The following is a 57,460-nucleotide window of genomic DNA, read 5'->3' on the forward strand; positions in this document are numbered from 1 at the left end:
CCGCGGAGCCGCCCCCGGAACCGTTGGACTCGGCGATCCTCTTCGCGCCTGCCGGTGACCTGGTCCCGCCGGCGCTGGAGGCGCTCGACGCGGGTGGGACGCTCGCGCTCGCGGGCATCCACCTCAGCGACATCCCGCCGTTGAACTATCAGCGGGACCTGTTCCGGGAGCGGCAACTGCGGAGCGTGACGGCGAACACGCGGGACGATGCCCGCGACTTCCTGGCCTTTGCGCAACGGCACCGACTGCGGGTCAGCGCGCACCGCTACCCGTTGGATGCCGCGGACAAGGCGCTCGCCGATCTCGCGGGCGGTGTGTTCGGCGGCGCCGCCGTTCTCGTGCCGTGACGACGACGCTGTCCTAGCGTGGACTGAGCGGTCCGATCGCGTGGACCGCGCCCGCGAGTGGGAGGACGTCCGCATGATCACTCATCCCGCTTTCACGGTCGAACCGTGGAGCCTGCGCGCCACGAGCCTCGATCTGGACGTCCTGGCCCAGAGCGAATCGTTGTTCGCGCTCGCCAACGGGCACCTCGGCTGGCGCGGCAACCTCGACGAGGGCGATCCGCACGGGCTGCCCGGCAGCTACCTGTCCGGTGTGTACGAGGTGCGGCCGATGCCATACGCCGAACCGGGATACGGGTACCCCGATTCCGGCGAGACGATCATCAACGTCACCGACGGCAAGATCGTCCGCCTGCTCGTCGACGACGAGCCGTTCGACGTCCGCCGCGGCCGGGTACTGGCGCACGAGCAGGAACTGGATCTGCGGGCCGGGGTACTGCGCCGCAAGGTCGAGTGGCGTTCGCCTGCCGGTCGCACGGTGCGCCTCACCACGACCCGGCTGGTGTCGTTCACCCAACGCACCATCGGGGCGATCGACTACACGGTGGAGGCGCTGGACGGACCGGCGCACGTGGTACTCCAGTCGGAACTCGTGGCGAACGAACCGATGCCGCAACAGGAGGCAGATCCGCGTGCGGCGGCGGTGCTCGCGGAGCCGCTGGTCGCGGAGGAGCACTTCGACCACGAGGCGCTCGTGCAACTGACCCACACGACCGCCGAGAGTGGTCTGCGGATCGCCGTCGCGATGGATCACGAGGTGACCGGGCCGGGCGTGCACGTCGAGGTCGAGAGCTATCCGGATCAGGGGCGGGTGACGATCACGTCGGAGCTGGCGCGGGGCGAACGCGTCCGCATGGTCAAGTACGTCTCGCACGCGTGGTCGGCACGGCGCACCCCGCCCGCGATGCGGGACCAGGTGGCGGGCGAGTTGACGCTCGCGCGTGAGAGTGGCTGGGACGGACTGGTTTCGGAGCAGCGCGCCTATCTCGACAGGTTCTGGGCGCACGCGGACGTCACCGTGGACGGCGATCCGGAGGTCCAGCAGGCGGTGCGTTTCGCGCTGTTCCACATCCTGCAGGCGTCGGCCCGCGCCGAGGGCACAGCGATCGCCTCGAAGGGGCTCACCGGACGCGGCTACGACGGTCACGCCTTCTGGGACACCGAGATGTTCGTGCTGCCGGTCCTGACGTCGGTGCTGCCACAGGCCGTCGCCGATGCGCTGGGCTGGCGGCATTCGACACTTCCGCGGGCGCGGGAGCGGGCCCGCCAACTGGGGTTCGCCGGTGCCGCGTTCCCGTGGCGGACCATCACCGGCAAGGAGTGCAGCGGCTACTGGCCCGCGGGCGCCGCCGCGTTCCACGTCAACGCGGCGATCGCGCGCGCGGCGATCGGATACATCCGCGCGAACGGGAACGGCGAGTTCGAGCGGACCGTCGGCCTGGATCTGCTGGTGGAGACCGCGCGGCTGTGGCGGTCGCTCGGTTACTTCGACGAGCGGGGCACGTTCCGGATCGACGGCGTCACCGGCCCCGACGAGTACAGCGCGCTGGTGCGGAACGACCTGTACACCAACCTGATGGCGCGCGAGAACCTCGATGCCGCGGTGGCCGTCGTGGAGCGACACCGGTATCGGATGCCCGACCTCGGGGTCACCGACGAGGAGGTCGGTGGTTGGCGTACCGCTGCGGCGCGGATGTACGTGCCGTACGACGAGCGGCGCGGCGTGCACCCGCAATCGTCCGGATTCACCGATCGGCAGGTATGGGACTTCGTGGGGACGCCGCCCGAGCACTACCCGCTGCTGTTGCACTACCCGTACTTCGATCTGTACCGCAAGCAGGTCGTGAAGCAGGCGGACGTGGTGCTGGCGATGCAATGGGTTCCGGACGAGTTCACCGAGGAGCAGCGAGCGCGGAACTTCGCGTACTACGAGCGGCTCACGGTGCGGGACTCGTCACTGTCCGCGTGCAGCCAGGCCGTGGTCGCCGCCGACGTCGGTGCCCTCGATCTCGCGTACGACTATCTCGGGGAGACGGCCCTGATCGACCTGTACGACCTCGAACACAACACCAGCGACGGACTGCACCTCGCGTCGCTGGCCGGGATCTGGATCGCGCTCGTCCAGGGGTTCGGCGGTGCACGCCGGCGCCGTACCGGTCTCACGTTCCGGCCGACGCTCCCGCGCGGCATCGAGCGCCTCGCGTTCGGTGTCGCGGCGGCGGGATGTCGGCTGCGCGTCCAGATCGAGCCCACCGAGACGAGGTACCACCTCGTGGTCGGCGACGAGTTGACGGTCCACCACGACGGGGAGCCGGTGACGTTGCACGGCAACGAGGTTCGGGTGATGCCCACGGTCGGGCCGCCGGCCGGTCCGGTGGTGACGCAACCCGCGGGCCGGGCTCCGGTCCGACGTCGGCCCGGCACCGGCGGTCGCCCGTCACCCGCCGACTAAACTCGCCGACGTGGCAACCCCGATGATCGCACCGTCCATTCTCTCCGCCGACTTCGCGCGCCTGGCCGAGGAGGCCGACGCCGTTGCCGGCGCCGACTGGCTGCACGTGGACGTCATGGACGCCCACTTCGTGCCGAACCTGACGCTGGGCCTGCCGGTGGTGCAGAGCCTGCTGAAGGCCACCGACATCCCGCTGGACTGCCACCTGATGATCGACGACCCGGGGCGCTGGGCGCCGCCGTACGCGGAGGCGGGTGCGCACAACGTCACGTTCCACGCCGAGGCCACCGACGACCCGATCTCGGTCGCCCGGGACATCCGCGCCGCGGGCGCGAAGGCCGGCCTGAGCATCAAGCCGAACACGCCGATCGAGCCGTACCTCGAGATCCTGAAGAGCTTCGACACACTGCTGGTGATGAGCGTCGAACCCGGTTTCGGCGGTCAGTCGTTCATCCCGGCCGTGCTCGACAAGGCGCGTGCCGTCCGCAAGCTCGTCGACGCCGGCGAACTGCGCCTGCTCGTGGAGATCGACGGCGGGATCAACGCCGACACCGTCGAGCAGGCGGCCGAGGCGGGCATCGACTGCTTCGTCGCCGGTTCCGCGGTCTACGGCGCGGCCGATCCTGCCGCAGCGGTCCGCGGCCTGCGCGAGCAGGCGGCCAAGGCCTCCCCGCACCTGACGCTGTCGATCTGACGGCCTCGCCGTGACCTCGCTCGACGCCGCGATGCGGCTCGCGATCGACGCTTCCGAGGCCGCGCGCGGCAGCACCAGTCCCAACCCGCCGGTCGGCGCGGTGATCCTCGACGCGTCCGGAGCGGTCGTCGGCGTCGGTGCCACCCGGCCGCCGGGCGGGCCGCACGCGGAGGTCGTCGCGCTCGCCGCGGCGGGGGAACGGGCCCGCGGCGGAACCGCGGTCGTCACGCTCGAGCCGTGCAATCACCAGGGCCGCACCGGTCCCTGCTCGCGTGCGCTGATCGACGCGGGAATCGCGGCGGTGCACTACTCGGTGGCCGACCCCAACCCGGCCGCGGCCGGCGGCGCCGACACCCTGCGTGCTGCGCGCATCGAGGTGACCGGCGGGCTGCTCGCCGACGACGCCGAACGCGGACCTCTGCGGGCGTGGCTGCACCGGCAGCGAACCGGACGACCCCATGTGACGTGGAAGTTCGCCGCCACGCTCGACGGTCGCAGCGCCGCCGCCGACGGCACCAGCCAGTGGATCACCGGACCGGAGGCGCGGGCGCGCGTGCACGCCGACCGGGCGCGGCTCGATGCGATCGTCGTCGGAACCGGCACCGTCCTGGCGGACGACCCGTGGCTCACGGCCCGGCTGCCCGACGGTTCGCTCGCGCCGCACCAACCGCTGCGCGTGGTCGTCGGCAACCGGCCCGTCCCATCCACCGCGAGGGTCCTCGACGATGCGGCGCCCACCCTGGTACTGCGCACGCACGACGTCGGCGAGATCCTCTCTGCGCTCGCCGATCAGGACGATGTCCTGGTCGAGGGGGGCCCGCGTCTCGCGGGCGCCTTCCTCGCGGCCGGCGCGGTCGATCGCGTCCAGGCCTACATCGCGCCGGTGGTACTGGGTGCCGGGTCCCACGCAGTGGAAGACGCTGGAGTGTCCACCATCACCGAGGCGCTACGGTTTCGTCGGGAGAACGTCGAGGTCCTCGGCGACGACCTGTTGCTGAACCTGATCCCTCGGGCTCAGTAGTTATCGATCCAAGGAGTGAGCGAAGACATGTTCACGGGAATCGTCGAGGAACTCGGCGAGATCGTCGCCAAGGAAGACCTGGCCGACGCGGCCCGCTTCACCGTCAAGGGACCGCTGGTCACCTCGGACGCCGGCCACGGTGACTCGATCGCCGTCAACGGTGTGTGCCTGACGGTGGTCGACGTGCTCGACGGCGAGGCGTTCACCGCGGACGTCATGCGGGAGACGCTGGTCCGTTCCAGTCTCGGCTCCTTGGGGATCGGAAGTCGGGTCAACCTCGAGCGCGCCGCCGCGGTCAACAGCCGGCTCGGCGGTCACATCGTGCAGGGCCATGTCGACGGCACCGGTGAGGTCATCAGCCGTAGCCCGTCCGAGAACTGGACCGTGGTGCGGATCTCGCTGCCGTCGAGTATTTCCCGGTACGTCGTGGAGAAGGGCTCGATCACCGTCGACGGCGTCTCGTTGACGGTGTCCGCGCTCGGCGGGGAGCCGGGCGACGAGTACTTCGAGATCTCGCTGATCCCGACGACGCTGGGACTGACCACGCTCGGCGCTGCCGAGCCCGGCACGCCGGTCAATCTGGAAGTCGACGTCATCGCCAAGTACGTCGAACGCCTGCACACGGCCGCGGGCCGCTAGCCGGAATAACGACCTCGTCACGCGAGGTCGTACTGTTGAGGTGCATCTGAAGCGATGCGCCGGGACATACTCGAGCACGCCAGTTCAAGATTTTGGAGCCCAAGCACGTGACCAGGTTCGACAGCATCGAGCGCGCAGTCGCAGACATCGCCGCAGGCAAGGCGGTTGTGGTCGTCGACGACGAGGACCGCGAGAACGAGGGCGACCTCATCTTCGCGGCCGAGAAGGCCACCCCCGAACTCGTGGCGTTCATGGTGCGCTACACGTCGGGCTACCTGTGTGTCCCGCTCGACGGCGAGGACTGCGACCGGCTGGGGCTCCCGCCCATGTACGCGACCAACCAGGACAAGCACGGCACCGCGTACACCGTGACCGTCGATGCGCGCGAGGGCATCGGTACCGGCATCTCGGCATCCGACCGCGCGGCGACGATGCGCCTGCTGGCCGACCCGACGACCGGCGCCAACGACTTCACCCGCCCGGGCCACGTCGTCCCGCTGCGCGCGAAGGAGGGCGGCGTCCTGCGTCGTCCCGGTCACACCGAGGCGGCCGTCGACCTCGCCCGGATGGCGGATCTGCGTCCGGCGGGCGTGATCTGCGAGATCGTCAGCCAGAAGGACGAAGGCCACATGGCCAAGGTCGACGAGCTGCGGGTGTTCGCCGACGACCACGACCTGGCCCTGATCTCGATCGCAGACCTCATCGCGTGGCGTCGCAAGCACGAGAAGCACGTCGTCCGCGTCGCCGAGGCGCGGATCCCCACCCGGCACGGCGACTTCACCGCCGTGGGGTACAAGAGCATCTACGACGAGGTGGAGCACGTCGCGCTCGTGCGCGGCGACATCGCCGAGGGTGACGGTAGCGACGTCCTGGTCCGCGTGCACTCGGAGTGCCTGACCGGCGATGTGTTCGGTTCGCTGCGCTGCGACTGCGGCCCGCAACTCGACGCCGCGCTCGACATGATCGCGCAGGAGGGCCGCGGCGTCGTCCTGTACATGCGGGGCCACGAGGGCCGCGGCATCGGTCTGATGCACAAGTTGCAGGCCTACCAGCTGCAGGACGCGGGTTCCGACACGGTCGACGCCAACCTGCAGCTCGGCCTGCCGGCCGACGCCCGCGACTACGGCATCGGTGCGCAGATACTGGTCGATCTCGGTATCAAGTCGATGCGCCTGCTCACCAACAACCCGGCCAAACGCGTCGGCCTCGACGGTTACGGACTCCAGATCACCGATCGGGTCCCGATGCCGCTGCGCGCGAACGCCGAGAACCTCACGTACCTGCGCACCAAGCGCGACCGCATGGGCCACGACCTGATCGGTCTGGACGAGTTCGAGGCCGGTGACGCGCTGTGAGCGGCGAGGGACGCCCCGATCTCCAGCTGGGGATGGCGAAGAATCTGAAGCTGGCGATCGTCGCCGGACAGTGGCATCCCGAGATCAGTGAGGCGCTCGTCGCGGGCGCCAAGCGGGTCGCCAAGCAGGCGCAGATCGAGGATCCGACACTCGTCCGCGTCGCCGGTGCCATCGAGTTGCCGGTCGTCGTGCAGGAACTGGCGAAGTCGCACGACGCCGTCGTGGCGTTGGGAGTCGTGATCCGTGGCGGCACACCGCATTTCGAGTACGTGTGTGACGCCGTGACGGCCGGGCTGACCCGGGTCGCGCTCGACGAGGGCGTTCCGGTCGGCAACGGGGTACTCACCACTGACACCGAGAAGCAGGCACTGGACCGTTCGGGTCTGCCGGGCTCGGTGGAGGACAAGGGCGGCGAGGCGTGCGCGGCGGCGATCGACACTGCCGTCACCCTGGCGCAGCTGCGACGTAAGCGGACGGGGTCGGCGTCGCGATGAGCACCAACAGTGACTGGGAGTTCGAGGTCCGGTCCAAGAAGTCGGCGCGCTACGCGATGGTCGCGGCCGGAGTGCTCGTGCTGGTGCACGTCACCTTGGCGATCCTGCTGCGCACCTCCGCCACGGGCGTGTACTTCCGTCTGGTGGACCAGTTCGCCATGGCGGGCATCGGTCTGCTGCTGGCGGGTGGCGTGCTTCTGCTCACCCGGCCGCGTCTGCGCGTCGGCCCGCGCGGCATCGCTGTGCGCAACATCCTGGGTGAGCGCATCGTCGACTGGGATCTCGACCAGGGACTGTCCTTCCGGGACGGGGCCTCGTGGGCGCGGATCGAGCTGCCCGACGACGAGTACGTCCCGGTCATGGCGATCCAGGCCAACGACCGCGAGCACGCCGTGCAGGCCGTTCGCCGGTTCCGCGAGCTCGAGGCGAAGTACACGAGCTCGCGCGCCGAGTGAATACCGTCGGTACCGCCGACTAGCCTGGAATCGTGCCCGATCCCTCCACTTATCGACCCGCGCCGGGAAGCATCCCGGTGGCACCGGGTGTCTACAAGTTCCGCGACCCGCACGGCCGGGTGATCTACGTCGGCAAGGCGAAGAGTCTGCGGTCGCGACTCAACTCGTACTTCGCCGACGTCTCGTCGCTGCATCCGCGCACCCGGCAGATGGTCACGACGGCGGGCAGTGTCGAGTGGACGGTAGTCAGTACCGAGGTCGAGGCGCTCCAGCTCGAGTACAACTGGATCAAGGAGTTCGATCCGCGGTTCAACGTCCGTTACCGCGACGACAAGACCTACCCGGTGCTGGCGGTGACCCTGAACGAGGAGTACCCGCGGCTGTTCGTGTACCGCGGTCCGCGGCGCAAGGGGGTGCGCTATTTCGGGCCCTACTCGCACGCGTGGGCGATCCGCGAGACACTCGACCTGCTGCTGCGCGTCTTCCCGGCGCGCACGTGCTCGGCCGGAGTGTTCAAGCGGCACAACCAGATCGGCAGACCGTGCCTGCTCGGTTACATCGACAAGTGCTCGGCTCCGTGCGTCGGCCGCGTGAGTGCGGCCGAGCACCGGGAGATCGTCGAGGACTTCTGCGACTTCCTGTCGGGCCGCACGGACCGTCTCGTGCGGCAGCTCGAGACCCGCATGCAGGAGGCGGCCGAGGACCTCGACTTCGAGACGGCGGCGCGCCTGCGTGACGACGTCGGCGCGCTGAAGAAGGCACTGGAGAAGCAGGCGGTCGTGCTCGGCGACGGCACCGACGCCGACCTGGTGGCGTTCGCCTCCGACGAACTCGAGGTGGCCGTGCAGGTCTTCCACGTCCGCGGTGGACGCGTGCGTGGACAGCGCGGCTGGGTGGTCGAGAAGGCCGGCGACGTCATCGAACGCGACGCGGTCGCGGCCGACGCCGGGGCGGAGTCGGAGCTGGCGCTGCTCGTCGAGCAGTTCCTCACCCAGTTCTACGGAGAGCAGGCCGCGCTGTCCGACAGCGGCGCGGCGGCCGACCAACCCACGAACGCGGTTCCACGGGAGGTGCTCGTGCCCGCGCTCCCGCGGGACGTCGAGGGCTTGCAGCAGTGGCTCGGTGGGCTGCGGGGCAGTTCGGTCAAGCTCCGTGTGCCGCAACGCGGCGACAAGAAGGCGCTCGCGGAGACCGTCGAACGGAACGCGAAGGAGGCGCTGGCGCAGCACAAGTTGCGGCGCGCCGGCGACTTCACGTCGAGATCTGCAGCGCTGCAAGGCATCCAGGAGGCGCTCGATCTCGATTCCGCGCCGCTGCGAATCGAGTGTGTCGACATCAGCCACGTGCAGGGCACCGATGTCGTGGCGTCCCTCGTGGTGTTCGAGGACGGTCTGCCGCGCAAGTCCGACTACCGGCACTACGCGATCCGGGAGGCCGCCGGCGACGGCCGCTCGGACGACGTGGCCAGCATCGCCGAGGTGACCCGGCGGCGCTTCCTGCGGCACAACCGCGACGTCGCGGCCGGCGGCGGTGCCGACGGTGGCGACCAGGCCCCCGAAGCCGCACTGGATCCGCAGACGGGACGGCCACGCCGGTTCGCGTATCCGCCGAACCTGTTCGTCGTCGACGGCGGCTCCCCGCAGGTCAACGCGGCCGCTGAGGTGCTCGACGAACTCGGCGTCACCGACGTCGCGGTGATCGGGCTGGCCAAACGCCTCGAGGAGGTGTGGGTGCCGGGGGAGGAAGATCCGGTGATCCTGCCCCGCACCAGCGAGTCGCTGTACCTGTTGCAGCGAATTCGCGACGAGGCACACCGCTTCGCGATCACGTTCCACCGCAGCAAGCGGTCGCGGCGGATGACGGCGTCGGCGCTCGATTCGGTCCGCGGTCTCGGCGAGACGCGGCGGACCGCGCTCGTCACACACTTCGGTTCGGTGGCCAAGCTGCGCGAGGCGACGGTCGAGGAGATCACGGCGGTACCCGGCATCGGCGTGGCCACCGCGCAGGCCGTGCTCGCGGCGCTCGCCGAACCGCAATCCGATCGGACCGCGGCCGTGGCCGAGGCCGAACCCAGCGCAGATGTGGCTGCGGGAGGCGACGTGGTGGGGGATGATGTGACGGACATCGGCGCATCGGAACGAACAGGACACAGTCGCGAGTGAACGACCAGCAGGAACGCGGTGGGGCAGATGTGGAGGTCGCGCTCGTCACGGGTCTTTCCGGGGCAGGGCTGAGCACCGCGGCGAAGGTGCTCGAGGACCTCGGCTGGTATGTCGTCGACAATCTTCCGCCCGAACTGATCACGCGGATGGTCGAACTCGGCGTCGAATCCGATCCACCGATCCGCCGCCTGGCTGTCGTCGTCGACGTCCGCAGCCGCCCCTTCACAGGTGACCTGGGGCAGGTCGTCGCGGCGCTCGAAGCCATGCCGGTGCAGATCCGGGTGCTCTACCTCGAGGCCAACGATCCCGTGCTGATCCGCCGATTCGAGCACGTGCGTCGCAGCCATCCGTTGCAGAGCGACAGCAAGGAAGGCACGCTGTCCGAGGGAATCGCAGCCGAGCGGGCCAAGCTGGCGCAGGTTCGGGCGTCCGCGGATCTGGTCGTCGACACCTCCGCCCTCGCCGTGCGCGAGTTGCGGGAGAAGATCGAGACCGCGTTCGGTGGCGAGGCCAGCAGCGTGATCCAGGTGACGGTGCAGTCCTTCGGTTTCAAGCACGGGCTGCCGATGGACGCCGATCTGGTGTGCGACGTGCGGTTCCTGCCGAATCCGCACTGGATCCCGGAACTGCGTCCGCACACCGGACTGGAGGAGGCGGTACGGGACTACGTCCTGTCCCGTGACGGTGCCGAGGAGTACCTCGACACCTTCCGGCGGCTCCTCGAACTGACGACGGCGGGATACCGCCGGGAGGGAAAGCGCTACATGACGATCGCGGTCGGTTGCACCGGCGGCAAGCATCGGAGCGTCGCGATGTCCGAGGCGCTCGCGGCGCGCCTCGGCACTGAGGACGGCCTGGCCGTCCGGGTCGTCCACCGCGATGTGGGTCGCGAATGACGGACGCATCGACCACCACCGACTCCCGGGCGCCCCGGATCGTCGCGTTCGGCGGCGGACACGGGTTGTACGCGACCCTGAGTGCGGCGCGTCGGCTCAGCTCCGACGTGACGGCCGTCGTCACCGTCGCCGACGACGGCGGCTCGTCCGGCCGGTTGCGCAACGAGCTCGGCATGATCCCGCCCGGCGATCTGCGGATGGCGCTCGCGGCGCTCGCCGCGCAGACCCCTGATGTCCGGTCGTGGACGGAGACCGTGCAGCACCGCTTCGGAGGGTCCGGCGCACTCGCGGGCCACTCCGTCGGCAACCTCATCCTCGCGGGGTTGACCGAGGTCCTGGGCGACCCGGTCGCCGCGCTCGACACCGTCGCCCGCCTCCTCCAGGTCGAGGGGCGAGTGCTGCCGATGTCGACGCAGGCGCTGCAGATCGAGGCCGACGTCGTGGGTCTGGAGACGGATCCGCGGGTCAGCCGGTGTATCCGGGGTCAGGTGGCGGTGGCGACCACACCGGGCAAGGTGCGCCGTGTGCGTCTGCTGCCGGCCGACCCTCCGGCGTGCCCGGACGCGCTCGCGGCTCTCGGCGCCGCGGATCTCGCGGTTCTCGGACCCGGATCCTGGTTCTCGAGCGTCATTCCGCACGTGCTGGTTCCCGAGCTTCTCGACGGGTTGTTGCGGACGCCGGCCCGGAAGGTGCTCGTTCTCAACCTGGCGCCGGAGCCGGGGGAGACCGCCGGATTCTCCGCCGAGCGTCATCTGCACGTACTGTGCCAACACGCGCCCGAATTCCGTGTCGACCACGTCGTCGTCGATTCGGCGTCGGTCCCGGCGGGTCGCGAGCGTGACCATCTCTGCCGCGCCGCGACACATCTGGGCGCCGAGGTGGTCTACGCGGACGTCGCCGAGGACGGCACCCACAAGCACCACGCGGGCAAACTCGCGGATGTGCTGGCGGGCCTCGTGGACCGGCGGGCGCCGGCCGGGTCGGCAACCGGATACGACGACATCGAACGAGCCACCGAACGGACGGCCGGGGGAAGGGAGAGCGCCTCGTGGCGATGACAGCCGAGGTCAAGGACGAGCTCAGCAGGCTCACGGTCACGCAGGTCAGCTGCCGCAAGGCGGAGGTGTCGGCGCTGCTCCGATTCGCGGGCGGCCTGCACATCGTCGGCGGCCGCGTCGTGGTGGAGGCCGAGGTGGATCTCGGCTCGACCGCCCGGCGGCTGCGCGGCGAGATCCTCGACCTGTACGGATACCAGTCGGACGTGCACGTGCTCAGTGCCGGCGGGCTGCGCAAGAGTTCGCGATACGTGGTCCGCGTCGCCAAGGACGGGGAGGCGCTGGCGCGCCGGACCGGGCTGCTCGACATGCGCGGGCGTCCCGTGCGGGGGCTGCCGGCTCAGGTGGTCGGAGGCAGCGTCGGCGACGCGGAGGCCGCGTGGCGCGGCGCCTTCCTGGCTCATGGTTCGCTCACCGAGCCGGGGCGCTCGTCGGCGCTCGAGATCAGCTGCCCCGGTCCGGAGGCCGCACTGGCGCTGGTCGGCGCCGCCCGGCGCCTGGGTATCGCGGCCAAGGCACGCGAGGTGCGCGGCACCGACCGGGTGGTGGTCCGCGACGGTGAGGCGATCGGCGCCCTGCTCACCCGGATGGGCGCGCAGGACACGCGCCTGACCTGGGAGGAACGTCGGATGCGCCGCGAGGTGCGCGCAACGGCCAACCGCCTCGCGAACTTCGACGACGCCAACCTGCGCCGCTCGGCGCGAGCGGCGGTCGCGGCGGCGGCACGGGTGGAGCGGGCGCTCGAGATCCTCGGGGAGGACGTTCCGGACCATCTGGCGGCGGCGGGCACGCTGCGGGCCAAGCATCGGCAGGCCTCGCTCGAGGAACTCGGCCAACTTGCGGATCCGCCGATGACGAAGGACGCGGTGGCGGGCCGCATCCGTCGGCTGCTGTCGATGGCGGACCGCAAGGCGAAGGATCTCGGGCTCCCGGACACGGAGTCCGCCGTGACGCCGGAGTTGCTCGAGGAGGCATGACGGCGCCCGGAACGGTCTCGTCGAGGTCACGTTCCGTCCACGGTGTCCTACGCCCGATCCGATGTCCTCACAGTTGCGCGCCGAACAGCGTCCGCCAACTAGGGTGGGATGCGCACCGACTGATGAGCAAAGGAGCGAACTGTGACGGTCCGGGTAGGCATCAACGGCTTCGGTCGTATCGGGCGTAACTTCTTCAGGGCAGTCGATGCGCAGAAGGCGCTCGGCACCACCGACATCGAAATCGTGGCGGTCAACGACCTCACGGACAACGCAACGCTGGCTCACCTGCTCAAGTACGACTCGATCCTGGGTCGCCTGCCGCACGGGGTCTCGCTCGAGGGCGACGACACCATCGTCGTCGGCGATACCAAGATCAAGGCACTGGCGCACCGCGGTCCGCTCAGCGAACTTCCCTGGGGCGATCTGGGTGTCGACGTCGTCGTCGAGTCCACGGGCATCTTCACGGACGCCGAGAAGGCCAAGGGGCACCTCGAGGCCGGTGCCGAGAAGGTCGTCATCTCCGCGCCCGCAAAGGGCGAGGACATCACCATCGTCATGGGCGTCAACGACGACGAGTACGACGGCAGCCAGAACATCATCTCCAACGCGTCCTGCACCACCAACTGCCTCGGCCCGATCGCCAAGGTCCTCGACGACGAGTTCGGAATCGTCAAGGGTCTGATGACCACGGTCCACGCTTACACGCAGGACCAGAATCTGCAGGACGGCCCACACAGAGATCTGCGTCGCGCCCGCGCGGCCGCGTTGAACGTCGTCCCGACCAGCACGGGTGCCGCCAAGGCCATCGGCCTGGTCCTCCCGCAGTTGCAGGGCAAGCTGGACGGATACGCGTTGCGCGTGCCGATCCCGACGGGCTCGGTCACCGACCTCACCGTCAACCTGTCGAAACCGGCCACGACTGCGGAGATCAACGCCGCCATGAAGTCTGCCGCCGAGGGCCGGCTGAAGGGCATCCTGAAGTACACCGAGGCACCCATCGTGTCGTCGGACATCGTCACCGACCCCCATTCCTCGATCTTCGACGCCGGCCTCACCAAGGTCATCGATGATCAGGCCAAGGTTGTCTCCTGGTACGACAACGAGTGGGGCTATTCGAACCGCCTGGCGGATCTCGTCGGCCTCGTCGCCAAGTCACTCTGAACGGAAGCACTACTACAACTATGTCTGTCAAGACTCTGCAAGACCTGTTGGACGAAGGTGTCGAGGGCCGTACCGTGCTGGTGCGCTCCGACCTGAATGTCCCGCTGGACAACGGAACCATCACCGATCCGGGCCGCATCATCGCTTCGGCGCCGACCATCTCGGCACTGGCCGAGGCCGGCGCCAAGGTGATCGTGATGGCGCACCTGGGCCGTCCCAAGGGTGAGTTCGACCCCGCGCTGTCGCTGGCGCCGGTCGCCGCGAAACTCGGTGAGGTGCTGGGGCGCAACGTCCAGCTCGCAGGTGACGTCGTCGGCCAGGATGCGCTCGCGCGGTCCGAGGGCCTGACGGACGGCGATGTCCTCCTGCTCGAGAACATCCGCTTCGATCCGCGTGAGACCAGCAAGGACGACGCCGAGCGCGAGGCGCTCGCGAAGGCGCTCGTCGACCTGGTCGACGGGGAAGGCGCGTTCGTCTCCGACGGTTTCGGTGTCGTGCACCGCAAGCAGGCGTCGGTATACGACATTGCCAAACTGCTGCCCCACTACGCGGGCAACCTGGTCGCGGCCGAGGTCGACGTCCTGCAGAAGCTCACGCAGGACTCCGAGCGTCCGTACGCGGTCGTGCTCGGCGGTTCGAAGGTGTCGGACAAGCTCGCCGTGATCGAGGCGCTGGCACCCAAGGTCGACACCCTCGTCATCGGTGGCGGCATGTACTACACCTTCCTTGCCGCACAGGGTGTTTCGGTCGGCAACTCGCTGTGCCAGGAAGAGATGATCGAGACCTGCAAGGGCCTGCTCGAGCGCTACGCGGACGTCATCCACATCCCGCAGGACGTGGTGATCGCCGATTCGTTCTCGGCGGACGCCGAGTCGAAGACGGTCTCCGTCCTGGACATCCCGGACGGCTGGATGGGACTGGACATCGGACCGCAGTCGGTGGAGCGCTTCGCGGCGATCCTCTCGGGTGCCAAGACGGTGTTCTGGAACGGCCCGATGGGCGTGTTCGAGTTCGAGAAGTTCGCGGCCGGCACCAAGGGTGTCGCCGAAGCGATCATCGAGGCCACGGGCAAGGGCGCGTTCAGCGTCGTCGGCGGCGGCGACTCCGCGGCGGCCGTGCGTCAGCTCGGCCTGCCCGAGGACGGCTTCTCGCACATCTCGACCGGCGGCGGCGCGTCCCTCGAGTACCTCGAGGGCAAGACGCTTCCCGGCATCAGTGCCCTCGAAGACCGAGCGCTGGAGGACTGAGGCATGGCACGTAAGCCTTTGATCGCCGGCAACTGGAAGATGAACCTCAACCATCTCGAGGCCATCGCTCTGGTGCAGAAGATCGCTTTCTCGTTGCCCGCGAAGTACTTCGAGAAGGTCGACGTGACCGTGCTCCCGCCGTTCACCGACATCCGCACCGTGCAGACGCTGGTCGAGGGCGACAAGCTCCTGCTCACCTACGGTGCCCAGGACGTCTCCGCCCACGAGTCGGGTGCGTACACCGGCGAGATCAGCGGCTCGATGCTGGCCAAGCTGGGCTGCACGTTCGTGGTCGTCGGCCACTCCGAGCGGCGCACGCTGCACGGCGAGTCCGACGAGACCGTCCTCGCCAAGACCAAGGCCGCGCTGCGATACGGGATCACCCCGATCGTCTGCATCGGTGAGGGCCTGAACATCCGCGAGGCCGGCGAGCACGTGTCGTTCAACGTTGCGCAGCTGAAGGCTTCGCTGGCGGGTCTGTCGCCCGACGAGATCTCGAAGATCGTCGTCGCGTACGAACCCGTCTGGGCCATCGGCACCGGCAAGGTGGCCTCGGCTGCCGACGCGCAGGAAGTCTGCAAGGCGGTGCGTGACACGCTCGCCGAGCTGGCGTCAGCGGAGATCGCCCAGGCCGTGCGGGTCCTCTACGGCGGTTCGGTCAACGCCAAGAACGTCGGCGAGCTCATCGCTCAGCCCGACATCGACGGTGGCCTCGTCGGCGGGGCCTCGCTCAAGGCGGACGAGTTCGCGACCCTGTCGGCCATCGCGGCCGGCGGACCGCTCCCGTGACCGGGTAGTGCCTGAACGATGCGCGGGGCGCGTGGCCGGAAAGGTCACGCGCCCCGCGCTTTTGGTGGATCAGGGCGACAGTGTGCAGGGTCAGGCGAGCAGTTTCAGTCGGAGTTCGGTGACGGTGCCGATCGTCAGTCCCAGTCCCTCCGTCAGATAGCGGTCGAACGAGCCGTAGGTGCGTTCGAGTTCGTCGAACGACGCCTCGAGGTAGCCGGCGTCGACCCCGATCAGCTGCCGGTAGATCTCGGCTGCCTCGGGACCCTTCGTGGCGGTGATCCGGTCCAGGGTGGCCCGGATCGTCTCGGCGGAGTATTCGTTCGAGAGCAGGTAATCGTCCACGATCGTCTGCCGGGGCACACCGGCGATGCCGAGGAGCAGGGCGGTGGCCCAACCGGTGCGGTCCTTGCCGGCGGTGCAGTGGAAGACCTGCGGCCCGGAGGTGTTCGCAAGTTGCGTGAGTAGCAGTGCGTAGCCGCGGCGGGACGTCTCGTCCGTGACGGTGTCACGGTAACCGGCCTCTACGTAGGCGCGGGCCTCCTCGGGGCTGCGCAGCCCGGCGATGTCGCCACTGGGGTCGGCCGACAGGACCTGGATCTGCTGGTACCGGACGCCGTCCGGGAGCACGTCCGGGTTTGCGGCGATCTCCTGGTCGGTGCGCAGGTCGTACACGGCGGTCAGTCCGAGCGAACCGAGTGTCTGCAGGTCTGCAGGCGTCGGCGCGAGAGTGTTCGAGCGATAGAACACGCCGCGGTTGACGTGCAGGCCGCCGAGACCTTCGTAGCCGGCTCCGGTGCCGGCGATGTCCCGAAAATTGTTCACCGACGCCAGTCTCGGGGTCTCGGGCGTATCGACCGCGGCGGATCCGGATCCCGACGATCCGAAGCCGGGGAGCGACGACGCTTCGGCGACGACAGGTCCGGCGAGCAGCAGTGCGGCTGTGAGGGCGAGGGTGGTCGTGGCGCGGGTGCGCGGGAAACGCTTGTCGTGCACAGGTTTCGTCACAGTGAGTCCTTCCGCGATGGTGGCTTCCGCCCGGAAGGTAGCGCGTGGACGGACGGTCGATGTGACACGTCTCACTCACTGGTTGGGCGCCGTGCTGGGCGTGCGCGAGATTCGCTCACGCCCAGCGCTGTTCGTCTGCGGGGTCAGGCGAACAGCTTGATACGCAGCTTGGCGATCGTCACCGGCGACAGGTCGAGACCGTCGAGCAAATAGTTCTGCACACTGCCGTACTTCGCCGCGAGCTCGTCGAGGCCCGCCTGCAGATAGCCGGCGTCCACACCGAGCAGGGGGCGATAGATGTCCGCGACGGCCTGCCCCCGGCTCGCCTTGATGCCCTCGTAGGTGCGTTCCATCGACGCGGCCGTGTACTCGTTGGTGAGCAGGTAGTCGCTCATGATGTCGGCACCGGAAACCCCGGCGATGCTCTGCAGTAGTGCCGACGTCCAGCCGGTCCGGTCCTTGCCGGCGGTGCAGTGGTAGACCTGCGGTCCGGCGGTGTTCGCCAAGTCCGTGAGCAGTTGCGCGAAGCCTGCGCGCGCGGCCGGATCGGTGACGAACGAGCGGTTCATGTCCTGCATGAAGCGTCGGGCGTCGTCGGGGGTCCGCAACTGGGCGACGCCGGCGGCAAGGTCGCCGGACAGAATCGGGATGCGGACGTACTCGGGTCCGTCGGGGAGCCGGTCGGCCTTCTGCGCCACTTCCTCGTTCGTCCGCAGGTCGTAGACCGCCGACAGCTTCAGCCCGTTGAGGGTGGCGAGGTCCGCGTCGTCGGGCGTGATCGCGTTCGCGCGATAGAACACGCCGGTGCGCATGTGGCCGAAAGGGGTCTCGTAGCCGGGGCCCGCGACGTCGCGGAAGTTGTCGACGGTCGCGAGCCGAGGAGCCTCCACCGTCGTCGGAGCCGACGAGCCGAACGTCCCGAGCGAGCCGAACGACGGCAGGTCGACCGACCCGGCGGCCTCGGCGGCGGCGGTTCCGGCGAACAGGAACGAGCCGGACACGGCGATTGCCGTGGCGGCTCGGGTGGTGCGGCGCAGAGCTGTGGAGCGGTGCGTCATGGTGAGGCCTTCCTCGTCGGGGTGCTGACAGCACGGAAGGTAGTGTGGCACGTTGTGCCACAAAAGTGGGGCATCTCACTGTGCGGGAGGACTGTGGCGCCCGGCATCCACCCCCTGGCCGACGCCGAGGCGCTCCGGATGTCGGGCTTGCGGCTCGCCGGGGGAGTACCAGGTAAGCTGGGCGCGCTAGTGGCCGAATTCCGTCGTGCGTGAAGGGCAGCGAATACCGAAATGGCACTGTTCCTGGACATCCTGCTGGTCATCACCAGCCTGCTGCTGATTCTCCTGATTCTGCTGCATCGCGGTAAGGGCGGCGGTCTGTCCAGCCTCTTCGGTGGCGGTGTCCAGTCGAGTCTGGCCGGTTCGAGCGTCGTCGAGAAGAACCTCGACCGTATGACGGTCTTCACGGCGGCGATCTGGCTGATCGCGATCCTCGGCATCGGACTCGAGATCAAGTTCAGCTGACGATGGCGGGGTACCACAGTTCCGCGACCATCCCCGATGCTGCTGCGGCGCTGATCGATGCGCCGGAGTTCGCGACGCTCGCCACCGTCGAACCGGGCGGCCAGCCGCAGCTGTCCGTCGTCTGGCTCGAGCGGGACGGTGACGACGTCCTCATATCCACTGTCCGGGGGCGCCGCAAGACGGACAACCTCCTGCGCGATCCTCGTGCGACGGTGCTCGTCTACCCGGCGAGTGGCCCGTACAGCTACGTCGAGATCCGCGGCACCACCACGATCGCCGACGACCCCGGCGGATCCCTCATCCACAAGCTGGCCCGGAAGTACACCGGCGCGCAGCGGTGGGAACACGACGCCCCCGACACCCCGCGGGTCATCGTCCGGTTGACCCCGTCGAAGGTGATCTGGAAGGGCTGACGCTGTCGCGTCGTTGCTGTGCGGGGGACCGGCCGTCGGCCGATAATCGGGTGATGACCGGGACCTCGGATTCATCTGCAGCCTCTTCCGTCACGTCCGCGCCGCGCGCCGCCACCGAGCCGCTGCGTGACGACATCCGCCTCCTCGGCGGGATCCTCGGCGACATCGTCCGCGAGCAGGCCGGCGAGGACGTCTTCGACCTGGTCGAACGAGCCCGTGTCGAGTCGTTCCGGGTCCGCCGGTCGGAGATCGACCGGGCCGAGCTGGCCGAGCTCTTCTCGACCGTCGACACCGCCGACGCGATCCCTGTCATTCGTGCCTTCAGTCACTTCGCGTTGCTTGCGAACGTCGCCGAGGACATCCACCGTGAACGCCGGCGGGCGATCCACGTCCGGGCAGGCGAACCTCCGCAGGACAGCACCCTCGCGGCCACCTACGCGAAACTCGATGCCGCACCGGTGGATCCGGAGATCGCTGTGGGTGCGCTCGCGGGTGCCCTCGTCGCACCAGTCATCACCGCTCATCCCACCGAAACGCGCCGACGGACGGTTTTCGAGACCCAGAACCGGATCATGGAACTGATGCGGAGGCGGGAGTGGGTGTCCGTCGATCCCGCCGAGGCAGACGCCGTCGACCGGCAGTTGCGGCGGCAGATCCTCACCCTGTGGCAGACGGCGCTGATCCGGCTGTCGCGCTTGCGGATCCAGGACGAGATCGAGGTGGGACTGCGGTACTACGACGCGTCCCTGTTCGAGGTGGTGCCGAGGATCAATGCGGAACTGCGCGATGCGCTGCGCAGCCGCTGGCCGGATTCGGGAGTGCTCACCGAGCCGATGCTGCGGCCCGGCTCGTGGATCGGCGGCGACCGCGACGGCAACCCGTACGTCACCGCCGACGTGGTCGCACGTGCCACCCACCGCGCATCGGAGACCGCGCTCGAACACCATCTCGCCGAACTGGAGGTCCTCGAGCGGGAGCTGTCGATGTCGGCGAGGCTGGTCACCGTCACCCCGGAGCTGAACCGGCTGGCCGACGAGTCCGGTGACGAGTCGGCGTTCCGGGCGGACGAGCCGTACCGCCGGGCCGTGCGGGGCCTGCGGGCGAGGCTCACCGGCACGGCGGCACGCATCCTCGGTCACCCGGCCGCGCATGCGGTCGCCGGAGAGCTTCCGGACTACCGCGACCCCGCCGAGCTGCTCGCGGATCTCGAGATCATCGACACGTCGCTGCGCTCGCACGGCGACGGCACCGTGGCCGACGACCGCCTGGCCCAGCTGCGAAACTCCGTGGAAGTGTTCGGGTTCCACCTGTGTGGTCTCGACATGCGGCAGAACTCGGAAGTACACGAGACGGTGGTGGCGGAGTTGCTGGCCTGGTCCGGCGTACACCCGGACTACGCGTCGCTGCCGGAGGACGAGCGGGTCGCGTTGCTGACGCGCGAGCTGGCGACGCGTCGTCCTCTCGCCGGCCCGCACGCCGAGTTCAGCGAACTCACCACGAAGGAACTCGGCATCCTGCGCGCCGCCGCCGACGCCGTGGACCGGATCGGCCCCGAGGCGATCCCGAACTACGTCATCAGCATGTGCGAGTCGGTCAGCGACATGCTCGAGGCGGCGATCCTGCTGGCCGAGGTCGGATTGTTCGACCCGGACGGCGAGGCCGGACCGCGGTGCCCGGTGGGGATCGTTCCGCTGTTCGAGACGATCGAGGATCTGCGGCACGGCGCGGAAACCCTCACCGCCACCCTGGATGTCCCGCTGTACCGGGCTCTCGTCGCCAATCGCGGGGACAGCCAGGAAGTGATGCTCGGCTACTCCGACTCCAACAAGGACGGCGGCTACCTCGCCGCGAACTGGGCGCTGTACCGGGCCGAGCTGGACCTCGTCCGAGTGGCCCGCGAGAAGGGAATCAGGCTGCGACTGTTCCACGGTCGCGGCGGCACCGTGGGACGCGGCGGTGGCCCCAGCTACGACGCGATCCTCGCGCAGCCTCCCGGTGCCGTCGAGGGATCGCTCCGGATCACCGAGCAGGGCGAGATCATCGCCGCGAAGTACGCCGAGCCGCGTCTGGCGCGGCGCAACCTCGAGGCACTGGTGTCCGCGACCCTCGAATCGACCCTGCTCGACGTCGAGGGCCTGGGCGACGACGCCGCGCCGGCGTACGCCGTCCTCGACGAACTCGCGGAACTGGCACGGGTCGCGTACGCCGATCTCGTGCACGACACCCCGGGGTTCGTCGAGTACTTCGAGGCGTCGACGCCGGTCGCGGAGATCGGCGCACTCAACATCGGCAGCAGGCCGGCGTCACGCAAACAGACGCAGTCGATCTCGGATCTGCGCGCCATCCCGTGGGTGTTGTCGTGGAGCCAGTCGCGGGTCATGCTGCCCGGCTGGTACGGCACCGGAACGGCGTTCGAGAAGTGGGTCGGCGACGACGCGGGTCGGCTGGCGACACTGACCGATCTGTACGAGCGGTGGCCGTTCTTCCGAACGGTGCTCTCGAACATGGCGCAGGTGCTGTCGAAGTCCGACATGGGGCTGGCTGCACGGTATTCCGAACTCGTGCCCGACGCGGAGCTACGCGAAGAGGTGTTCGGCAAGATCTCCGCCGAACACGCGCGCACCCTCGCGATGTACCGGGCCGTCACCGGTCACGACAACCTGCTGTGGGACAACCCCGCGCTGGATCGGTCGGTGCACAACCGTTTCCCGTATCTCGAGCCGCTCAACCATCTGCAGGTGGAGCTGTTGCGCCGCTACCGCGCCGGTGACGACTCGGACAATGTCCGGCGCGGGATCCAGCTCACCATGAACGGGCTCGCGACGGCGCTGCGCAACAGCGGGTAGCGCCGGGTCCGCGGCGCAGCCCCGTCCCTCAGCGATCCGGTGCGAGCTCGGTTCGGGCGTCGGCGGCGGCCTCGCGCATCCGGGTGAGGAACGCCGAGACGGTTTCCCGCTCCTCGTGCGAGAACGTCTCGATCGCGGCCACGGCCCGGCCGATCAGCGGGCCGAAGAAGGACCACCCGAGTTCTTCCGCCTTCGGCGTCACCGTCACCAGGACCCGCCGGCGATCCGCCGTGTCGCGGCCCCGCTCGAGAAGTCCCGCCGTCTCCAGTCGGTCGATCAGTGCGGTCGTCGAGGCCGAGCTGAGGGACAACTGCCCGCCCAGCCATCCGGGTGTGGACGGAGTGCCGGAACGCGCGGCGTCGAGCAGGCAGATGAGGGCCCGCAGATCGGTGGTGTGCAGGTCGTTCCGGTTCGCGAACTCTGCGCCCAGGAGGTTCAGTTCGACGGTGAGTGCCCGGACCCGGTGCACGAGCGCCATTGCGTCGTCGTCCCGACTGTGGGTCATGCGCGTGGGCTCCGATCCTCGACGTGGTTCTCTCGCTAGCCTAGTCTCTCGATCATCGAGATAATGGGTTGAGGGGGACGAGATGAGGCGCGGCACCACCGAAGACTTCGCTGTCACGGCGGCGGGGCGACGTCGACGTCGTGGTTCGTCGGCGCGAGCCAACTCGCCGACGAGCACCGCGTGTACGCGATCGACTTCCTCGGCGATCCCGGTCGCAGCGTCGTCGGCGAGCGACTGCGCTCGGTCGAGGACCTGATGTCGTGGCTGAGCGATGTGCTGGGCGCACTCGGGCTCGAATCCGTGGCCGTCGTGGGACATTCGTACGGGGCGATGGTTGCCCTCGCCTTCGCGGCGCGGCACCCCGGACGGGTCGACCGTCTGGTCCTGCTCGACCCGAACTCCTGTTTCGCCGGTTTTCGCCCGGACTACCTCCTGCGGGCGGTGCCCCTGCTGTTGCGTCCCACTGCTACACGGCAGCGAGCGCTGATCGGCTGGGAGACAGCAGGATCGGAGATCGACCGGGACTGGCTCGATCTCGTCGCTTACGGCGCCGAACACTTCCCGTCGACGCGGCCGGTCGTGCCCGGACGTCCACGACCGGGGGACCTCGAGCGGGTGGTGTGCCCGACGACGGTGCTGCTCGCCGGGCGCAGCCGGATCCACGACATCGGGAAGGTGGAGGCGGGTGTCCGGAAGAGACTGCCTCACGCCGGGATCGAGACGGTGGCCGGCGTCTCGCACTACACCCTGCCGATGGCGGGTGCCGAGTCGACCGTGGCCCTGTCCGACGCCCTGCGCGGGTGAGCGGGCGTGGTCCTCGTCAGGTTCCGGTGGGCTCGAACGCCAGCGGTGTGACGGTGCCGCTGCCGTCTTCGCCGTCGATCAGCCACGGCACCGAGGAACGGGAGGCGCCGACGCGTGTCCACAGGTCCGTCAGCCACGCCGCGGCGGCATCGACGACCGCATCCTCGACGACGAACGGCGCATTGCGGGACATCAGTGGCACGTCGGGTTCGACCCCGTCCTCCGTGTATACGATGCCGAAAAGGTGTCGGTGGGCGTCGATGTGCTTGTTGAGCGTGAAGTAGTCGGGCCCTTCCAGGCGAACCCAGACGTCGAACGTGCCCTCACCGTCCTGATCGGGGAACACGTCGATGCACAGTTCGGTCGCCTCCGCCGGCAGCGCATCGAGAATCGCCGACAGTTTCGCGGCAGCGGCATCGGTGTGTGCGTCCAGCACGGCAGCCAGCGTCGTCAGGTACTCGTCACGGTCCACTGCCGCAGACTACCGCCGGAATCGTCCCCACGGTGGGCAGGGAACCGATCGACCGCCGCCCACGTCCTACTGATCGAACGGATGAGGTCTGGCGAACGAGAGGGGAGTCGGAACATGGAGCGACGGCCGAGGGAGACGACGTACCGGCGTCTCGGATCGCGTGGCGTGAGCGGACCACGGAGCCGGGCGCTGCTGGCTGCCGGGTGTCGGCCACGCGCGAACGTGACCGACACCGGAGAGCTTGCGTCGCCGTGGAATCCGGGAACGGCTCTCGAGGACGAGTCGGAGTGACCGGTGAGCTCAGGAGCGGGGGAGTCCGCTCGCCGCGCCCTCGTCGAGCAGCCACACGGTCTTCTCGATACCCCGAGCGCCCGCGGCCGGGATCTCGTCGGGACGGGCGCCGCCGACCGCCGCGGCGACCGCGTCGGCCTTCGCCTCACCCGAGACGATCAGCCACACTTCGCGCGCAGATTGCAACGCCGGCAGCGTGAGCGTCACCCGCACCGGGGGCGGCTTGGGGGAATCGGTGACCGCCACCACCAACTGTTCCGCCTCACGAACCGCGTCGGTGTGGGGGAACAGCGAATTGACGTGCCCCTCTCCGCCCATGCCGAGCAGGTGCACGTCGAACAGGGGACCGGTGCGGCCGGCGGCGAACGTCTCGAGCACCTCTCCGTACGCGGCTGCGGCCGTGACCGGATCGCTGTTGTACGCGCCGTCCGACGCCGCCATGACGTGCACGCGCGCCGGATCGACCGGCACGTGATCGAGCAGTGCCCGGTGCGCCTGGACCTCGTTACGCTCCGGATCGCCGGTGGGCAGGAATCGCTCGTCGCCGAAAAACACGTCCAGCGCGGCCCAGTCGATCGCCCCCGGGTTGGCGCGGACATGTTCGAGAAGGGCGATCCCCGTACCGCCGCCGGTGAGGACGACGGCGGCGGAACCGCGCGTCCGTTGGGCCGCGACCACTGCATCGACGAAACGCTCGGCGGCCGCGCGCACGAGGGCGTCGGTGTCGGCGAAGCGGTGAATCTCGTTCGGATCAGACATATTCCACCTTCGACAGTCCGGTCAGGGCGGCCTCGTAGATCTCGTCGGGATCGAGACGACGCAGTTCTTCCGCGAGGCAGTCCCGGGTCTCGCGTCGCGCCAGGGCAACCAGTGCATCCGGCTGCCCGACGCGGCTCAGGGTTGCGGTGGTCTCGACCTGCGGACGGCTGATCGCGATGCGGTCGTCGTTGGTGAGCTGCAGTTCGACGAACAGCGGACCCGTCTGCCTCCGGACCGGGCCGTCGATACGGTCCGCAAGCCAGCCCGCCAGGATGTCGAGCGCAGGCTCGGTGGCCAGCCCCGACACCGTCGCGGACACGATCTGCTCGTGCGGCGGCTGATCCAGCGCCGACGTCAGCAGCGCACGCCAGTAGGTGATTCGACTCCACGCCAGGTCGGTGTCGCCGGCGGTGTACGAGCCGAGTCGGCTCTTGATGGTCGCGGTCGGATCGTCCGCACCGGTCGCATCGGTGATCCGGCGGATCGCCAACCGTCCTACCGGATCCAGTGCCGGCACGGTGGGGGCGTCGTCCGGCCACCACGCCACGACGGGGGTGTCGGGCAGCAGGAACGGCACCACGACACTCGCCTCGTGGTCGGCGAGCTCGCCGAACACGCGCAGGATCACGACCTCGGACGCGCCGGCGTCGCCGCCGACCCGGATCTCGGCGTCGAGATGTGTTTCCTCCGAACGAGATCCGCGCGCAACGACGATGACGCGACACGGGTGCTCCCGGCTGGCCTCGTTCGCGGCGTCGATGACGTCCTCGGAGTTCTTGCTGTCCCGCGTGCACACGACCAGCGTCAGGACCCGGCCCAACGTCACGGCGCCACCGGATTCACGAAGCTCCACGAGCTTCTTGTTGATCGCCCCGGTGGTGGTTCCGGGCAGCTCGATGATCACGGCCTTCTCCATTCACGACCGGTGCGGCGCATCATTTCCTGCGCGGACGGCGGACCCCAGGTTCCTGCCTCGTACGGCTCGGGTTTGCCGTTCTCCGCCCAGTGCTCGAGGACGGGATCGAGGATCTTCCAGGACAGCTCCACCTCGGCATTGACCGGGAACAGCGACGGCTCACCGAGCAGAACGTCGAGGATCAGTCGCTCGTAGGCCTCGGGCGACGACTCCGTGAACGCCTGCCCGTAGCTGAAGTCCATGTTGACGTCCCGGACCTCCATGCTCGACCCGGGCACCTTGGAACCGAACCGCATGGTGACGCCCTCGTCGGGCTGGACCCGGATCACGAGCGCGTTCTGACCGAGATCCTCGGTCATGGTGGCGTCGAACGGCAGATGCGGCGCCCGCTTGAACACCACGGCGATCTCGGTGACCCGGCGGCCCAGACGCTTACCGGTGCGCAGGTAGAACGGCACGCCCGCCCAGCGGCGGGTATCCACCTCGAGGGTGATCGCCGCGTAGGTCTCCGTCTTCGAGTCCTTCGCGAAACCCTCCTCCTCGAGGAGTCCGACGACCTTGCGGCCGCCCTGCCAACCGCCGGCGTACTGGCCGCGGGCGGTGGTCTCGTCGAGCGGTTCCGCGAGGCGGGTCGCCGACAGCACCTTGATCTTCTCCGCCTGCAGTTCGGCGGGCTCGAAGCTGATCGGCTCCTCCATCGCGGTGAACGCGAGCAACTGGAGCAGGTGGTTCTGGATCACGTCGCGGGCCGCACCGATGCCGTCGTAGTAGCCGGCCCGGCCGCCGAGACCGATGTCCTCGGCCATCGTGATCTGCACGTGGTCGACGTAGTGGGCGTTCCAGATCGGGTCGAACAACTGGTTGGCGAACCGCAGCGCCAGGATGTTCTGGACCGTCTCCTTGCCCAGGTAGTGGTCGATCCGGAACACGGTGTCCTCGGGGAACACGTTGTTCACGACAGCGTTCAGTTCACGAGCGCTCTCGAGGTCGTGGCCGAACGGCTTCTCGATCACCACGCGCCGCCACTGGCCGTCCGCCGACTTGGCCAGTCCCGACCGCGACAACTGCTCGCAGACCGTCGGGAACTGGGCCGGTGGAATCGACAGGTAGAACGCGTGATTACCGCGTGTCCCGCGTTCGCGGTCCAGTGCGTCGAGAGTGTGCGACAACTCGGTGAAGGCCTCGGCGTCGTCGAAGCTGCCGTGGACGAAGCGGATGCCCTTCGCGAGCTGCTCCCACACGTCCTCGCTGAAGGGGGTGCGGGAGTGTTCGCGCACGGCGTCGTGCACCACCTGCGCGAAATCCTGGTCCGCCCAGTCGCGCCGGGCGAACCCGACGAGAGCGAACCCGGGCGGCAGAAGCCCTCTGTTGGCGAGGTCGTACACCGCGGGCATCAGCTTCTTGCGTGCCAAATCGCCTGTGACCCCGAAGATCACGAGGCCACAGGGGCCGGCGATGCGAGGCAGTCGCCGGTCCCTGCTGTCCCGGAGTGGGTTGATCCAATCGTCCGCCGCGGGTCCGCTCACTGATCAGCTCTCTCGGGCAGCGGCGAGCTGCTGCGAGGTCGCGTCGAGCAGCTCGTTCCACGAAACCTCGAACTTCTCGACGCCCTCGTTCTCGAGCACCAGGAAGACGTCGGTGAGATCGATGCCGACGGCCGCGAGCTCGTCGAACACCTGCTGCGAGGCGACCGCCGTCCCGGACGTGGTGTCCCCGGTGATCACGCCGTGGTCCGCGACCGCGTCGAGGGTGCTCTCCGGCATGGTGTTGACCGTGTTGGGCGCAACCAGCTCGGTGACGTAGAGGGTGTCGGGGTACGCGGGATTCTTCACACCCGTCGACGCCCACAGCGCACGCTGGGGGCGCGCGCCGCGCTCGAGCAGAGCGTGGAAGCGGGCGTCGACCTCGAACACCTCCTGGTAGGCGGCGTACGCGAGGCGCGCGTTCGCCACGCCCGCCTTGCCGCGCAACTCGAGCGCCTGCGGGGTGCCGATCTTGTCGAGCCGCTTGTCGATCTCGGTGTCGACGCGGGAGACGAAGAACGACGCCACCGAGTGGATCTCGGACAGATCGTGACCTGCGGTCACGGCAGCCTCGAGCCCGGCCAGGTAGGCGTCCATGACCTTGCGGTACCGCTCCACGGAGAAGATCAGCGTCACGTTGACGCTGATGCCCTCGCCGATCACCTTCGTGATCGCGGGCAGCCCGGCCTCCGTGGCCGGGATCTTGATGAACAGGTTGGGCCGGTCCACGATCTTCCACAGCTCGACCGCCTGCGCGACGGTCTTGTCGGCGTCGTGCGCCAGCCGCGGGTCGACCTCGATCGATACGCGGCCGTCCTTGCCGTTGCTGGCCTCGAACTGCGGTACGAGCACGTCGCACGCCGCGCGGACGTCGTCGGTGGTCACCGTGCGGATGGTGTCCTCGACATCGGCGCCGCGGGCCGCGAGCTCACGAACCTGGGCGTCGTAGACGTGCCCCTTGCTCAGGGCGGCCTGGAAGATCGACGGGTTGGTGGTGACGCCGACGACGCTCTTGGTGGCGACGAGCTCGGCGAGGTTGCCCGACTGGATACGGTCCCGCGAGAGATCGTCGAGCCACACCGAGACGCCGGCCTCGGACAGCTTCTGCAGATTCGCGTTCTGAGTCATGGTGCGATTCATCCCTTCACTCGAGCGAGCGAGCGCTGCGCAGCGGCGGTGACGGCCTCGGCGGTGATGCCGAACTCGCGGAACAGGGTCTTGTAGTCGGCGGACGCGCCGAAGTGCTCGATCGAGACGATCTCGCCCGCGTCTCCGACGAAGCGGTACCACGGCATCGCGATACCGGCCTCGACCGCGACCCGCGCCTTGACCGTGGGGGGAAGGACGCCGTCTCGGTACGCCTGGTCCTGCGCGTCGAACCACTCGACACACGGCATCGACACGACGCGAGTGGGAACGCCCTCGGCCTCGAGCGCCTCGCGGGCGGCGACGGCGAGCTGCAGCTCCGAACCCGTTCCGATGATCACGACCTCGGGGGTGCCGGTCGAGGCCTCGGCCAGCACGTAGCCGCCGCGCGAGACACCCTCGTAGTGGGTTCCCTCGAGGACCGGGAGATCCTGGCGGGTCAGGGCCAGACCGGCCGGAGCGCGGGTGGCCTCGTCGGAACCCTTCTCCAGAACGGCCCGCCAGGCGTGGGCGGTCTCGTTGGCGTCGCCGGGGCGGACGACGTACAGACCGGGAATGGCCCGTAGTGCCGCCAGGTGCTCGATCGGCTGATGCGTCGGACCGTCCTCGCCGAGACCGATCGAGTCGTGCGTCCAGACGTAGACCACCGGGGTCTTCATGATCGCCGCCAGACGGACGGCGGGACGCATGTAGTCACTGAAGACGAGGAACGTGCCGCCGTAGGGGCGGGTCGGGCCGTGCAGGGCGATGCCGTTGAGGATCGAGCCCATCGCGTGCTCGCGAACGCCGAAGTGCAGGGTCCGGCCGTACGGCTGGGCCTTCCACATGTCCGTCGAGATGGATTCGGGACCGAACGAATCGGAGCCCTTGATCGTGGTGTTGTTGCTCTCCGCGAGGTCCGCCGAGCCGCCCCACAGCTCGGGCAGGACCGGACCGACGGCGTTGAGCACCGCGGCGGACGCCTTGCGGGTGGCCAGGCCCTTGGCGTCCGGCTCCCACGTGGGGAGAACGTCGGCCCAGTCGGCGGGCAGGTCGCGGCCGGTCAGACGGTCGAGGAGCTTCTTGCCCTCGGGCGCGCGCTGGACCCACTCGTCGTACAGCGCCTGCCACTCCTTGTGCGCCTGCACGCCGCGATCGACGACCTTGCGAGTGTGCGCGATGACCTCGGGCGCCACCTCGAAAGTCCGCTCGGGATCGAACCCGAGTGCCTTCTTGACCGCGGCGACCTCGTCGGGGCCCAGAGCGGCGCCGTGCGCGGCGCCGGTGTTCATCTTGGTCGGCGCCGGGTATCCGATGATCGTGCGCAGCAGGACCAGCGACGGCCGGTCGGTGACCTCGCGGGCCTTCTCGAGCGCCTGCTCGATGGCCACGACGTTCTCGCCGCCTTCGACGACCTGGACGTGCCAGCCGTAGGACTCGTAGCGAGCCGCGGTGTCCTCGGACAGCGCGATCGCCGTGTCGTCCTCGATCGAGATCTTGTTGTCGTCGTAGATCACCGTCAGATTGCCCAGCTGCTGCACCCCGGCGATCGAGGACGCCTCCGACGTCACACCCTCCTCGATGTCGCCGTCGGACGCGACGACGTAGATGTGATGGTCGAAGGGGCTCTCGCCCGGCGCCGCCTCGGGATCGAACAGGCCGCGCTCCCGACGAGCGGCCATCGCCATGCCGACGGCCGACGCCAGACCCTGCCCGAGGGGACCGGTGGTGATCTCGACACCGCGGGTGTGGCCGTGCTCAGGGTGACCCGGGGTCTTGGACCCCCACGTGCGCAGCGACTCGAGATCTTCCAGTTCGAGGCCGTAGCCGGCGAGGTACAGCTGGACGTACAGGGTCAGGCTCGAGTGGCCACAGGAGAGGACGAAGCGGTCCCGGCCGATCCAGTCGGCGTCCGCGGGATCGTGCCGCATGACGCGCTGGAACAGCGTGTAGGCCAGCGGCGCGAGGCTCATCGCGGTGCCGGGGTGGCCGTTGCCCACCTTCTGGACTGCGTCCGCGGCGAGTACACGGGCGGTGTCGACGGCTCTGGTGTCCAGGTCGGTCCAATCGGTGGGGTGGACCGGTTGCGTGAGGACGCGGATCTCGTCTGTGATCGACACGGGCAGATGTCTCCTGACATGGTTGTACGTGGAGCCGGAGGTTGTCCGGAGGGTGCAGTGGGCGTCGCCGGACCTCGAGTGCGCCTCCAGCCTAGTGTGCCGCCCCGATCGGGTCGATTCGGTTCAGGGGTAGCCGCCGTCTACCATCGTTTGTAGTAGTGAAGTAGTAAGCGAGGATGTAGTCGCGTGGGGCAAGGAGAAAGCGTGCGTACAGGGCATCGGCCGAGCGGACACGGCTTCGGCGGCCCCTCCGGCACATCCGAGGCGAAGGCTGCGCGGGACACCACCACGCTGTGGGGGCGGGTGACGGCGACGATTCTGGCGTACGTCGCGCTGACGAAGCCGCGCGTGATCGAGCTGCTGCTGGTCGCGACCATTCCGGCGATGCTGCTGGCCGATCGCGGGCACATCGACCTGGTCCTCATCCTGAGCACGCTGTTCGGCGGCTGGATGGGTGCCGCGAGCGCCAACTCGCTGAACTGTGTGGTGGACGCCGACATCGACAAGGTCATGAAGCGCACTGCGCTGCGTCCTCTCGCGCGTCAGGCCGTCCCGACCAAGCACGCGTTCGTGTTCGGTATGACGTTGGGCGTCGCCTCCTTCGTGTGGCTGTGGTGGCGGGCGAACCTGCTCGCGGGCTTCCTCGTCGTCCTGACGATCGCGTTCTACGTGCTCGTCTACACGATGGTGCTCAAGCGCCGCACGTGGCAGAACGTGATCTGGGGCGGCGCGGCGGGCTGCATGCCGGTCATGGTCGGCTGGGCCGCGGTCACCGGCTCACTCAGCTGGGAGCCGGTGGTCCTGTTCCTGATCATCTTCTTCTGGACGCCGCCGCACACGTGGGCACTCGCGATGCGGTACAAGGAGGACTACAAGGCGGCCGGCGTGCCCATGCTCCCGGTCATCGCCTCCGAAACCCACGTCACCAAGCAGATCGTCGTCTACACGTGGGCGACGGTGCTCGCGTCGCTGGCGCTGGTCCCGGCCGCGGGCTGGATCTACGCGATCGTCACTCTGCTCGCCGGTGCCTGGTTCCTGTTCGTCGCGCACCAGCTGTACAACAGCGTCCGCGGCGGCACACCGATCAAGCCACTCAAGCTGTTCCTGCAGTCCAACAACTACCTTGCGGTGGTGTGCTGCGGGCTGGCCGTCGACTCGGTCCTCGGCTGGGACACCATCGGCAGCCTCTTCTGACCGGACGCGTACGACGAAGGCCCGCGCTCCGGAGCGGGCCTTCGTCGTACGTGCAGGCGTTACGGCACCAGCACGATCGAACCGGTGGTGCGTCGCCCCTCGAGATCCCGGTGCGCGTCCGCCGCCCGGTCGAGCGGGTAGCTGCCGCCCACCCGCAGCTTCAGCGTCCCGGCCGCGATCGCGTCGAGGACGGCGCCGGCCCGCCACGTGAGCTCCTCGCGGTCGCGCACGTAGTGGGCGAGGGTCGGCCTGGTGACGAAGAGTGAGCCCCCCGAGTTCAGGCGCTGGAGGTCGAACGGGGGCACCGGCCCGCTGGCGGCACCGAACAGCACCAGCGTGCCGCGAATGCGGAGCGAGTCGAGGCTGGCATCGAAGGTGTCCTTGCCGACGCCGTCGTACACCGCGGCCACGCCCTCGCCGCCGGTGAGCTCACGAACCTTGTCGGCGAGGCCGGTGTCGTAGCGCAGGACCCGCCAGGCCCCGGCTTCCCGCGCCAGCGCCTCCTTCTCGTCCGTCGACACCGTCGAGATGACCTTGACGCCCTTCGCGGCCGCCATCTGTGTCAGCAGCAGTCCCACGCCGCCCGCTCCGGCGTGGACGAGCACCGTCTCGCCGGCCCGGGCGGGATGAGCGGATTCGATCAGGTAGTGGGCGGTCATGCCCTGCAGCAACGCCGACGCCGCCGACTCGGGCGCGACCGCGTCCGGGACGTCCACTGCGACGGCGGCCGGGACGACGACCTTCTCGGCGTAACTTCCGGGCGCGGACGCCCACGCCACGCGGTCCCCGACGCCGAACTCCGACACCTGCGAGCCCACCTCGAGGACGACACCCGACCCCTCGTCGCCGGGGATGTACGGCACCTCGCGCGCGTATGTGCCGGTGCGGAAGTACGTGTCGATGAAGTTGACGCCGACGGCCTCGGTGGCCACCAGTAGATCGTTCGGGCCGACCGGCGGATCGGGCACCTCCGAGGGGACGAGAACCTCCGGACCGCCGAACCGGGACACCACGATTGCACGCATGTTCTTGTTCTACACCGACCTCGCGGTCGCGTCGGCGGACGGTCGTGTCGGCTCCGCGGCTACCGCACAGTAGTCTGACCCCATGAGCACCGATACCCAGAGCACCGCTGCGGCCCCGGTCCTGCCCTCGGGCACGGTCGCCGCCATCCGGAAGTTCATCTCCGAGCACGGCGGATCCGCGAGCGCGGTCATCCAGCCGGTGGGTCGGGCGGGCGTGCGGATCACGCTCGTCGGCGCCGACGGCATCCTCGGCGACGAGGTCGTCGACAACGTCGCGATCGCGAACGCGATTGTCGCGTCCATCGACGAGCTCACCGTCTCCGAGTGGGACCGTGCGCTGACGAGCGTCGTGACGCCGCGTAAGGGCCACTTCGCGAAGATGGCCGGGTGGGTGGCCCATCAGACGCGCTTCCCCAAGGCGCGCAACGAGCGCTGACATACCGAGAAGGCCGGGATCCTGCGATGCAGGGTCCCGGCCTTCGTCGTCGGTGGGTGCCGCCGCTCAGACGGAGGTGACCGCCTCGGCGTCGGTGCGGGCGTCGACCGGCACGCGGACCCGGCCGGCCGCGTACAGGGCCGCGGTCGCGGCGGTGCAGGCACCCGCGAGCGCGACGTGGATGGTCACCAGTGCTGCCGGGACGTGCGTCCAGAACTGCACCAGCCCGACACACGCCTGCGCGACGACGAGCCCGACGACCACCTTCAGCCGCAGCTTCACGGCGGCGCTCGCACCGACGGCGTAGAGCGCGAAGCCCAGGCCGACGAGCAGAGCGAGGTAGGCGACGAGCAACTCGGCGTGCAGGTGCACGAGGTTGGTGATGTCGAGGTCGAGACGTTCGACGGTTCGTTCCGGGTTCTTGTCGCCCGCGTGCGGCCCGGCGCCGGTCACCATGGTGCCCGCGACGAGCGTGCCGGCCAGTGCGACGCCGGTCAGCGCCGTGAGCCAGCGGAGTTGCTTGGGGAGAGTGGTCACCTCGACGCCGTCGTCCGGCTGGTCGATCTTGTGGTAGAGCATCACCGACAGCCACACCATCGCCATCGACACCAGCAGGTGCAGCGCGACGGTCCACCAGAGGAGGCCGGTGAGCACCGTGATGCCGCCGAGGACGGCCTGGGCCACGGTCGACAGTGGCATCAGCCACGCGTAGGTGAGGACCTCGCGACGGCGTCCGGCACGGGTCACGGCCAGGACGACCGCCGCCGCGGTGGCGACCACCAGGAACGTGAGCAGTCGGTTACCGAACTCGATGAACTGGTGCATCCAGGGCGCCGTGGAGTCGCCGGTCGGAACGAAGCTACCCGGGTAGCACTGCGGCCACGTCGTGCAGCCCAGACCGGACGCCGTGACCCGGACCACCGATCCGGTGACGGCGATTCCGCCCTGCGTCACGATCACCGCGATCGCGATCCACTTCTGGACCGCCAGCGACGGCAGCGGTAGACGGTTGACCAGGTTCACAAACCCGCGATACAGCACGCCCCGATGGTAGAGGGCGATCCACTACGAGGTGTAGTTGGCCCCGGTTCGGTCGGTGTGACGTTCGACGGCGCTCACGACCCCGACGATCCGGTCGACCCACCGGAACCACCGGCGTCGGGAGCGACGGACACGATGCCGGAGATGGTTCCCTGCATGTACCGGCCGTCGTCGGTGATGAGCGCCGACATCTGCAGCGTGTCGCCGAGCAGCGTGCCGGTAACCGTCCTGGTGGTCTTCACTGCGCCTGTCTCGGGGTCGAGGACGGCGTACGCGAAACCGTCGAGCGGCGTCGTGGTGTCGAGGCCCTGGCGGACCATCGTGTAGATGTTGCCGTCGGCGATGGACAGGTGCGGGACCGCGGAGCTGCGGACCTGGTTCTGCCATTTCGTCTCGCAGCCGTTGCCGTCCGCGTCGACGTCCACCCGGGTCATTCCGCCGCGGAACGGCGCCGAGGCGGGCACCGCTTCACCGGCGCCGGCGGGGACCGTCGGGTACGGGTAGCCGTAGGTGCTTGCGACGAAGACAGAGTTACCGACGCCGATGGGGGAGTTCTCGCTGCCGCTGCCCGACCCGACACTGCCACTCACGCTGCCGGACAGGCTGCCGCCCGAACCGCCGGAGCTGTCGCTGCTGCCCGACAGGCTGCCGCCGTCACCTGGAGGCAGTACCGGTTCCTTGCAGACCTCCTCGCCGGACGCCGAACGGTACACCAGCAGGTTGACCTGGCCGTCGGCGTTGTCGACGATCGTCAGGTACTCGGAGCCGGTCACCGGACCGAAGTAGGTGGGCGTGGAACCGGTGCCCCAGCTGAGCTGCCCGGGCTTGCGTGCCGATCCTCGGTCGTACTCCCGCCGCCAGTCGATCGCGGGCTGGGCGTCCGGTCCCGCGCTGAGCTGATAGGTGGCGTGGGTGGTCGCCACCGCGGTGCCGTACTCCGAGGTCGAGATGCTGTTCTGCACCTGCTCGCCGTCCGGCAGTGCAATCGTGCGGGCGGCGCCCTGGGCGTCGACGGTGCCGACGATCCCGCCGCCGGTCGCGAACCACACGTTGCCCGCCCAGTCCGGTGCGAGACCCGTGACGTTGTCACCGTCCGGGATTGCAGTGGTCAGATCGACGCTGGTGTCGACGGCGAGCTGCCACGTGCCGTTCACCTGCTCGTGCCCGATGCGCAACAGGTGCCGGGTGCCGTCGACGACGACGAGACGATCGTCGGAGTCGAGGTACGCGTACACCCCGCCGAGCAGGCTGCCCTTGGCGAGCTGCAGTTGGGCGAGTGAGCCGCCGACCGGGAATGTCGGCGCCTCCGGGTCGATCAGGTGGACTGTGGGGTTCTGCCCGATCATCGTCGTGCACAGCGCCACGACCAGACCGTCGGAACCCTGCAGCAGCGTCGGGCAGGCCGACGCCAGCGGGTACTGCGCGATCGAGACGTCCCCCGTTCCCGGGCCGGCGAGGCGGGTTGCGTCCGAGGAGCCCGCGTCGCCGTGCATGGTCGACGTCCCGTCGGGGCCGAGGTGCGGGTTCGGGGAAGCGAGCGGGCCCCACACGGGGGCCGCGTCGGCCGTCAGCGGTGCCAGGGCGAGGGCGAGTGCGCCGCACGCCGCGACGGAGGTTCGGCGGAGTCCGGTCATCAGGGAATCGGTCACGCCGGTCATTGTCGATCCGGCCGGTCGGTTCCGGGAAGTATTTCGCCGGACACGCGCCGAATGCACGAATACTCGTGTCAGACGAACTTGAACGTCCTGGTCGCGACGAAACCGGTCACTGCGGCCCATGCCGCGAGGATGGCCACACAAGCGAAGTTGACGGTCCCGCCGGTGGCGTCCTCGAGGGCTTGAGCCAGCGCGCCGGAGGGGACGATCTGGGCGGCGATCCGGACGCCGTCGTTGATCTGGTCCGCGAAGATCACGCTGCCGATGCCCGCCATCGCGAACCACAGGATGTTCGCGAGCGCGAGGACGATCTCGGCCCGCAGTGAGCCGCCGAGCAGCAGACCCATGCACGCGAACGTGACGGTGCCGAGCGCGATCACGACGGCGCCGAGGGCCAGGCCGAGCACGCTCGGCCGCCAGCCGAGCGCGAAGCCGATCGCGCCGAGGATCAGCGTCTGCATCGCAACGACGATCACCACCGCGGCGCTCTTACCGGCGATGATGCCCCACTTGGGCAACGGGGTCGCGCCCAGGCGTTTGAGCGCCCCGTACCGCCGGTCGAAGCCGACGGCGATGGCCTGTCCGGTGAACGCGGTCGACATGATCGCCACCATCATCACCGCCGGAACGATCGTGTCTACCCGATCGGTCCCGAAGTCGCCGATCGGCAGCAGCGTGAGGCCGATCAGCAGCGTGATGGGGATCAACATCGTGATGAGCAGCTGCTCGCCGTTGCGGAGCAGCAGCGTCAGCTCCAGCTTGGTCTGCGAGGCCAGCATCCGAGCGGGAGGCGCCGGCTGCGGATTCGGGGCGAACGTGCCGGCGGCGAAACGGTTGTCGGCCAAACGTTCGTGGTTCGTCACGCTCATCCCCTCAGATCCCGTCCCGTGAGTTCGAGGAAGACGTCCTCGAGCCGGCGCTGGTCGACCCGGATCTCCGTGGCGAGGGCGTCCTGACCCGCGCACCACGACGTGACCGCCGCGACGATGTGCGGATCGATCGCGCCGCGCACGACGTAGTCGCCGGGGGAGACCTCCTGCGCCTGGAAGTCGGCGGGCAGTACCGCCTGCAGCGGCGTCAGATCGAGCCCGGGCGGGGCGACGAGGCTCAGCAGACCCTCCGCCCCGGTTCGGGTCACCTCGGACGGGGTGCCCGACGCGACGATCCTGCCGTGGTCGATGATGACGAGTTCGTCGGCCAGCTCCTCGGCCTCGTCCATCAGGTGCGTGGTCAGCAGCACACTGACACCGTCCCGGCGCAGCGCGTCGACGAGCTCCCAGACCAGCAGGCGCGCCTGCGCGTCCAGCCCGGCGGTCGGCTCGTCGAGGAAGACCAGTTCGGGGCGTCCGACGAGAGCGCACGCCAGCGACAGTCGCTGCTGCTGTCCGCCGGACAGGCGGCGGTACGGGGTACGGCGGGCGTCCTGCAGGCCGAGGCTGCGCAGCAGCCACTCGGGATCGAGTGGATTCGCCGAGTACGACGCGACCAGGTCGAGCATTTCGCCCGCCTTGGAACCCGGATATGCGCCGCCGCCCTGCAGCATCACACCGATGCGTGGCCGGAGGGCCGCCGAGTCGGCGATCGGGTCGAGTCCCAGCACCCGCACCGAACCGGCGTCGGGTGCGACGAAGCCCTCACACATCTCGACGGTGGTGGTCTTGCCCGCACCGTTCGGGCCGAGGAGAGCGAGCACCTGGGCCCGCTCGACCCGGAGTTCCAACCCGTCGACGGCCCGTACCTCGCCGAACGTCTTGACGACGCCCTCGAGCCGCACCGCGGGCTCACCCTTCTTCAACGTCGTCGCCGACGTTCTGCCAATCACGAGGATCCAGCCTAAGCCCCGGCCCGATCAGACCGGTGCGGTGGTCTGCTGCGCCCGCCACGGCAGCAGGTTCCGGGTGAGGATGATGACGGTCAGGCAGGTGAGGGTCGTCGCCACCGCGGCCTGCACGATCATGAACGGCTGATACTCGGCGCCGTTGGGCATCAGGATCACGCCGACGACCGACGAGAAGGCGATGGTCGGGACTCGGAACACCGGCCGGGTCGCCCATGCGGCCAGCGGGATCACCGCCCAGAGCAGGTACCACGGCTGGACCACCGGGAACAGCAACACGATCGCTCCGAGCGAGACGCCCAGCGCGCCCACCGGGTGGATGCGGCCGACGAGCACGGCGACCAGCATGCGCAGCGTGATGAATGCCGCGACCAGCGACGCGATCGGGCGGGTCAGGCTCAGCACTGCGGTGGTGTGGTCGCCGAGTCCCAGCAGGACGCCGACGAGCCCGGTCCCGAGCCCCAGCAGGGTCGGGATGGACATCCAACTGCGCACCTCGGTCGCCGTACCCAGGGTCTGGGTCCAGCCCATGCCGAGCCCGCTGGCGACACTGACGAAGACGGTCACCGCAATCGCGACCACACCCAGCAGTGCGGCGGCGGACGCGAGTGCCTTCGTGTTCGAGCCCCACCTGCGGGCGAGCGCCATCCCCACGAACCCGAGCGCGAGCAGGGACGGAATCTTGATCGTCGACGACAGCGCGATCAGCGTCGCACCCGCCAGCAGCAGCACGAGCGCGCGCCCGCGGATCGGATCCTTGCCCTCGACGGCGCGCAACGCGAGTTCCACGCCGGCGAGCATGAGGCCGATCATCAGCGCTTCGTTGTGGATCCCGGCGACCAGGTGGAACAGCACGAGCGGGTTCGCGGCGCCGAGCCAGAGGGCACTCACGCTCGACACCCCGCAGCGCCGGGCGAGCCGGGGCAGCGCCCACACGATCATCGCGACGCCGGCAAGGGCCAGGAGGCGGTGCAGGAAGATGCCCGCCACGATGTTGTCGCCGGTGAGCCAGGTGATCCCGCGGCCCATCCAGAGGAACAGCGGGCCGTACGGCGCGGGGGTGTCCCGCCAGATGTTGGGCACCGTGCGGGTGAGGACGTGGTCGACGCCCAGTGCGCCGGCCGGACCGATCTCGTACGGGTCCAGTCCGCGGGCCGTGATCTCGCTCTGGGCGAGGTAGGAGTAGACGTCCCGGCTGAACATCGGCGGCGCCACCGTGAGCGGGATCACCCACAGGAGCAGCGTCCGATCGAGTTGGGACCGACTGAGCTGGCGGATCGCGCGTCCGCCCCGCATGCTGCCGACCGCGAACCGCCCCAGCAGCAGCCAGGCCAACACGACCATCACCGTGCCGGTCATCGCCATGCTCAGCGTCGCGCTGGGCATGCGGGCGGGAAGTCCGAGGATGCGCAGCCCCTGGACCGGGTTCTGCAGGACGGGCTGCGCGCCGGCGCCGAGGGCGCCGACCGCCATGAGGACGGCGCCGGTCGCGCCGAAGAGGCGAATCCGATGAAGCTGCCGCGTCTCGTGCCCGTCGAGTCCGGGCGCCTCCGGTTCGTCGCCGTGCAGGCGGTCCGACACGGAGGGTCGGTGGGAGCGGCCGTCGACGCCGAGCGCACGCTTGGCGAAGGCGGTCACCTTCTCGGCCCGAGACGGGGCCGGGGCTTCCGACTCGTGTTCCATCTCGGTCTGCGGCACACGGTGCAGCGTAGCGGTGCGAACGAGGTGTCCCGGCCGGGGTCGCGCGGGCCGGCCCCGAATCGGGTGTGTCCCAGATCACGCAGGTAACCCTTCGTGGACCGATGCGCTTAATTCCGTCACACTGGTGTTGTGAAATCGGAAGCGGCTCGACGCGCGAGTGGGGAAAGGGTAGGTCACGTGCCTGCTCAGACGTCCACGGGCGCGGCGCTGCCCGTGGCCGGCGCGCACGAGGGACACACTCGCGCCGCGGTGGTGCAGTTGCTCGTCGAGGAGGGGCCGATCTCGGCCACCGACATCGGCGCGCGACTCGGCCTCAGTGCGGCGGGTGTCCGACGCCATCTCGACGTGCTCATCGAGGCGGGGGAGGCGCAGGAAGCCAGTGCCGCCAGCTGGCGCCAGCGTGGTCGCGGTCGGCCGGCGAAACTGTTCCAGATCACGGCGGCGGGCCGCGGAAAGCTCGGCCACACGTACGACGATCTCGCGGGCGCGGCCATGCGTCAGTTGCGCGAGATCGGTGGAGACGCGGCCATCGAGGACTTCGCCCGTCGCCGGGTGCAGTCGATCGTCGGTTCGGTCGCTCCGGTCGACGACGACGAACCGGAGGCCGTCGAGTCGACGGCGGAGGAAATCGCCGAGGCGTTCACCTCGGCCGGTTTCGCCGCGTCGATCCGTCCGGTCGGCAACGGTGTGCAGATCTGTCAGCACCACTGCCCGATCTCGCACGTCGCGGAGGAGTTCCCCGAACTCTGCGAGGCGGAGCGGGCCGCGTTCGCGGAACTGCTCGGCACCCACGTCCAGCAGTTGGCGACCATCGCGAACGGCGACTGCGCCTGCACCACCCACGTTCCTCTCGCATTACCCCGAAAGACCTCATAGATGTTCTCTCCGGTGGACAGCTCACACCGGTACGTAACAAGACTCCGGAAGGAGCTCGCATGACCGTCACACCAGACCAGGTGACACCCGAGGCGCCCCTGTCTCAAGAAGAGACGATCGCCTCGCTGGGCAACTACGAGTACGGCTGGGCGGACGCCGACGTCGCCGGTGCCAGTGCGCAGCGAGGTCTGTCCGAGGACGTCGTGCGGGACATCTCCGCAAAGAAGAACGAACCCGACTGGATGCTCGACATCCGGCTCAAGGCGCTGCGCACCTTCGACAAGAAGCCGATGCCGCACTGGGGCTCGAATCTCGACGGCATCGATTTCGACAACATCAAGTACTTCGTGCGGTCCACGGAGAAGCAGGCCGAGAGCTGGGAAGACCTGCCCGAGGACATCAAGAACACGTACGACAAGCTGGGCATCCCGGAGGCGGAGAAGCAGCGCCTGATCGCCGGTGTCGCAGCGCAGTACGAGTCCGAGGTCGTGTACCACCAGATCCGTGAGGATCTCGAGGCACAGGGCGTCATCTTCCTCGACACCGACTCCGGTCTGCGTGAGCACCCGGAACTGTTCCGTGAGTACTTCGGCACGGTCATCCCGGCTGGCGACAACAAGTTCTCCGCGCTGAACACCGCGGTGTGGTCCGGTGGATCGTTCATCTACGTGCCGCCGGGCGTGCACGTCGACATTCCGCTCCAGGCCTACTTCCGGATCAACACCGAGAACATGGGTCAGTTCGAGCGGACGCTCATCATCGTCGACGAGGGCGCTTCGGTGCACTACGTCGAGGGCTGCACGGCCCCGATCTACAAGTCCGACTCGCTGCACTCCGCGGTGGTCGAGATCATCGTCAAGAAGGGCGGCCACTGCCGCTACACGACGATCCAGAACTGGTCGAACAACGTCTACAACCTGGTGACCAAGCGCACCAGGGTCGAGGCGGGCGGCTCGATGGAGTGGATCGACGGCAACATCGGCTCCAAGGTCACGATGAAGTACCCGGCCGTGTGGATGATGGGCGAGCACGCCCGCGGCGAGGTCCTCTCCGTCGCGTTCGCCGGCGAGGGTCAGCACCAGGACACGGGCGCGAAGATGCTGCACCTGGCGCCGCACACGTCGTCGACCATCGTGTCGAAGTCGGTGGCCCGCGGCGGCGGGCGCGCGTCTTACCGCGGTCTGGTCCAGGTCAACAAGGGCGCCCACGGGTCGAAGGCGACCGTCAAGTGTGACGCCCTGCTGGTCGACCAGATCAGCCGCTCGGACACCTACCCGTACGTCGACGTCCGCGAGGACGACGTGACGATGGGTCACGAGGCCACGGTCTCGAAGGTCAGCGACGACCAGTTGTTCTACCTCATGAGCCGCGGTCTGACCGAGGACGAGGCCATGGCCATGGTGGTGCGCGGGTTCGTCGAGCCCATCGCCAAGGAGCTGCCGATGGAGTATGCCCTCGAGCTCAACCGCCTGATCGAACTGCAGATGGAAGGGGCGGTGGGCTAGTGAGCACCCCCGTGACGGGAGTACAGGGCGCGGCGGCCGGCGAGAACGTCGCCCCCGCGACCAACAAGGGTGAGGTCTTCACCTCGTTCGACGTCAACGCGTTCGAGGTGCCCGCCGGCCGGGACGAGGCGTGGCGCTTCACGCCGCTGCGCCGGCTGCGCGGGCTGCACGACGGCAGCGCCGTCGCGACGGCCCCGGCGGTCGTCGCGGTCCACGGCGACGTCCAGGTCGAGACCGTCGGCCGTGACGACGCCCGCCTCGGGCAGGGTGGCGTTCCGTTCGACCGGGTTGCCGCGCAGGCGTACTCGTCGTTCGAGTCTGCCACCGTGGTGACCGTCGGTCGGGAGACCGAGGTGGCCGCTCCGGTCCACATCGAGGTCACCGGACCGGGCGAGGGCGAGGTCGCGTTCGGGCACCTGCAGATCCGGCTCGAGGAGTTCGCGAAGGCCACGATCGTCCTCGACCAGAAGGGCAGCGGCACCTACGCGGAGAACGTGGAGTTCGTGATCGGCGACAGCGCGTCGCTGACCGTCGTCGCGGTGCAGGACTGGGCCGACGACGCCGTCCACACCGCCGCGCACCACGCTCGGCTCGGTCGTGACTCGGTGCTGCGGCACACGTCGGTGAGCCTCGGCGGCGACCTCGTTCGCATCACCCCGACGGTCAAGTACGCCGCGCCCGGTGGCGACGCCGAGATGCTCGGCCTCTACTTCGCCGATGCCGGCCAGCACTTCGAACACCGGCTGCTCGTGGACCACTCGCAGCCGCACTGCAAGTCCAACGTCGTGTACAAGGGTGCGCTGCAAGGTGATCCGGAGTCGGGCAAGCCGGACGCGCACACCGTGTGGATCGGCGACGTGCTGATCCGCGCCGAGGCGGAGGGCACCGATACGTTCGAGCTCAACCGCAATCTCGTGCTCACCGACGGCGCGCGCGCCGATTCGGTGCCGAACCTCGAGATCGAGACCGGCGAGATCGTCGGCGCCGGACACGCCAGCGCCACGGGACGTTTCGACGACGAGCAGCTGTTCTACCTGCGGGCCCGGGGGATCCCCGAGGACCAGGCCCGGCGGCTGGTCGTGCGTGGCTTCTTCCACGAGATCATCAATCGCATCGCCGTCCCCGAGGTGCGGGAGCGTCTCGAGGCCGCTGTCGAGGCCGAGCTGGCCGCGGTCGGCGCCTGATCCGGTTCGCCGCCCTTACACAGATACTTCGCCGATACCCGCATAGGAAATCGAATGTCTACGCTTGAAATCCGCGACCTGCACGTCAACGTCGCCAACTCGGACGAGAACGCCGAGCCGATCAACATCCTCAAGGGTGTGAACCTCACCGTCCGTTCGGGCGAGACCCACGCCATCATGGGCCCCAACGGTTCGGGCAAGTCGACGCTGTCGTACGCGATCGCCGGTCACCCCAAGTACGAGGTGACCTCGGGCACCATCACCCTCGACGGCGAGAACGTCCTGGAGATGAGTGTCGACGAGCGCGCCCGTGCGGGCCTGTTCCTCGCGATGCAGTACCCGGTCGAGGTGCCCGGCGTCTCGATGTCGAACTTCCTGCGCACCGCCGCTACCTCGGTCCGCGGCGAGGCCCCGAAGCTGCGGCACTGGGTCAAGGAGGTCAAGGAGGCGATGAGCGAGCTCGAGATCGATCCGACCTTCGGTGAGCGCAGCGTCAACGAGGGCTTCTCGGGCGGCGAGAAGAAGCGCCACGAGATCCTGCAGCTGGGCCTGCTCAAGCCGAAGATCGCGATCCTCGACGAGACCGACTCGGGCCTGGACGTCGACGCGCTGCGCGTCGTGTCCGAGGGCGTCAACCGTTTCAAGGAGCGTGAGAACGGCGGAATCCTGCTGATCACGCACTACACCCGGATCCTGCGCTACATCGAGCCGGAGTTCGTGCACGTGTTCGTGAACGGCCAGATCGTCGAGTCGGGTGGACCCGAGCTCGCCGACGAGCTCGAGACCAACGGCTACGTGCGCTTCACCCAGGCCGGGGCGGGAGCGTAGTCCGCGATGACCACCACGGCGGCTGCGCTGGACGTCACCAGGATCCGGGAGGACTTCCCGATCCTGGGGCGGACCGTGCGTGACGGAAAGCCCTTGGTGTACCTGGATTCCGGTGCCACCTCGCAGCGTCCGGTGCAGGTGCTCGACGCCGAGCGGGAGTTCCTGACCACGTGCAACGCGGCGGTGCACCGCGGTGCGCATCAGCTGGCCGAGGAGGCCACCGACGCGTACGAGGGTGCCCGTGCCGCGATCGCCTCGTTCGTCGGCGTCGATTCCGACGAGCTGGTGTTCACCAAGAACGCCACCGAGTCACTCAACCTGGTCGCGTACGTGTTCGGTGACGACCGCTTCGACAAGGTGGTCGGGCCCGGCGACGAGATCGTGGTCACCGAACTCGAGCACCACGCGAATCTCGTTCCGTGGCAGGAGCTTGCGCGGCGCACAGGCGCCACGCTGCGCTGGTACGGCATCACCGACGACGGCCGGATCGACCTCGATTCGCTCGAGCTGACCGACAAGGTGAAGGTCGTCGCGTTCACGCACCAGTCGAACGTGACGGGCGCGATCTCGCCGGTGGCCGAACTGGTCCGCCGGGCGCGGGCCGTCGGTGCGGTGACCGTGCTCGACGCGTGCCAGTCGGTGCCGCACCTCGCGGTCGACTTCCGTTCCCTCGACGTCGATTTCGCGGCGTTCTCCGGGCACAAGATGCTCGGCCCGTCCGGTGTCGGGGTGCTCTACGGCCGCCGCGAACTGCTGGCGTCGATGCCGCCCTTCATCACGGGCGGTTCGATGATCGAGACCGTCACGATGGAGGTCAGCACCTACGCGCCGCCGCCGCAGCGCTTCGAGGCCGGCGTGCCGATGACGTCGCAGGTGGTCGGGCTCGGCGCCGCCGTGAAGTACCTCGAGAACATCGGCATGGATGCCGTTGCAGCGCACGAACACCTGCTGGTGACGGCGGCGCTCGAGGGCCTCGCCGGCATCGACGGCGTCCGGATCGTCGGCCCCACCGACGGAATCGATCGCGGTTCGGCCGTCTCGTTCCTCGTCGACGGGATCCATGCCCACGATCTGGGTCAGGTCCTCGACGACGACGGCGTGGCCGTGCGGGTGGGACACCATTGCGCATGGCCGATGCACCAGCGGTTCGGCATCGCCGCCACCGCTCGAGCGTCCTTCGCGGTGTACAACACCCTCGACGAGGTCGACGCGTTGATCGCCGGGATCCGGCGGGCACAGGACTTCTTCGGCGTCAGCGGAGGTAACTGAGAGTGCGCCTCGAGCAGATGTACCAGGAAGTGATCCTGGACCACTACAAGCACCCGCACGGGCGCGGCCTGCGTGATCCGTTCGGTGCCGAGGTGCATCACGTCAACCCGACGTGCGGCGACGAGATCACGTTGCGCGCGCACCTCACCGAGGGCGAGGACGGCCGGCCGGTAGTCGCCGACATCTCGTACGACGGCCAGGGTTGCTCGATCAGCCAGGCGTCGACGTCGGTGCTGTTCGACCAGATCGTGGGCATGCCGCTCGACGAGGCGTTGCGCACCGTCGACGCGTTCAACGAGATGGTCAGCAGCCGCGGCACCGTCGAGGGCGACGAGGACGTCCTCGGCGACGGCATCGCCTTCAGCGGTGTGTCGAAGTACCCGGCGCGCGTGAAGTGCGCGTTGCTGGGATGGATGGCTTTCAAGGACGCCGTTGTTCGAATAGTCGACGACGAGAACGACCTGGCTCGAACCGGAGGACAGACATCATGACGGACGCGCAGACCGAACAGGCGCAGGCGGACAGCACCGCGACGACCGAGGCCGCCGAGTACGGCGCGACGCTCACCCCGGAGCGACTCGACGAGCTCGAGGAGGCGATGCGTGACGTCGTCGACCCCGAACTCGGTATCAACGTCGTCGACCTCGGTCTGGTCTACGACTTCAAGGAGATCGACGAGAACGGCATCGACGTCGTGCTGCTGGACATGACGCTGACGTCGGCGGCGTGCCCGCTGACCGACGTCATCGAGGAGCAGTCCAAGCGGGCGCTGGTGAACGGCAGCCTGTGCGACGAGCTGCGGATCAACTGGGTCTGGATGCCGCCGTGGGGTCCGGACAAGATCACCGAGGACGGCCGCGAGCAGCTGCGCGCGCTCGGTTTCACCGTCTAGAGACGGGCACGCCCGGTGGCCGGTGGTCTGACCTACAACGAGGTCGGTGCGACTGCCGGGCAGCTGCCGGCGGGATACCGCCACATTCGCAAATCGCTTCCGCTCGGACGCGGCGAGGGCACGTTCCTCGCCGCGTCCGACGCGTTGATGCGCTGGGACGTCCACCGTCGTGCCGGGTTGCGGGTCGAGGCCGACAGCGACCGTGCGGCCCCGGGCACCACCGTCGTGTTGCGGTGGTTCGGGCTGACCATCCCGTGCCGCGTCGTCTACGTGATCGACGAGCCCGACCGCCGCGGCTTCGCGTACGGGACGTTGCCCGGTCATCCCGAGTCGGGGGAGGAGCGGTTCTGCGTCGAACGTGACGCCGACGGCGAGGTCCGGGCGACCATCACGGTGTTCTCCCGCCCGGGACGGTGGTTCACACGCCTGGGTGATCCGGTGGCCCGGGTCGTGCAGAGCGTGATGACCGGGCGGTACCTGCGGTGCTTCGTCGCACGTCCCGGCCGGGGATAGCGCGGACTCAGGCTCGTTTACGACGCGCGGGCGCCTTCTTCTTCGCCGGTGCGGGCTTGACCTCCTCGCCGGCGGCCTCGAGGCTGCGCTGCAGTGCCGCCACCAGGTCGACCACCTCGGCGTCCTCGCCGCCCTCTGCACGTTCGGCCGCCGGGATCACCTTCTTGCCGCCACTGGCGATGGCCTCGTCGAGCAATTGCCGGAGCTGGATCTGGTAGTCGTCGGTGAACTCGGTGGGGTCGAAGTCCTCGGCCATGCTGTCGACGAGCGTGCCGGCCATCTTCAGTTCCTTGGCCTTCGGCTCCTCGGCGTCGTCGAGGGACGGGAACTCGGCCGCCCGCACTTCGTCGGGCCACAGGAGCGTCTGGATCACCAATACGCGGTCGCGCTCGCGCAGCGCCGCCAGTCGGGTCTTCTGCCGCAGCGTGAAGTGCACGAGGGCGGTGCGATCGGTCTGGGCGAGCGTCTTCGCCAGCAGGACGTAGGCCTTGGGCGACGACGAATCGGGTTCGAGGTAGTAGCTCCTCTCGAACAGGATCGGGTCGATCTGTTCGGTGGGCACGAACTGCAGCACCGGGATCTCGTGCTTCTCGGCGGCGGGGAGCTTGTCGAAGTCCTCGTCGGTCAGGATGACGCGGTCACCCTCGTCGGAGTCGTACGCCTTGTCGATGTCGGCGAATTGCACCGTCTGCCCGCATTCGCTGCAGACGCGGTTGTACTTGATCCGCCCACCGTCCTTTGCGTGGACCTGGTGGAAGCGGATGTCGTGGTCCTCCGTCGCGGAGTACACCTTGACCGGCACATTGACCAGCCCGAACGCGATGGAACCCTTCCAGATTGACCGCATGCCCCCACTATTGCCGAGATTGCGGCGCTGTGCGCGGCACGCGGCGGAGATCATCACCATCTCGAGACATTTCGCCGACGTCCAGGCGACTGTTCGGCGTCCGCGAGGCGGCTGCGGAGAACGCTCGGCGAACGTTGGGTCAACACTTGCGACAATGCGGTGACAATTGGTCTAGTCCGATCGATGCTGGTGCCTGTGACGGACCACAGCAATTCCCCGAAGGCCCTGTCCCTCCTCCTCGCTGCCGGCACCCTCGCCGCGGGGGTCGCCGCCGTAACCGCCGGCACCGCCGCCGCGGCGCCGACATCGGTCACGAAGACCGTCGTGATCGGACTCGACGGCACGATGCTCGACTACGTCAAGAACGCGAATACCCCCAACCTGCACCGACTGATCGCCGAGGGCACCAGCGGCCAGTCGTCCATCCTCGGACACCCCACGATCTCCGGACCGTCCTGGTCGACGATCCTCACGGGGGTGTGGCACACCAAGCACGGCGTGGTCGACAACTCGTACAGCGGCGCTCGGTACGACGAGTACCCGACGGCGTTCACGCGCATCGAGCAGGCGAACCCGCAGATGCGCACCGCATCGATCGCCACGTGGGGCGGAATCGCCACGATCTCGAACTCCGGCACCCCGAAGGCCGACGTCGTGGTGTCGACGCCGGATGCCGGCAGCGGTGCGGCGACGGACACGGCGACCGCTACCGCGGTGGCCGCCGAGATCGCCGCCAACGGTCCGGACTTCCTGTTCACCCAGCTCGATCAGGTGGACGGCGCGGGGCACTCGTCGGGAACGTCCGGCGCCGAGTACCTGCCGTCGCTCGAGCGCGTCGACGCCGAGGTCGGCAGGATCGTCGACGCCGTGGACGCCCGCAGCAAGGCGACCGGCGAGAAGTGGACGGTGCTGGTCACCTCCGACCACGGCCACAAGCCGAACGGCGGGCACGGCGGCCAGAGTGCCGAGGAGGCAACGACGTTCGTGATCGCACGCGGCGCCGGCTACCAGGCGGGCGCCACCGACGACGGCTACACGATCGCCGACATCACGCCGACCGTTCTCGACAACCTGGGCATCGCGCAGCCCGCCGACCTCGATGGGGCGCCGCTGCCGAAGACACCCACGCCCGCGACGGGCTCGCTCGGACGGCTGCCGTCCTGGATCCCGACGGGTTCGCTGGGGTCCTGAGTCACGACCGCCGGACGCCGGCCCGGGCCAGCGTCCGGCGGATCGGCGGCGACACCGTGCGGAAGAGTCGCCACATGGTCGTCGCGGTTCCACGAACGTCGTCGCGGCCCGACAGGTAGGCCCGCTGCCGCTCGGCGGAAAGGGCGAAGAACGCGTCGAAGAACTCCGCGGTCCGAGCGGGATCGAGATCCAGGAGTGCCGACAGGCCCACTTCTCGCAGCGCGCGGACGGCGCGGGCCTGCCATGGCCACAAGGCCTTTCGTGGGTCGTTCTCGGCCACGAGGGCGGCCACGACGGCGTCGGAGGCCGCCAGCGACGCCGCGACGCTGTATCCGGTGCCCGGGTGGATCAGTCCCGCTCGGGCACCGAACGCTGCGATCGCGGGACGGGTGTGCGGCGCCTGCACCGGGAACCGGACGCGTTCGACCTCGAGGTTCGCCGGCAGCTCGACGCCGCGATTGTCGAGGCGCGCGTCGAGCCGTCGACGCAGTTCGTCCAGTGGCAGCCCGGGCCGGCCGACCAGGCACGTCTCCTCGAGCAGCACGGTGTCGTCACTCAACGGCACCGCGTACAGGAAAGAGGGGGAATCGGCGGGTGTGGTGCCGTTGTCGGTCCGCCAGTCCATGAACCAGCAGTCGGCTCCGTCGAGAGCGGGTTTCGCGGCCGCCGCGGGCAGCACGATCCCGAACGCGGTCTGCTCGGCGAACGCCGGATCGGGGCGCAATCCGCGTGCGTCGACCACACGACGGGCGCGGATGTCGGCGCCGTCCCGGAGGGTGACGACGCCGGGCGACACCGCGCCGACGAAGCCGCGGATCACGTGTGCGTTCGAGATGTCGAGAGCGTGATGCAGTTTCGCGTTGTCGAGGACGCCGTACGCCCGGTCGAGGACGTGGCGCCGGGTACCCCACGCCTGCGGACGGCCGACGGTCGAGCGCAGCACGGCCACTCCGAGCCAGCCGGGCAGCTCGTCCACCCAGGCTGCATAGGTGGGCAGCCACGGCCGGTCCGGGTGCGGGTCGACGGCCACCACGCTCAGCCCGGCCCGGGAGGCGCGGTGCGCGAGGGCGCGGCCGGCTGGACCGAGCCCGACGACCGCCAGATCGGGTGCGGCGGTCAGAGCGCGCCCGTCGCGAGCAGCCCGCCGTCGACGCGCACGGTCTCGCCGGTGATCCACGCGGCGTCGTCGGAGACCAGGAAACCGACGAGACCGGCGACGTCCTCGGGAGTGCCGAGCCGCTTCATCGGATAGATCGACGAGGCCTGGTCCTCACCCGCGGCGACGAGGGCGGCAGCGAACTTGGTCTTGACGACGCCCGGGGCGACGGCGTTGACGCGGATCGTCGGTCCGAGCTGCCACGCCAGTTCCTCGGTGAGCCTGATCAGCGCGGCCTTCGAGGCACCGTATGCGGCGATGACGCCCGTGGACCGGATGCCGGCGACACTCGCCAGGTTGACGACGGCGCCACCGTGCTCACCCATCCACGCCCGGTAGGCCTCCTGCACGTAGCCCAGCGCCGCGACGACGTTGACGTCGAAGATCTTGCGGATCGCGTCCAGGTCGGCGTCCATCAGTGCGCCGTACACCGGGTTGATGCCGGTGTTGTTGATCAGGATGTCGAGGGAGCCGAGCTCCGAGACGGTACGGGCAACCGCGTCGCGGCGAGCCTCCGCGTCACCGGCGTTGCCCGCGACGGCGAGTACCTTGCCGCCGTGCCCGAGGCCGCGCAGTTCCTCCGCCGCCTCCTCGAGCGGTTCCGGTTTGCGGGCGGTGACGACCACGTTCGCGCCCCGGGCGAGGAGTTCGGCGGCGATGGCCTTGCCGATGCCGCGGCTGGCGCCGGTGACGAGGGCGTTGCGGTCCTGCAGATCCTTCACGCGTGTCATGGGACCCAAAGTTAGCCGAGTCACCGGACCGTGGTGTGGCGGCGAGCCGAGGTCACGGTAAAATCGGTGGTTCTTGTGCCCGATCGCGGGCACGATGACGTCCCGAGGTTCTCTGCCTCGTTGTTTCGATGGTCGTTCGTTTGAGGAGATTTGCTTGATTACCGCCACCGACCTGGAAGTTCGTGCCGGTGTGCGGACCCTTCTCTCCGCGCCGGGATCGGCGCTGCGCGTGCAGGCCGGCGACCGCATCGGCCTGGTCGGACGCAACGGCGCCGGCAAGACGACCACCCTGCGCATTCTCGCCGGGGAGGGCGAGCCCTACGCGGGCACGGTGATCCGCAGCGGCGACCTCGGGTATCTGCCGCAGGACCCCAAGGAGGGCGACCTCGAGGTTCTCGCGAAGGATCGGGTGCTGTCCGCGCGCGGACTCGACGAGATCATCAAGAAGATGGAAAAGCAGCAGGCCATCATGGCCGAGGCTGCCGACGATACGGTCCGCGACAAGGCCGTCCGCAAGTTCGGCAACCTCGAGGACCGCTTCTCCGCGCTCGGCGGCTATGTCGCCGAGTCCGAGGCCGCCCGCATCTGCAACAGCCTCGGTCTGCCGGACCGGGTGCTGAACCAGCAGCTCAAGACCCTCTCCGGAGGTCAGCGCCGCCGCGTCGAGCTCGCGCGCATCCTGTTCGCCGCGTCCGACGGCTCCGGCGGCAAGTCGAACACCACGCTGCTGCTCGACGAGCCCACCAACCACCTCGACGCCGACTCCATCACGTGGCTCCGCGGTTTCCTGCAGAACCACGACGGCGGACTGATCGTGATCAGCCACGACGTCGACCTGCTCGCCGACGTCGTCAACAAGGTGTGGTTCCTCGACGCCGTACGCGGCGAGGCCGACATCTACAACATGGGCTGGAAGAAGTATCTCGACGCCCGGGCCACCGACGAGCAGCGTCGTCGCCGCGAGCGCGCGAACGCCGAGAAGAAGGCCAGCGCCCTGCGCCAGCAGGCTGCCAAGCTCGGCGCGAAGGCCACCAAGGCGACCGCCGCGCAGAACATGGCCAAGCGCGCCGACAAGATGATGGCTGCGCTCGACGATGTGCGGGTGGACGACAAGGTCGCGCACATCCGCTTCCCGGAGCCCGCGCCGTGCGGCAAGACGCCGCTCATGGCGAAGGAACTCACCAAGGTCTACGGGTCGCTGGAGATCTTCACCGGCGTCGACCTCGCGATCGATCGCGGGTCGCGTGTCGTGATCCTGGGTCTCAACGGTGCCGGCAAGACGACGCTGCTGCGTCTGCTCGGCGGCGTGGAGACGCCGGACCTGGGCGAGCTCGTGCCCGGTCACGGCCTCAAGATCGGCTACTTCGCGCAGGAGCACGACACCCTCGACGACGAGGCGAGCGTGTGGGAGAACATCCGGCACGCGGCACCCGACGCGGGGGAGCAGGACCTGCGCGGTCTGCTCGGCGCGTTCATGTTCAGCGGCCCGCAGCTCGACCAGCCGGCGGGCACGCTGTCCGGTGGTGAGAAGACGCGTCTGGCACTGGCCGGTCTGGTGTCGTCAGCGGCGAATGTCCTGCTGCTCGACGAGCCCACCAACAACCTCGACCCGATCTCCCGCGAGCAGGTGCTCGACGCCCTCCGCAGCTACACCGGCGCCGTCGTACTCGTCACGCACGACCCGGGCGCCGCGGAAGCGCTCAACCCGGAACGCGTCATCCTGCTGCCCGACGGCACCGAGGACCACTGGTCCCAGGAGTACCTGGAACTGATCCAGCTGGCCTAGGCGCTCCGCGCCCGTGCGCCTTTCTGGTAGTTGGGACCACGCAAAAGGCGCACGGGCGGCGTAGCTGCTCGTTTCGTTGATCACGTGTCGGCGGGTGATCTAGCCTGGAATCGAGGCTCGCTCAGCTGACCGGAGGTCGTCATGGCGGAGAGCACGGGAATCTCGCGGGGGGCACGCATCACCGGGGAATCGCGTGACAAGCTCCGCGACGACCTCAAAGCGCAGTACGAGGCCGGTGCGAGTATCCGCACCCTTGCAAATCAGACGGGCCGCTCGTACGGCTTCATTCACAACGTGCTCGTCGAGGCGGACGTGACGCTGCGTCGACGCGGTGGGCCGAACCGGCGGAAGAAGACCACTGGATGAGATCTGGTTCGGCCGACGGTGAGGCAGGTGCACCGGACCGCGCTGATGGTGCCTGCCAAGGCGAACAGACAGGGGAGACGGAGCCCGACGGTGCTGCGGACGAGCGGCCGGGTTTCCGATGGGACCTCGCACTCCTCGGTGCGCTCCTCGGAGCGGCTACGTGCGGGGTGGCCTACTGGCCGGCGAATTCGGCGCTGCGTGAGTCGTTCGGCGTCCAAGCGTTCCCGCCCGGGGGTGGCAGCTACTGGATGTGCTGGTGGCTGCCCGTCGTGGTGGTGATCGGCGTCGTAGGAGTGCTGTTGTTCCCGCGCAGCTCACGTCCCTTCGCGTGCGGGCTGATCGTGGGGCTCGTGGCGGTGGCGGCCGTGATGTGCCTGATCGGCTACTCCGTCGACAGCATGCCTTTCTCCATGTGAGACGGCTCCATGCGAGATGGCCGCCGGCCAGGTGAGTCCCGCAATGTCGAGGATTGAGGATCGGACGCGACGGCAATCGGCTCCGGGTCACCGCCGACCGACCGTAACCTGCAACGCATGGCGTGGTTGGTGCTCGTCGCGATGGGAGTCGTGGTGCTGGTTGCGGTTACGGTGTTGCCGCGGCGCGGGCGGCTCGGTCGCGCGCCCGGGTTCCCCTGGTTCTGGGTGGTGCTCCCCGTCATGTGCATCGCCGTGGCCGCCACCCTGGGCGTACTCTTCCGGCCCGAGATCGTCACCCGCGCGTCGAGCATCTGGTGGGATCGACCGGGCACGGGGTCACCCGGGCCTGGTTCGCCGCACGGGCAATTCCTTTCGGCCGAGCAGTTCCAGCGCTACACGATGCTGCGGCGGATGCGATTGATCCTGCCCGCCGTATCCGTCGTAGGAATCGGCCTGGCCGTCGGGGCATGGCGGCGCCGCCGGATATGACCGGCTCCGTCCGCCTACTCGCCCCGGCCTGCACCAGGTCGCTCGCTGCGCCGGCCGAGATGCGCGGTGAGCGCGAAACCGGGGGCCGGTTCTCAGGAATCCTTGCGCCGCACCGACTCTTCGACCAGATCGAGCACGGCCGAGAGATTCTCGGCCCCGTGCCCCGACGCGATGCGGGCGATGAGTCCGTCGAGGACCAGGTCGAGGTAGTCGAGCAGGACGTCGGTGGGCAGGTCGTCGCGCAGACGTCCGGCGGACTTCTGGCGCTCGAGCCGGCGAACGGTGGCTTCGGTGAGTTCGGCGCTGCGCTGGGTCCAGTCGCGGGCGAACTCGGGATCGGTGCGCAGGCGCCGGGCGATCTCGAGTCGAGTGCCGAGCCAGTCGAACTGGTCGGGGGACGCGAGCATGTCGCGCATCACCTGGACGAGGCCGCCCTCGGCGACGACGTCGGCCATCCGCTTGGCGTCCTCGTGGGCGAGCGCGAGGAACAGCCCGTCCTTGTCCTTGAAATGGTGGAAGATCGCACCGCGTGAGAGCCCGGTGGTCTCCTCGAGCCGGCGCACGGTCGCGCCGTCGTAGCCGTACTGCGCGAAGCACTGGCGGGCGCCGTCGAGGATCTGGCTCCGTCGCGCCGCGAGATGGTCTTCGCTGACCTTGGGCACAGCCGACTTCCTTTCGTACGAAACTGCAACGGCGGGCCCGAGACTGACGTCCCGAGCCCGCCGTCAGCGCACTGGATGATCCGGAAGGACCCGGATCACACGATCAGGTGACTATCCCCGGATCATGTTGCGCAGCACGTACTGCAGGATGCCGCCGTTGCGGTAGTAGTCCGCCTCGCCGGGGGTGTCGATGCGGACGACCGCGTCGAACTCGACCTTGCTGCCGTCGGCCTTGGTCGCGGTGACCTTGACCGTCTTCGGGGTGACGCCCTCGTTCAGCTTGGTGATGCCGGCGATGTCGAACACCTCGGTGCCGTCCAGGCCCAGCGACGCGGCGGACTCGCCGGCCGGGAACTGCAGCGGCACGACGCCCATACCGATCAGGTTGGAGCGGTGGATGCGCTCGAACGACTCGGTGATGACGGCCTTGACGCCGAGCAGGCTGGTGCCCTTGGCGGCCCAGTCACGCGACGAACCGGAGCCGTACTCCTTGCCGCCCAGCACGACCAGCGGGATGCCGGCCTTCTGGTAGTTCTGCGACGCGTCGTAGATGAACGCCTGCGGCGCACCCTCCTGGGTGAAGTCGCGGGTGTAGCCACCCGAGACGCCGTCGAGCAGCTGGTTCTGCAGGCGGATGTTCGCGAACGTGCCGCGGATCATCACCTCGTGGTTACCGCGACGCGAGCCCAGGGAGTTGTAGTCCTTGCGCTCGACACCGTTGGCGTCCAGGTACTGCGCGGCCGGGGTGCCGGGCTTGATCGGGCCGGCCGGCGAGATGTGGTCGGTGGTGACCGAGTCGCCGAGCAGCGCGAGCACGCGGGCGCCGGAGATGTCGGTGACCGGAGCCGGATCCATCGTCATGCCGTCGAAGTACGGCGCCTTGCGGACGTAGGTCGAGTTCTCGTCCCACGCGAAGGTGTCACCGGCCGGGGTGGCCAGGTTCTGCCAGCGCTCGTCGCCCTTGAAGACGTCGGCGTAGGACTTGCGGAACATGTCCTGGCTGATCGCCGACTTGATGGTGTCGTCGATCTCCTGGGCCGAAGGCCAGATGTCCTTCAGGAAGACGTCGTTGCCGTCCTTGTCCTGGCCCAGCGGATCGGTCTCGAAGTCGAAGTCCATGGTGCCGGCCAGCGCGTACGCGATGACGAGCGGCGGCGACGCCAGGTAGTTCATCTTGACGTCGGGGGAGATGCGACCCTCGAAGTTGCGGTTACCGGAGAGCACCGCGGTGACCGACAGGTCGTGCTCGTTGATCGCCTTGGAGATCTCCTCCGGCAGCGGACCGGTGTTGCCGATGCAGGTGGTGCAGCCGTAGCCGCCCAGGTAGAAGCCGAGCTTCTCGAGGTACGGCCACAGGCCGGCCTTCTCGTAGTAGTCGGAGACGACCTGCGAGCCGGGCGCCATGTTGGTCTTGACCCACGGCTTGGTCTCGAGGCCCTTCTCGACCGCGTTGCGGGCGAGCAGCGCGGCACCGAGCATGACCGACGGGTTCGACGTGTTGGTGCAGGACGTGATGCCCGCGACCGCGACCGCGCCGTGGTCGAGCACGAACTCGCCGCGGTCGGTCTTCACCGTGACCGGCTTCGACGGACGGCCGGTGGAGCCGTTGGCTGCCGACGGAACGGCCACGACCTCGTCGGAGGCGGTGGAGAGCGACGCCGGGTCGGACGCCGGGAAGGACTCCTCGACGGCCTCGTCGAGCGCCGTGTGCGCAGCCTCGTCACCGTTGGTGACGTAGGTGACGATGTCGCGGCGGAACGCGGCCTTCGAGTCCGACAGCAGGATGCGGTCCTGCGGGCGCTTCGGGCCGGCGATCGACGGCACGACGGTGCCGAGGTCCAGCTCGAGGTACTCGGAGTAGGCGGGCTCCTTGTCCGCGTCGTGCCACATGCCCTGCTCCTTGGCGTACGCCTCGACGAGCGCGAGCTGCTCGTCGCTGCGGCCGGTCAGGCGCAGGTAGTTGATGGTCTCGCCGTCGATCGGGAAGATCGCTGCGGTGGAGCCGAACTCGGGGCTCATGTTGCCCAGGGTCGCGCGGTTGGCCAGCGGGACCTCGGCGACACCGGCGCCGTAGAACTCGACGAACTTGCCGACGACACCGTGCTTGCGGAGCATGTCGGTGACGGTGAGCACGACGTCGGTCGCGGTGACGCCCGGCTGGATCTCACCGGTCAGCTTGAAGCCGACGACGCGCGGGATCAGCATGGAGACCGGCTGGCCGAGCATCGCGGCCTCGGCCTCGATGCCGCCGACGCCCCAGCCCAGCACGCCCAGGCCGTTGACCATGGTGGTGTGCGAGTCGGTGCCGACGCAGGTGTCGGGGTACGCCTGGCCGTTGCGGGTCATGACGGTGGGAGCCAGGTACTCGATGTTGACCTGGTGGACGATGCCCATGCCCGGGGGGACGACCTTGAAGTCGTCGAACGCGCCCTGGCCCCAGCGCAGGAACTGGTAACGCTCGCCGTTGCGCTGGTACTCGAGGTCGACGTTGCGCTCGAGGGCGTCGGCGCGGCCGAACACGTCGAGGATGACCGAGTGGTCGATGACCATGTCGGCGGGGGAGAGCGGGTTGACCTTGTTCGGGTCGCCGCCGAGGGTGGTGACGGCCTCACGCATGGTGGCGAGGTCGACGACACACGGCACGCCGGTGAAGTCCTGCATGATCACGCGCGCGGGCGTGAACTGGATCTCGACACTCGGCTCGGCCGAGGGATCCCAGTTCGCGATGGCGCGAATGTGATCGGCGGTGATGTTGGCGCCGTCCTCCGTGCGCAGGAGGTTCTCGGCGAGAACCTTCAGTGCGTAGGGCAGCTTCTCGGTGCCGGGCACGGCCGAGAGGCGGAAGATCTCGTACGAGTTGTCTCCGACCTCGAGGGTTCCCTTGGCGCCGAACGTATCAATACTGGTGGTCACGTCAGCTCCACTCGTCTTTGAGGTTCGCCGCCGACGGGGCTGTGTCGACGGCTGAAGCGAGGCACGCGAACAAGGCCAGGTCCGATCGGCGGACCGAACCCGACGGTTACGCGGGCGTCTCGGATCGAGTCTAACAGTACGCTTGTCCTGTGAGACTGCGGGGTCGGGCCCGGATCGGACGTCCGAACGTCGGACTGCCACGGCGACTCGCGTCGCCCCAATCCTCACGTAGTCGCCACGCGGGTGCAACGGACGGCGCAGCCGGTGGTCCGGTACGTCACGTACTGTGCAGATCAGTCTGCCCGTCGCACCCGACCCCGGATGAGAGATGACTGCCTCAATCGCGCCCGTCCTGCTCCCGAACATCGCCAAGATCCCCGACGACGTCTCGCTCGACGCGGTGTTCGCGGATCTGTCCGACGACAACGTGTCGGCGCCCGACGCGGATGTGGAGGGACTCCAGGCCGTCGTCGCCCGGGCGCAGGAGGACGGTGTGACGCTCCGCATCGTGGTCGTCGACTCGGATCCGCACGGACCCGAACCTCTCCGGGATCTCGCGACCGAGGTGGGGAAGGTCGAGGGCGGCACAGTGCTCGTGCTCAGCCCGTCTGCCAACGGCACGTACAGCGACACGATCAGCCGGGTGGTCCTCGAGAACGCGCAGGATCGAACCTTCACCGGTAATCCCGTCGATTCGGCGAACAATTTCGTCGACGGCATCACCGAGCCGGCGCCGCGTTGGGGACTCGTGACCGCCTTGCTGGTGCTGCTGGTCGCGGCGGTCGCAGGGGTCTCCTTCGTCGCGAAGGCCCGCCGCGGGCGGGGAGCGCGGCCCGTCGCCGCGGAGTCGACACCGGGGAACGGCGAGCACCCGACCGGAAGCTGATTCCGGCAGCCCCTCCGC

General features: G+C 68.9%; 54 protein-coding genes and 1 pseudogene (1 of these 55 running past the window's edge). 35 read left to right on the plus strand and 20 right to left on the minus strand.

Going from position 1 to position 57,460, the window contains the following annotated elements; genetic code table 11:
* The 15 genes from PSS76_RS17775 to tpiA form a co-directional block, all read left to right on the plus strand.
* Positions 1-347, plus strand: partial view of a zinc-binding alcohol dehydrogenase family protein gene (locus PSS76_RS17775; RefSeq protein ID WP_013415933.1) — the 3' portion only. It extends 670 nt beyond the left edge of the window; 347 of the gene's 1,017 nt are visible here — the last part of the coding sequence; its start codon lies off the left edge, out of view; its stop codon occupies positions 345-347.
* Positions 348-420: 73 nt separating this feature from the next.
* Positions 421-2,796, plus strand: coding sequence for a glycoside hydrolase family 65 protein (locus PSS76_RS17780; RefSeq protein ID WP_337456479.1), 2,376 nt, complete (start codon positions 421-423; stop codon positions 2,794-2,796).
* 10 nt (positions 2,797-2,806) lie between these two features.
* On the plus strand, positions 2,807-3,490 hold the full coding sequence (gene rpe / locus PSS76_RS17785; RefSeq protein ID WP_022595753.1) for a ribulose-phosphate 3-epimerase: 684 nt from the start codon (positions 2,807-2,809) through the stop codon (positions 3,488-3,490).
* 31 nt (positions 3,491-3,521) lie between these two features.
* Positions 3,522-4,511 (plus strand): bifunctional diaminohydroxyphosphoribosylaminopyrimidine deaminase/5-amino-6-(5-phosphoribosylamino)uracil reductase RibD, encoded by a 990-nt coding sequence (ribD, locus tag PSS76_RS17790; protein WP_064058625.1) that lies wholly within the window; start codon positions 3,522-3,524, stop codon positions 4,509-4,511.
* Positions 4,512-4,538: 27 nt separating this feature from the next.
* Entirely contained in the window at positions 4,539-5,150 is a 612-nt protein-coding gene (locus PSS76_RS17795) for a riboflavin synthase (RefSeq protein ID WP_013415936.1), read from the plus strand.
* Between the two features lie 107 nt (positions 5,151-5,257).
* Entirely contained in the window at positions 5,258-6,505 is a 1,248-nt protein-coding gene (locus PSS76_RS17800; protein ID WP_013415937.1) for a bifunctional 3,4-dihydroxy-2-butanone-4-phosphate synthase/GTP cyclohydrolase II, read from the plus strand.
* A complete protein-coding gene (gene ribH / locus PSS76_RS17805) occupies positions 6,502-6,999 on the plus strand; it encodes a 6,7-dimethyl-8-ribityllumazine synthase (RefSeq protein WP_005513409.1) in 498 nt (165 codons plus the stop codon). The genes PSS76_RS17800 and ribH overlap by 4 nt, the downstream gene beginning before the upstream one ends.
* Complete coding sequence (locus PSS76_RS17810) at positions 6,996-7,454, plus strand: PH domain-containing protein (RefSeq protein ID WP_084844173.1); 459 nt, start codon at positions 6,996-6,998, stop codon at positions 7,452-7,454. Before ribH ends, PSS76_RS17810 begins: the two co-directional genes overlap by 4 nt.
* A gap of 32 nt (positions 7,455-7,486) precedes the next feature.
* Complete coding sequence (gene uvrC, locus PSS76_RS17815; protein WP_037084291.1) at positions 7,487-9,616, plus strand: excinuclease ABC subunit UvrC; 2,130 nt, start codon at positions 7,487-7,489, stop codon at positions 9,614-9,616.
* Positions 9,613-10,512 (plus strand): RNase adapter RapZ, encoded by a 900-nt coding sequence (gene rapZ, locus PSS76_RS17820; RefSeq protein ID WP_005513403.1) that lies wholly within the window; start codon positions 9,613-9,615, stop codon positions 10,510-10,512. The genes uvrC and rapZ overlap by 4 nt, the downstream gene beginning before the upstream one ends.
* Positions 10,509-11,570, plus strand: coding sequence for a gluconeogenesis factor YvcK family protein (locus tag PSS76_RS17825; RefSeq protein WP_022595760.1), 1,062 nt, complete (start codon positions 10,509-10,511; stop codon positions 11,568-11,570). The genes rapZ and PSS76_RS17825 overlap by 4 nt, the downstream gene beginning before the upstream one ends.
* A complete protein-coding gene (gene whiA / locus PSS76_RS17830) occupies positions 11,561-12,544 on the plus strand; it encodes a DNA-binding protein WhiA (RefSeq protein ID WP_005513400.1) in 984 nt (327 codons plus the stop codon). Before PSS76_RS17825 ends, whiA begins: the two co-directional genes overlap by 10 nt.
* A 141-nt stretch (positions 12,545-12,685) precedes the next feature.
* On the plus strand, positions 12,686-13,705 hold the full coding sequence (gene gap, locus PSS76_RS17835; protein WP_337456480.1) for a type I glyceraldehyde-3-phosphate dehydrogenase: 1,020 nt from the start codon (positions 12,686-12,688) through the stop codon (positions 13,703-13,705).
* A gap of 20 nt (positions 13,706-13,725) precedes the next feature.
* The gene (locus PSS76_RS17840; protein ID WP_013415940.1) at positions 13,726-14,952 is read left to right on the plus strand and encodes a phosphoglycerate kinase; all 1,227 of its coding nucleotides are present in this window, start codon (positions 13,726-13,728) and stop codon (positions 14,950-14,952) included.
* A 3-nt stretch (positions 14,953-14,955) separates the two neighbouring features.
* On the plus strand, positions 14,956-15,741 hold the full coding sequence (gene tpiA / locus PSS76_RS17845; RefSeq protein WP_005513397.1) for a triose-phosphate isomerase: 786 nt from the start codon (positions 14,956-14,958) through the stop codon (positions 15,739-15,741).
* 90 nt (positions 15,742-15,831) lie between these two features.
* Here tpiA and PSS76_RS17850 read toward each other — a convergent pair whose 3' ends face one another.
* Together PSS76_RS17850 and PSS76_RS17855 are read right to left on the minus strand one after the other, a co-directional pair.
* Entirely contained in the window at positions 15,832-16,746 is a 915-nt protein-coding gene (locus tag PSS76_RS17850) for a tyrosine-protein phosphatase (RefSeq protein WP_049799477.1), read from the minus strand.
* A 143-nt stretch (positions 16,747-16,889) separates the two neighbouring features.
* Complete coding sequence (locus PSS76_RS17855) at positions 16,890-17,804, minus strand: tyrosine-protein phosphatase (RefSeq protein ID WP_084846060.1); 915 nt, start codon at positions 17,802-17,804, stop codon at positions 16,890-16,892.
* A gap of 231 nt (positions 17,805-18,035) precedes the next feature.
* Here PSS76_RS17855 and secG point away from each other — a divergent pair, with 231 nt between their 5' ends.
* Genes secG through ppc form a run of 3 tightly spaced genes read left to right on the plus strand, consistent with a single transcriptional unit; the run spans position 18,036 to position 21,528 of the window.
* Positions 18,036-18,269 (plus strand): preprotein translocase subunit SecG, encoded by a 234-nt coding sequence (secG, locus tag PSS76_RS17860; RefSeq protein ID WP_005513393.1) that lies wholly within the window; start codon positions 18,036-18,038, stop codon positions 18,267-18,269.
* Positions 18,270-18,271: 2 nt separating this feature from the next.
* On the plus strand, positions 18,272-18,682 hold the full coding sequence (locus tag PSS76_RS17865) for a PPOX class F420-dependent oxidoreductase (protein WP_013415943.1): 411 nt from the start codon (positions 18,272-18,274) through the stop codon (positions 18,680-18,682).
* Positions 18,683-18,735: 53 nt separating this feature from the next.
* On the plus strand, positions 18,736-21,528 hold the full coding sequence (ppc, locus tag PSS76_RS17870) for a phosphoenolpyruvate carboxylase (protein ID WP_069854894.1): 2,793 nt from the start codon (positions 18,736-18,738) through the stop codon (positions 21,526-21,528).
* Positions 21,529-21,556: 28 nt separating this feature from the next.
* On the opposite strand, the gene PSS76_RS17875 is transcribed toward ppc, so the two are convergent.
* Positions 21,557-22,033 (minus strand): MarR family winged helix-turn-helix transcriptional regulator, encoded by a 477-nt coding sequence (locus PSS76_RS17875; protein WP_022595774.1) that lies wholly within the window; start codon positions 22,031-22,033, stop codon positions 21,557-21,559.
* Positions 22,034-22,156: 123 nt separating this feature from the next.
* Here PSS76_RS17875 and PSS76_RS17880 point away from each other — a divergent pair.
* A pseudogene (locus tag PSS76_RS17880) lies at positions 22,157-22,837 on the plus strand (alpha/beta fold hydrolase); the annotation flags it as partial.
* A gap of 16 nt (positions 22,838-22,853) precedes the next feature.
* Here the strand turns inward: PSS76_RS17880 and PSS76_RS17885 are convergent.
* The 6 genes from PSS76_RS17885 to tkt form a co-directional block, all read right to left on the minus strand.
* Positions 22,854-23,309, minus strand: coding sequence for a DUF6389 family protein (locus PSS76_RS17885; RefSeq protein ID WP_005513387.1), 456 nt, complete (start codon positions 23,307-23,309; stop codon positions 22,854-22,856).
* A gap of 300 nt (positions 23,310-23,609) precedes the next feature.
* Complete coding sequence (gene pgl, locus PSS76_RS17890) at positions 23,610-24,359, minus strand: 6-phosphogluconolactonase (protein WP_084980184.1); 750 nt, start codon at positions 24,357-24,359, stop codon at positions 23,610-23,612.
* Complete coding sequence (opcA, locus tag PSS76_RS17895; RefSeq protein ID WP_013415948.1) at positions 24,352-25,263, minus strand: glucose-6-phosphate dehydrogenase assembly protein OpcA; 912 nt, start codon at positions 25,261-25,263, stop codon at positions 24,352-24,354. The genes pgl and opcA overlap by 8 nt, the downstream gene beginning before the upstream one ends.
* Positions 25,260-26,801 carry a glucose-6-phosphate dehydrogenase gene (gene zwf, locus PSS76_RS17900; RefSeq protein ID WP_005513383.1) on the minus strand — a complete coding sequence of 514 codons (1,542 nt, stop codon included), beginning with the start codon at positions 26,799-26,801 and terminating at the stop codon, positions 25,260-25,262. The genes opcA and zwf overlap by 4 nt, the downstream gene beginning before the upstream one ends.
* A gap of 3 nt (positions 26,802-26,804) precedes the next feature.
* Positions 26,805-27,926 carry a transaldolase gene (gene tal / locus PSS76_RS17905; protein WP_064076857.1) on the minus strand — a complete coding sequence of 374 codons (1,122 nt, stop codon included), beginning with the start codon at positions 27,924-27,926 and terminating at the stop codon, positions 26,805-26,807.
* Between the two features lie 8 nt (positions 27,927-27,934).
* A complete protein-coding gene (gene tkt, locus PSS76_RS17910; protein WP_205316463.1) occupies positions 27,935-30,043 on the minus strand; it encodes a transketolase in 2,109 nt (702 codons plus the stop codon).
* 204 nt (positions 30,044-30,247) lie between these two features.
* Here tkt and PSS76_RS17915 point away from each other — a divergent pair, with 204 nt between their 5' ends.
* Complete coding sequence (locus PSS76_RS17915) at positions 30,248-31,237, plus strand: heme o synthase (protein ID WP_337456481.1); 990 nt, start codon at positions 30,248-30,250, stop codon at positions 31,235-31,237.
* Between the two features lie 59 nt (positions 31,238-31,296).
* On the opposite strand, the gene PSS76_RS17920 is transcribed toward PSS76_RS17915, so the two are convergent.
* Positions 31,297-32,262 carry a quinone oxidoreductase family protein gene (locus tag PSS76_RS17920; RefSeq protein ID WP_337456482.1) on the minus strand — a complete coding sequence of 322 codons (966 nt, stop codon included), beginning with the start codon at positions 32,260-32,262 and terminating at the stop codon, positions 31,297-31,299.
* Positions 32,263-32,344: 82 nt separating this feature from the next.
* Here PSS76_RS17920 and PSS76_RS17925 point away from each other — a divergent pair, with 82 nt between their 5' ends.
* Positions 32,345-32,698: a hypothetical protein gene (locus PSS76_RS17925; RefSeq protein WP_005513378.1), complete on the plus strand. Its 354-nt coding sequence runs from the start codon at positions 32,345-32,347 to the stop codon at positions 32,696-32,698.
* A 66-nt stretch (positions 32,699-32,764) separates the two neighbouring features.
* Here the strand turns inward: PSS76_RS17925 and PSS76_RS17930 are convergent, their stop codons facing one another.
* The 5 genes from PSS76_RS17930 to mptB all read right to left on the minus strand — a co-directional run bounded on the left by PSS76_RS17930 (position 32,765) and on the right by mptB (position 38,914).
* Positions 32,765-33,739 carry a COX15/CtaA family protein gene (locus PSS76_RS17930; protein WP_022595824.1) on the minus strand — a complete coding sequence of 325 codons (975 nt, stop codon included), beginning with the start codon at positions 33,737-33,739 and terminating at the stop codon, positions 32,765-32,767.
* A 74-nt stretch (positions 33,740-33,813) separates the two neighbouring features.
* Complete coding sequence (locus PSS76_RS17935) at positions 33,814-35,397, minus strand: hypothetical protein (RefSeq protein ID WP_337456483.1); 1,584 nt, start codon at positions 35,395-35,397, stop codon at positions 33,814-33,816.
* A gap of 68 nt (positions 35,398-35,465) precedes the next feature.
* Complete coding sequence (locus tag PSS76_RS17940) at positions 35,466-36,263, minus strand: ABC transporter permease (RefSeq protein ID WP_013415953.1); 798 nt, start codon at positions 36,261-36,263, stop codon at positions 35,466-35,468.
* On the minus strand, positions 36,260-37,189 hold the full coding sequence (locus PSS76_RS17945) for an ABC transporter ATP-binding protein (RefSeq protein ID WP_064058626.1): 930 nt from the start codon (positions 37,187-37,189) through the stop codon (positions 36,260-36,262). Before PSS76_RS17945 ends, PSS76_RS17940 begins: the two co-directional genes overlap by 4 nt.
* 54 nt (positions 37,190-37,243) lie before the next feature.
* Complete coding sequence (gene mptB, locus PSS76_RS17950; protein ID WP_005513370.1) at positions 37,244-38,914, minus strand: polyprenol phosphomannose-dependent alpha 1,6 mannosyltransferase MptB; 1,671 nt, start codon at positions 38,912-38,914, stop codon at positions 37,244-37,246.
* A gap of 195 nt (positions 38,915-39,109) precedes the next feature.
* On the opposite strand from mptB, the gene PSS76_RS17955 reads away from it, so the two are divergent.
* From PSS76_RS17955 to PSS76_RS17990, 8 genes are read left to right on the plus strand one after another with little or no spacing between them, the layout of a single operon-like run.
* Positions 39,110-39,808, plus strand: a complete 699-nt coding sequence (locus PSS76_RS17955) for a helix-turn-helix transcriptional regulator (protein WP_175274773.1) — start codon at positions 39,110-39,112, stop codon at positions 39,806-39,808.
* Positions 39,809-39,867: 59 nt separating this feature from the next.
* Entirely contained in the window at positions 39,868-41,313 is a 1,446-nt protein-coding gene (gene sufB, locus PSS76_RS17960) for a Fe-S cluster assembly protein SufB (protein WP_337456484.1), read from the plus strand.
* A complete protein-coding gene (gene sufD, locus PSS76_RS17965; RefSeq protein ID WP_005513364.1) occupies positions 41,313-42,497 on the plus strand; it encodes a Fe-S cluster assembly protein SufD in 1,185 nt (394 codons plus the stop codon). Before sufB ends, sufD begins: the two co-directional genes overlap by 1 nt.
* 54 nt (positions 42,498-42,551) lie before the next feature.
* The gene (gene sufC / locus PSS76_RS17970; protein ID WP_005513363.1) at positions 42,552-43,325 is read left to right on the plus strand and encodes a Fe-S cluster assembly ATPase SufC; all 774 of its coding nucleotides are present in this window, start codon (positions 42,552-42,554) and stop codon (positions 43,323-43,325) included.
* Positions 43,326-43,331: 6 nt separating this feature from the next.
* On the plus strand, positions 43,332-44,594 hold the full coding sequence (locus tag PSS76_RS17975) for a cysteine desulfurase (protein WP_084955683.1): 1,263 nt from the start codon (positions 43,332-43,334) through the stop codon (positions 44,592-44,594).
* A 2-nt stretch (positions 44,595-44,596) separates the two neighbouring features.
* Positions 44,597-45,085 (plus strand): Fe-S cluster assembly sulfur transfer protein SufU, encoded by a 489-nt coding sequence (sufU, locus tag PSS76_RS17980; RefSeq protein ID WP_005513360.1) that lies wholly within the window; start codon positions 44,597-44,599, stop codon positions 45,083-45,085.
* On the plus strand, positions 45,082-45,486 hold the full coding sequence (locus PSS76_RS17985) for a metal-sulfur cluster assembly factor (RefSeq protein WP_005513359.1): 405 nt from the start codon (positions 45,082-45,084) through the stop codon (positions 45,484-45,486). The genes sufU and PSS76_RS17985 overlap by 4 nt, the downstream gene beginning before the upstream one ends.
* A 15-nt stretch (positions 45,487-45,501) precedes the next feature.
* The gene (locus PSS76_RS17990; protein ID WP_337456485.1) at positions 45,502-45,999 is read left to right on the plus strand and encodes a DUF1990 domain-containing protein; all 498 of its coding nucleotides are present in this window, start codon (positions 45,502-45,504) and stop codon (positions 45,997-45,999) included.
* A 7-nt stretch (positions 46,000-46,006) separates the two neighbouring features.
* Here the strand turns inward: PSS76_RS17990 and ku are convergent, their stop codons facing one another.
* Positions 46,007-46,846 carry a non-homologous end joining protein Ku gene (gene ku / locus PSS76_RS17995; RefSeq protein WP_337456486.1) on the minus strand — a complete coding sequence of 280 codons (840 nt, stop codon included), beginning with the start codon at positions 46,844-46,846 and terminating at the stop codon, positions 46,007-46,009.
* A gap of 183 nt (positions 46,847-47,029) precedes the next feature.
* Here ku and PSS76_RS18000 point away from each other — a divergent pair, with 183 nt between their 5' ends.
* On the plus strand, positions 47,030-48,037 hold the full coding sequence (locus PSS76_RS18000; protein WP_337456487.1) for an alkaline phosphatase family protein: 1,008 nt from the start codon (positions 47,030-47,032) through the stop codon (positions 48,035-48,037).
* A 1-nt stretch (position 48,038) separates the two neighbouring features.
* Here the strand turns inward: PSS76_RS18000 and PSS76_RS18005 are convergent, their stop codons facing one another.
* The gene (locus PSS76_RS18005; RefSeq protein ID WP_233282369.1) at positions 48,039-49,214 is read right to left on the minus strand and encodes a lycopene cyclase family protein; all 1,176 of its coding nucleotides are present in this window, start codon (positions 49,212-49,214) and stop codon (positions 48,039-48,041) included.
* Positions 49,154-49,924, minus strand: coding sequence for an SDR family oxidoreductase (locus PSS76_RS18010; protein ID WP_005513352.1), 771 nt, complete (start codon positions 49,922-49,924; stop codon positions 49,154-49,156). Before PSS76_RS18010 ends, PSS76_RS18005 begins: the two co-directional genes overlap by 61 nt.
* Positions 49,925-50,078: 154 nt before the next feature.
* Between PSS76_RS18010 and PSS76_RS18015 the strand changes: the two genes are divergently transcribed.
* The 4 genes from PSS76_RS18015 (at position 50,079) to PSS76_RS18030 (ending at position 52,981) form a co-directional block, all read left to right on the plus strand.
* Entirely contained in the window at positions 50,079-51,710 is a 1,632-nt protein-coding gene (locus PSS76_RS18015; RefSeq protein ID WP_022595841.1) for an ABC-F family ATP-binding cassette domain-containing protein, read from the plus strand.
* Between the two features lie 141 nt (positions 51,711-51,851).
* Positions 51,852-52,076: a helix-turn-helix domain-containing protein gene (locus PSS76_RS18020; protein WP_005513350.1), complete on the plus strand. Its 225-nt coding sequence runs from the start codon at positions 51,852-51,854 to the stop codon at positions 52,074-52,076.
* Complete coding sequence (locus PSS76_RS18025; RefSeq protein ID WP_139794564.1) at positions 52,073-52,492, plus strand: hypothetical protein; 420 nt, start codon at positions 52,073-52,075, stop codon at positions 52,490-52,492. Before PSS76_RS18020 ends, PSS76_RS18025 begins: the two co-directional genes overlap by 4 nt.
* Before the next feature lie 117 nt (positions 52,493-52,609).
* Positions 52,610-52,981 carry a hypothetical protein gene (locus PSS76_RS18030; protein ID WP_041674222.1) on the plus strand — a complete coding sequence of 124 codons (372 nt, stop codon included), beginning with the start codon at positions 52,610-52,612 and terminating at the stop codon, positions 52,979-52,981.
* 92 nt (positions 52,982-53,073) lie between these two features.
* On the opposite strand, the gene PSS76_RS18035 is transcribed toward PSS76_RS18030, so the two are convergent.
* Both PSS76_RS18035 and acnA read right to left on the minus strand, forming a co-directional pair.
* On the minus strand, positions 53,074-53,643 hold the full coding sequence (locus PSS76_RS18035; RefSeq protein ID WP_005513342.1) for a TetR/AcrR family transcriptional regulator: 570 nt from the start codon (positions 53,641-53,643) through the stop codon (positions 53,074-53,076).
* A gap of 111 nt (positions 53,644-53,754) precedes the next feature.
* Positions 53,755-56,556 carry an aconitate hydratase AcnA gene (acnA, locus tag PSS76_RS18040; protein WP_005513337.1) on the minus strand — a complete coding sequence of 934 codons (2,802 nt, stop codon included), beginning with the start codon at positions 56,554-56,556 and terminating at the stop codon, positions 53,755-53,757.
* A gap of 328 nt (positions 56,557-56,884) precedes the next feature.
* On the opposite strand from acnA, the gene PSS76_RS18045 reads away from it, so the two are divergent.
* Positions 56,885-57,442 (plus strand): Rv1476 family membrane protein, encoded by a 558-nt coding sequence (locus tag PSS76_RS18045; RefSeq protein WP_084846052.1) that lies wholly within the window; start codon positions 56,885-56,887, stop codon positions 57,440-57,442.
* Positions 57,443-57,460: the final 18 nt, after the last annotated feature.

Source organism: Prescottella sp. D32, assembly GCF_037287305.1.
In the GTDB taxonomy this organism is placed as follows: Bacteria; Actinomycetota; Actinomycetes; order Mycobacteriales; family Mycobacteriaceae; genus Prescottella; species Prescottella equi.

What these genes read in the sequence shown, in the direction of transcription:
- pgl (WP_084980184.1), bottom strand. Translation starts at nt 24,359, where the DNA reads ATGTCTGATCCGAACGAGATTCACCGCTTCGCCGACACCGACGCCCTC.
- ku (WP_337456486.1), bottom strand. Translation starts at nt 46,846, where the DNA reads ATGCGGTCAATCTGGAAGGGTTCCATCGCGTTCGGGCTGGTCAATGTG.
- PSS76_RS17780 (WP_337456479.1), top strand. Translation starts at nt 421, where the DNA reads ATGATCACTCATCCCGCTTTCACGGTCGAACCGTGGAGCCTGCGCGCC.
- PSS76_RS17875 (WP_022595774.1), bottom strand. Translation starts at nt 22,033, where the DNA reads ATGACCCACAGTCGGGACGACGACGCAATGGCGCTCGTGCACCGGGTC.
- PSS76_RS17940 (WP_013415953.1), bottom strand. Translation starts at nt 36,263, where the DNA reads ATGAGCGTGACGAACCACGAACGTTTGGCCGACAACCGTTTCGCCGCC.
- tpiA (WP_005513397.1), top strand. Translation starts at nt 14,956, where the DNA reads ATGGCACGTAAGCCTTTGATCGCCGGCAACTGGAAGATGAACCTCAAC.
- PSS76_RS17855 (WP_084846060.1), bottom strand. Translation starts at nt 17,804, where the DNA reads ATGACGCACCGCTCCACAGCTCTGCGCCGCACCACCCGAGCCGCCACG.
- tal (WP_064076857.1), bottom strand. Translation starts at nt 27,926, where the DNA reads ATGACTCAGAACGCGAATCTGCAGAAGCTGTCCGAGGCCGGCGTCTCG.
- PSS76_RS18000 (WP_337456487.1), top strand. Translation starts at nt 47,030, where the DNA reads ATGCTGGTGCCTGTGACGGACCACAGCAATTCCCCGAAGGCCCTGTCC.
- PSS76_RS18010 (WP_005513352.1), bottom strand. Translation starts at nt 49,924, where the DNA reads ATGACACGCGTGAAGGATCTGCAGGACCGCAACGCCCTCGTCACCGGC.
- PSS76_RS17975 (WP_084955683.1), top strand. Translation starts at nt 43,332, where the DNA reads ATGACCACCACGGCGGCTGCGCTGGACGTCACCAGGATCCGGGAGGAC.
- PSS76_RS17920 (WP_337456482.1), bottom strand. Translation starts at nt 32,262, where the DNA reads ATGCGTGCAATCGTGGTGTCCCGGTTCGGCGGTCCGGAGGTTCTCGTC.
- PSS76_RS17810 (WP_084844173.1), top strand. Translation starts at nt 6,996, where the DNA reads ATGAGCACCAACAGTGACTGGGAGTTCGAGGTCCGGTCCAAGAAGTCG.
- ppc (WP_069854894.1), top strand. Translation starts at nt 18,736, where the DNA reads ATGACCGGGACCTCGGATTCATCTGCAGCCTCTTCCGTCACGTCCGCG.
- PSS76_RS17795 (WP_013415936.1), top strand. Translation starts at nt 4,539, where the DNA reads ATGTTCACGGGAATCGTCGAGGAACTCGGCGAGATCGTCGCCAAGGAA.
- PSS76_RS18045 (WP_084846052.1), top strand. Translation starts at nt 56,885, where the DNA reads ATGACTGCCTCAATCGCGCCCGTCCTGCTCCCGAACATCGCCAAGATC.
- PSS76_RS17825 (WP_022595760.1), top strand. Translation starts at nt 10,509, where the DNA reads ATGACGGACGCATCGACCACCACCGACTCCCGGGCGCCCCGGATCGTC.
- PSS76_RS18020 (WP_005513350.1), top strand. Translation starts at nt 51,852, where the DNA reads ATGGCGGAGAGCACGGGAATCTCGCGGGGGGCACGCATCACCGGGGAA.
- PSS76_RS17925 (WP_005513378.1), top strand. Translation starts at nt 32,345, where the DNA reads ATGAGCACCGATACCCAGAGCACCGCTGCGGCCCCGGTCCTGCCCTCG.
- sufC (WP_005513363.1), top strand. Translation starts at nt 42,552, where the DNA reads ATGTCTACGCTTGAAATCCGCGACCTGCACGTCAACGTCGCCAACTCG.
- PSS76_RS18030 (WP_041674222.1), top strand. Translation starts at nt 52,610, where the DNA reads ATGGCGTGGTTGGTGCTCGTCGCGATGGGAGTCGTGGTGCTGGTTGCG.
- PSS76_RS17935 (WP_337456483.1), bottom strand. Translation starts at nt 35,397, where the DNA reads ATGACCGGCGTGACCGATTCCCTGATGACCGGACTCCGCCGAACCTCC.
- ribD (WP_064058625.1), top strand. Translation starts at nt 3,522, where the DNA reads ATGCGGCTCGCGATCGACGCTTCCGAGGCCGCGCGCGGCAGCACCAGT.
- sufB (WP_337456484.1), top strand. Translation starts at nt 39,868, where the DNA reads ATGACCGTCACACCAGACCAGGTGACACCCGAGGCGCCCCTGTCTCAA.
- mptB (WP_005513370.1), bottom strand. Translation starts at nt 38,914, where the DNA reads ATGGAACACGAGTCGGAAGCCCCGGCCCCGTCTCGGGCCGAGAAGGTG.
- PSS76_RS17985 (WP_005513359.1), top strand. Translation starts at nt 45,082, where the DNA reads ATGACGGACGCGCAGACCGAACAGGCGCAGGCGGACAGCACCGCGACG.
- PSS76_RS17865 (WP_013415943.1), top strand. Translation starts at nt 18,272, where the DNA reads ATGGCGGGGTACCACAGTTCCGCGACCATCCCCGATGCTGCTGCGGCG.
- PSS76_RS17840 (WP_013415940.1), top strand. Translation starts at nt 13,726, where the DNA reads ATGTCTGTCAAGACTCTGCAAGACCTGTTGGACGAAGGTGTCGAGGGC.
- PSS76_RS18025 (WP_139794564.1), top strand. Translation starts at nt 52,073, where the DNA reads ATGAGATCTGGTTCGGCCGACGGTGAGGCAGGTGCACCGGACCGCGCT.
- secG (WP_005513393.1), top strand. Translation starts at nt 18,036, where the DNA reads ATGGCACTGTTCCTGGACATCCTGCTGGTCATCACCAGCCTGCTGCTG.